This window comes from Paenibacillus sp. FSL R10-2771 (assembly GCF_038000205.1).
In the GTDB taxonomy this organism is placed as follows: domain Bacteria; phylum Bacillota; class Bacilli; order Paenibacillales; family Paenibacillaceae; genus Paenibacillus_AQ; species Paenibacillus_AQ phytohabitans.
In genome coordinates, this window is record NZ_JBBOBM010000001.1 from 3114261 (window position 1) to 3171931 (window position 57671).

The window sequence follows — 57671 nt, forward strand, 5'->3', positions numbered from 1 at the left end:
ACCTTATTCATCCCAACGATAGCAATAACACTTTTCGGTCCAAAGGTAATTGCCGCTGTTCAATTGCCAACACTATCTATATTGACCAATATGCCATCCTCGCTAACAGCGTTAAAGCTCGTTAAATAGGTGTCGCACAAAAGAGCTTGGCGCATGAGGTCATAACGTTCCTCCATGGTTTGCGCTGTATCACGATCAGTAATCATATAGCTGCCTTGACGTACTCGATTAAGAAGCCCGATTTCCTCAAGCGTGACTGACCCACCCCATGATACCGAAGTATGTTCTGGAATAAATGATAGTGCCTTTTCTACAGCTTCTATGGCGTTATCACAGTAATAAGCCTCAAACTTTCTGCTTTGCAGATTTTTAATAACCTTTGAGGCTAAAAGCCGATTTCTCGCTTTTATTGAATTTTCTTTCCCTTGCATTGTTTTTCCTCCATTCTGACGTTAGAAAAGGTGACTAAATTCTTTTGTAGTTATGATTAATATAGTACAGTAAAAAGAAAAAATATGTTGCACATGCAACGAGGAGCCTCTCATGAACAACTTAGATTCCCTATGTCAATCACGTTTATTTTCAGGGATTTCCCCAAGTGATATTCCCCAAATGCTTAAATGTCTTTCAGCCACACGGAAAGAATATGCAAAAGATGAGATGGTTGTCCGTGAGGGCGATTTAGTGGATGATGTCGGCATCATATTGCAGGGTAGCGCTCAAAGTACGAAATTGAGCGTCACGGGAAAAAAAATTATTGTATCCCTCCATTATCCGGGTGGATATACCGCAGTTTTAACAGCGGCTAGCCGTGGAAGAAGATGCCCTATGTCAGTACAGGCAATAGAACCACTTGAAGTTCTGTTTATTCCTATCCAAAGCATATTGAGCCGTTGTACGAAGTTGTGTATGGCACACGAACAATTACTTGGCAATCTTTTTGATAGTATCGCAGAACGAGCGTTAGAACTGCATGACCGAAATGATTGTCTGATTATGCCTACTATTCGGGATAAGGTCTTAACATATTTAACAAGAGTTATGCGTGAAACTGGAACAGAAACTTTTACTATTCCTTTTGATAGAGAAGCGATGGCCGAGTATTTAGATGTAGATAGAAGTGCTTTATCCAGAGAGCTTGCATGGATGAAGCGGGACGGCTTGATTGACTTTTATAGAAACGAATTTAAGCTATTGCAAAAAGCAGTAGAAAAAGATTTTCACTAACCGGCAAGCAAAGGAGATTCATCGGCCGCATAAGCCTGCAGTTGTGGACCTAAAGACCTCCCGTTCACGCGCAATCGAGATTTACGGCCTCCTGCTCAAGTGCAAATATCCCATTTTTGCATGTATATCCCTGGTTATTCGAATCGATAGACCCATCGCTCCGGGGCTATCCTTTTGTTATACTTCCAAGTGAGGTTTCAAACCATCTAGAATCAGGAATTTAATCGCAGCATCCTTCATTTCGCATTTAATACAAAACCCGCACAGAGGAGCACAAAGACATGAACTTTTTCAAAAAACTGTTTGGCGGCAATGAAATGAGCAAATCGGAAGACGGTACCACAATTTATGGCTATGACGCTCCGGATGAGCGGCAGGTTACGCCTCCCTCCGAAATTTTGTACATGGAACAATTAAACGAACATTTTAATAAAGTCTTTCCAAACCGAGAAACCGGCGTGTTCCATGAACTGATTTCAGACATCGTACATATTGATGTGAACATTATGGAAGCTACACCTGATGAGCCATACCGAGTGCTGTACACCAATGGGATGAGCGATCTGCCGATGACACTCCCACAGGAGATCCGTAAAGAGTACAAGCATCTTGAACGCGCGGAGCTGATGATGTTTTTGCCGGCGGACTGGCCGCTTACGCAGAAGGATTTTGAAGAGGAGGAGAACTACTGGCCGATCCGGCTGATGAAGATGCTTGCCCGGTTCCCGCATATGTATCAGACGTGGCTTGGATACGGCCATACCATCCCCAATACGGAGGATTACGAGCCATATACGCCTAACACTGAGCTGTCCGGCGCGATCCTGTTTGCTCTGCCGGAAGAGGTTAGCACAGTCCATACGAAAGATGGCAATCAGGTTCAGGTTTATTTCCTGGTTCCGCTATACCGGGAGGAAATGGAATTCAAACTGGAGTCAGGTATGGATGAACTGGTTGCCAAGCTGTCCGAGCTTCCCGGTGATTTCCTCGTTCTGAATCCGAATAGACCCAATGCTTGTAAATAACTGCCTGGATTAACGGATTTGAAAGTATCAGAGCAGTCACGGCGGTAAAATTGGACTTCCGGCAATGCTCTGTTCATTAGAAACCGCCCCTTTTCGATTTCCGTTACTCAGTGACTGAAAAGTATCTCTCCTCTAAAGATATTCGACTTCTACCCTAGCTCACTAACTCCTTTGATCAGCTCTTCTACGCGTTTGGCTTAGTTTAAGATGATTATCTAATCGGCAATAGGACCAAGTTCTTGTCTTGAGAAAAGGACAAGAACTTGGTCCGTTAAAAGAGAAAACCCACGCTGGGCGCGGATTCTAATGGGATTATGTTCTTGTCCATCGACACCACCACAGATAGTTCAAAGAAATTTAATGATCGACAAAGCCCCTGTTCTGCCATAAAAAAAACAACTCACCAGGAGTTGTTTTTTTATATTCGTACGCCCAGCATGGGCGTCATCTTTAGGGTGAAAGTCCCGAACGGGGGCTGGCGAGCGCCTACCGTTAGCCAAGGGCAAGGGTGTCCACCGTGAGGTGGAATCTGAAGGAAGCCGGAGGCAAAAGCACGGGCCAAGGTACACGAACTGGATTTGAGGCTGTGTCAGTCGGATGAGTCACCTAAACATGACGAAATCCAAAGCCGCCAAGGGCTGGCGCGGTATACTCCAGTGGTCGCGGGCAGACAGATGACGTTCTTATCTGGGGAGACCTGTCAGATAAGCAAGAAAAAAAACTTGTAACCGTAGCTGAGAGGCTGCGCTGAACTGGCAGGAGTCAGCAGAAGCCATAGTACGTAAGCTGTTGCAACAATTTACGGAAGGGCTGAACCGAAAGGAGAGAGGAAAGCGATGCGTTCGCATGAAGAGCAACGACAGCAGAATATCTCGCAAGGGAGCTTGCGGCAAAGAGAAGCGGTGAAGCCGTCAGGGTATGCCGGAGCGCCGAGTTCTTCGTCGGCACAAGTCGTCCCTTCCTCTCGCGAAGACCAGAACAACTTGCTGGAGCAAATGCTCAAAGGAGATAACCTTCGACTCGCTTACAAACGAGTGGTGCAAAATGGAGGAGCGCCCGGTGTGGACGGTGTAACGGTAGCGAATCTACAAGTTTACCTGAATACGCACTGGGCATCGGTGAAAACTGAACTTCTGACGGGAACTTACAGACCTGCGCCAGTCAAACGGGTGGAAATCCCCAAACCTGGAGGCGGTGTACGGCAGCTAGGCATCCCGACTGTGATGGACCGTTTCCTCCAGCAAGCACTTTTACAAGTCATGAACCCGATCTTTGACGCACAATTCTCGTGGTACAGCTACGGCTTTCGGCCGGGGAAGAGCGCGCATGACGCCGTTAAACAAGCCCAAAGATATATCCAAGGCGGCCTCAGATGGGTCGTGGATTTGGATCTGGAGAAATTCTTTGACAAGGTAAACCACGACATGCTAATGGCAAGAGTGGCGCGGAAAGTGGAGGACAAAAGAGTGCTGACGCTAATCCGTGCTTACTTAAACGCCGGAGTTATGGTGGATGGAAAATGGGAGCGTAGCCGGGAGGGAACGCCACAAGGCGGTCCGCTTAGTCCGCTTCTAGCAAACATTCTATTGGATGATCTGGACAAGGAACTGACCGGGCGAGGTTTGCGATTCGTACGCTACGCGGACGACTGTAATATCTTTGTGGCGAGTAAACGAGCAGGCGAGCGTGTCATGGAATCGGTAAGTCGGTTTGTAGAAGGAAAGCTAAAACTGAAAGTAAACGGGGAGAAAAGTGCGGTAGCGAGACCTTGGCACCGAAAGTTCTTAGGATTCAGTTTCCTGAGCCAGAAACAGGCAACGATTCGGATTGCTCCGAAGAGTCTCGCAGCTTTTAAAGGGAGAATTCGAGAGCTAACGAAACGTACCTGGTCCATTTCCATGGAAGAAAGGATTTACCGACTGAACCGCTATCTGATGGGTTGGCTCGGTTATTTCCGTCTAGCCTCGGCGAAGACACACTTCCAAACACTGGACCAGTGGATTCGGAGGAGACTTCGAATGTGTCTGTGGAAACAGTGGAAACGAGTACGTACACGAATCCGCGAGCTTCGAGCACTCGGGGTTCCAAAGTGGGCTTGTTTTAAGATGGCCAACTCGCGGCGAGGCGCGTGGGAAATGTCCCGGAACACGAATAACGCCCTTCCGACTTCCTATTGGGAAGCAAAAGGGCTGAAGAGTTTACTTTCACGCTATCTGGAACTTTGTTAACCTTTTGGAACCGCCGTATGCGGACCCGCATGTACGGTGGTGTGAGAGGACGGGGGCTTGCCGCCCCCTCCTACTCGATATTAGATACTCGAAATTTAACTTAGGAGTTATATATCTCTCTATTCAAGTTCACAATTTCTTGGTGCGAATATCCTACAGTAGCTGCCGTTAGCTTCTCTATCACTTTATCGCGTAGGAATGGGGCTTTTTCTTTATTTGCTTTTTTTAATGCTTCGGTTAGTTCTTCTTTGGTAAGTTCTGTGCAGTACGCAGGGGTTCCTGGCTGTTGTCGCCACGAATCACTTAAGGCTCCGCTATCTACAGAGTCGAAGCCGAGCTCATTGACTACGTTCATGGTTATTTGTTTATGCGACTGGTTATCACCGGCAATCACTATGGCAAGTCGTCCACTGGTACCTTCGGGAGCTCCTTTATATTCCAACGTATATGCTAATAAATTGTTAAAAGCTTTAGTGATAGGTCTCCCTAACTGATTGGATACCCAAACACTTTCAACCAACCCATTCTCAATTTCTGCAATTTTATTGTCTCTACCCGGATAATAATTTGAAGTGTCAATAACGACTACTTCCTCCCCAACTTTATCTACAATGCTGCGAATGCTTGGCAGTGCGTGGAAAGGGATCGATATGACTAGAACAGCAATGTTTGTTATTACTTCATCTACACTCACTGGTGTACCCGCAAGTTCTTTTCCTTCTAGCCGTTCTATCCCGCGAGCATCTGCAATTTTGACATCATGTCCATTCTCAATTAATTTTTTGGAGATATTCGACGCGATGGGTCCTGCACCTATAATTCCAAATCTCATTTTCATTTCTCCCTATATATTAGTTAGCATGATAAATATGAGCAAGAGAGAACTTAGAATAAGTTACTCTCCATCTCCTTCAAAAGCCGCCTTAACAGTAAGCGCTCTTCGGGTAAAATTGATTTCAGTAATTTCTCTTGCTGCTGCTTCCACTTGACTTCAATCGGTTGTTCTAACTCTTTTCCCTTATCTGTTAAAAAAATGCGCATAACCCTTGCATCTTGTTCATCACGCTTGCGGTATATGAATCCGTTTTGCTCCAGTGACTTAACCATATTGGTAACCGTAGGCGGCTCACATTTCAGATGTTCGCTTATTTGCATTTGTGTAATCCCATCTCCTAACCACAAGCGATACAGCAAATTATCCTGGCCAACATAAAGGTTAAGTTCTCTTAGAGATTCGCTGTAATCCCGGCGCATTTGGGAAGAAATCCGGTCTAACGACTGACGGATATCACAATCCACTGTATCATTCATAGTTTACCCTCAACTTGTAAAGTATATTTAGCGAACTAACTATAACATGGAGAAATTGAGGTGTCCACCGGTGAGATGAGCTATAACAGGACGGCCTTCATTTTACTTAATACCAGCTGCCAACTCATCAACCACTTCTTGTACCGTTTGGATCTTAGTGATTTGCGTAATTCCAGTACCCACAGTGATAATACCCCCTTCGCCGATACCTTCAAGCATACCGATACGGATTACACTAGAGCTACCCCCTACCTTAGCAATTTCTTCACGAGATGCGCCCTGGTTATCCATAGCCACCAATTTTTCAGCAAACGGTGTAGGCAACGAACGGTAGTAAGCAGGTAAAGTACGGTACAACAACAAATCTGCTGCAGATGAATCCACTATCTTTTGCTTTACTGATTGTGCTGCGGGGTTTTCAACAGTAGGAATAAAACGGCTTCCTAAAAAGACACCTTCTGCCCCCAATTCAAAGGCGCTGGCAACACCGCGAGCATCACCGATTCCACCAGCAGCGATAACTGGAATATCAAGCACATCAACGATTATAGGCGTTATTGTAAACGTACCGATAATACTTGTCGGCAATGTTCCACCCTCATCAAACCCGGTAGCAACATAAACATCAACACCCATAGCTTGAGCAGACTTTGCATCTTCGATCGTTGGAGTTAAAGGACGGTAAACAATCTTAATGCCTGCTTCCTTTAATGGGGTAATGATCTTTTCAGTTAACGTTCCTTCAACACCATTAAGAAGAATAACTTGCACACCTTCTTCAATGACAACTTCCAAAATGGGCCAAGTGAACTTCATATCAGCATCAGTAATTAAAGTTGTACCAAATGGTTTATCCGTCAGTTCCTTTGTCTTCCGGATCTCACGGCGCATACGTTCCGCGGTTTCCTCCGGTGAGGTTGTTATTGTCGTTTGGCCGGCATTAGGACCAAGAATCCCTAACCCTCCCGCATTACTCACGGCAGCAACAAATTCAGCATTCGTAATCCAACTCATTGGTCCTTGTAAAATGGGTTTTTCAATTCCAAGAATCTCTGCTACACGATTGTTCATTAATATTGTCCTCTCTTTAGCACCCTATAGTCGCAATACTGTACAGCTTAATTGGTCTCCTCTACGGGTTGTGCTACAATAATCATTAGCTTGCTAATAATATTTGTATCCGTTAGCAGCCTTGGTAATATCATACGTCCATATGTTTCATTTGCGAAGAAGGCAATTTAAATGAACGTAGTACATATTTTTGTACTTTTAGACTGGGAGCGATATCATGCGGGTATGTAATGAAGGATTTGAAAAAGAGTTTATTGATGAAAAAAGAGATATGTATGCAATAGCCTTTACGCAAAATGTACTTTCGGGGCGATGGAAATATTTCATTATCTGGTATCTGGAAGGGGAAAGACGCCGGTTTACCGAGATCAAAAAATTCCTGGGAGGCTTGTCGCAAGGCTCGCTCACCAAGCAGCTCAAGGAGCTCGAGGACGACGGAATTATTCTGCGCGATGTGTATCCTGAAGTTCCGCCACGGGTCGAATATTCGCTGACAGAGAAAGGAAACAAGCTGTTGCCTGTCCTAAAGAAGATGGAGGAATTCGGTAAAGAATATGGGGAGAAGCCTGAATTAGATGAAGGATAAGGGTAAAGGTAAAGGCTCCCCCCTATTCAGCCAGCACATAAAATCGCGCAATCCAAACCAAAAACCTCCAAGATTATCTCCCTTTCTTACGACTGGACAGGGTTCCATTCTCTTGAAGGTGTGTTGATCTGCATCATAATTAGGACCGGCCGGGGTTTGTTAGATGGAGCTGATTTTCAGCAAAATTCTTCCACGTCCATGTCTGGCTTCGCTCTTCTCCAGTGCTTGATCCGCTTGGCTTAACGGGAATATGGAATCAATCTCCGCTTTAATCATACCTTCGGCAATTAATCTCGTTAGATGCTGCAAGTCTTCCCGGTTAGGGAATTTGGTATTGAACTTAGCTGTAACGCCATATTTTTCAGCGTTTTCTTGGGAGGGATCTTGAGTTAAAGAAACCAGGATTCCGTCTTTTTTTAGAACCGTCCAGGATCTCGATTCTGTCTCGCCGCCAACGGAATCAACCACCAGATCTACGTCCTTTGCGATATCTTCGAATTTTGTTGTGGTATAATCGATGACCTGATCAGCCCCCAACGATTTTACGAAGTCCACGTTAGAGGAAGAAGCCGTAGCGATCACGGTTGCCCCTTTCCATTTAGCCAACTGAACTGCAAACTGTCCAACACCCCCTGCTGCCGCATGGAGGAGAAGGGTTTGCCCTGACTGGAGCTCACCTTCAGTGAACAAGGCCTTCCAGGCGCTTTCTGCTCCTGCTTTGATCGTTGCAGCATCCTCAAAAGTGAGACTTTCCGGCATCGCCATTAATTCTTGTTCCTTCGCAACTCCATATTCTGCATAAGCGCCTTTGATGCCGCCAAAAACGCGGTCACCGGGCTTAAATTCCGTTATCATATGCCCCACCTCTTCGACAACTCCTGAAGCGTAGAAACCAGGGATGTAGGGAAAGGTTACAGGAAATACATTTTGAAGCCAACCCTTACGAATTTTAAAATCAAGCGGAATGACCGTAGCATACACGATGCGAACCAGGACTTCATCCGCTTGCGGTTGAGGGCGATCAATGGTGACTGCCTTCAAAACATTTGGATCCCCGTATTCGTTGACCAGAACAGCTTGCATAGATTTTTTCGACATATTTATCTCTCCTCCTATATAATCCATGGTTTGGTTTACTTTCATTTATTTTTCCAGATTTGCAGCTATTTTTTTGGCCAAAGCTGCAAACTGTACTTTTTCTTCAGCATTCAGATGTTCCGTTGTAATCTCCTCCAGCTTGCGCCAAGCCTGATCGACTCTGGTTTCTATATCACGCCCTTCTTGGGTGAGTGATACTATGGTTACCCGTTTATCCACTTCGGAACGGCTGCAGCTGACGAGACCCGCAGCTTCCAAACGGCGGACGGACTTCGCTATGGTAGAGTGATCAAGCCGCAACGATTTTGTGAGATCATTCTGAGATTGACTGTCCCGGTGCCATAATTGCATCAGCACCAGTTCCTGGCCCGGGTATAAGCCTGCTTCCCGAAGCAGTTGTCCCGCAATCCGGTGATGGGAACGAGCCAGACTGAAGATCGAGAAATTCACGGGGAAATGCGTGACTGCGCCGATTTCATCCTCAATGGTTTCGCTGTTGTCACTAGGCTTCAATAAAGTCATCTCCTTTTATGTGGTCGTCAACATATCTGTACACCTACAGTAACATTTAAATATGTTGCCGTCAACATAAATGAGCCGGACTCGGCACATTCTGTTGGATTTATCTCTTCCGTATTTATTTCGAGGTCATATTTATCAAATCCTCATCCTGTTGAAAGCGCTATAAATTCTCCTGAAATCCAAAGCTTCTCCTATAGTTTTCTTCCCAAGCTTCTTGAATAATAAAGAAAGGCACTGCAGGCCGCTACTTCACTAATGCAAAGGAGAATACCCATGCCGCATCCCTTCACCACTTTCAGTGAGGCCCTTTCTCAGCCCAGAAGCCTCTATTTCGGCGTTGTCTATCAGGACGGCAAGTATACGGCTAATGATCCGGTGAGCTTCTTCGGCCGCAAGCTGCCTGACCCAGAGTTAACTTTTGATACCGGGAACAATAAAACACTGGTGAACGTTCACATGAACGGCTCCATAAAAAATGTCACGGTGTATAGCGGCAGCTATTACAGTGATAATATTCCCGGCGTTTGGATGTGCAAGGATTTCAGGGAAGCCGGACCTTACGCCTACAAGGTGGAGCTCGGCGGGAAATACTATAATTTGGGCAGCGATGATCTGCCTTATGTCACTTCTCTGCTCGATAATCTGTTTCCGGTCACTGAATATCAGCTGGAAGCCGCCAAAGCCACTCTTCTCGTCTATGCTCCAACGTCGGCGGACGGCTCGAAACGGCTGCGCGGACTGGTCTACGGGCTGTTGCTGGAGAATCAATCCAGCCAGACCCTAACAGGTGAAGTTACGCTGCCTTCCGCCGACACCCTGCCGGACCAGTTATTCTCCGGTCCGGATTTCTGTGTACAGGTGCTCGGCCATCAGGCAGACAGTGATGGCATCGTGTCTGTTGTACTGGCCCCGGGTCAGACCTGCTGGGTGCCCGCTATCATCTATCCGGCTGGTGATCCCTGTCCACGGCTTGTCGATGAGAAAGGCACACTCTACTGGCTTAATGAAACCTGGGCCTATTTACGGGGCATCACCGGTCAGCTGAAAATGGACGAGGATCCGTTCGCGGCGGAGTTCTATGAACGAGCCCTTCTCCAGTGCATGGGCTCCCTTGCCATGGACAGCCAGGACACTCTTGCTGGTGCCAATTGGGGCACGTCACCCACAACACAGTTCACCTGGAACAAGGATATGTACTACTCCCTGCTTCCCTTTCACACAGCAGAGCCAGAGTTATTCCGGCAGGGAATGTTATGGTTCCTGAAGCATGGAGTTCGCCCGCCCGGTAACCGTTATGAAGGGGGAATTACCCACTCTCTCAGTAATTCCTTATCTTCTGTTGTCATGGCGGGTCTCTACTACCGGAGTACAGGTGACAAACAGCTGTTTCTGGACCATCCCGAGATTCACGAGTCGATCTGTAATCTCCTGGAGGAACTGCTGCTGACCCGTAAGGAAGATGAACCCTGGCTCTACCCTTCAGTATGGCTCTCCGATGCCTATTCACTGGGAGATTATCATACAGGCTCCAATGTGATTGCCTGGACCGCTCTTTATCATTATTCCCGGATTGTGGATGAGGTCTTCAGTGACACGGCGGGAGCAGAACGCTACCGGACCATTGCCGGAAGAATCCGGGAAGATTTGGAACAGCTGGCTACTGCCCAAGGCCCCTTCGGCCGTCAATATACAGAGGGAATCAGCAGGTACGGCAACAAGCTTACAAACAGCATAGAGAAATACAACGGTAAATATAAGGATTTCGGCATGCAGTTTATTTGGAATCTGGTTGAAGAGGGGCAAGTCAACCTGCTGCATCACGATGGTGAGGAATCAGATACCATTCTGATGCCGCTGTACGGGTACACTTCATATGACAATGAGACCTACAAGCATTACATGCAGTTCTCATTAAGCCCGCATAATCCAACATATAACCCTGAATCCAGGGGGATACAGTGGGGAGACCATTCTGCCTGTACCTTCCCCGGGTATATGAACGGCATGGGCATGATTACAGACTCCGCCTCACTGTCTGGTGAAGACGGGTATTTGACCCGGATACGCCAATTGACCGATGCCGACGGCTCGCTTTGGTGGTGGCCTTACAACAACGGAGCCGCTTATGGGGATGTAGTCCGTCACAATAACTGCGGGAAGTGCGGCTGGGCCTCCGGCGTTTATGCCGGGCTCTTTGTCTCCGACATTCTGGGTCTCGCTTATGATGCCCCTTCCCGGCAGCTGTCCTTCCGGCCCTTCAGTCCAAGCAGCTCTTTCACCTGGGATAAGGTCAAGCTGGGCAGCGGATATTTCAGTGTAGCCTACCGGAAAACTGATGATTCCGTGCAGGCAACGATCCTGAATCTTTGCCCAGTGACGATTACCGTAATTACCGAACTTCGGCATGACAATGCCGGTAAACTCATGGCTTCAGCAAGCAATGGACAAGATGAGCTTAATGTGCATGAAGAATTGCCGGCCCGTCCGGACTCACGTCTCTTCAAGCAGCTCCTTGATCCGGGATGTTCAATCACCTTCGCATTACGCTAAGCAAGGATTTCGATTACATGGTTTAACCGCATTAGTGCGATTTATGTAGGTGCTCGTACAGGCAGGAGAATCTTAAATCCTGCCTGTACGGGCTTTTTGTGTTATAGAACGAGGCCACGCCGGGCACATAAAACAAGAGCACATCTCCATCATCTGGAAACATGCTCTTATTTTATGAATATGAGAACCACGGATCAGTCCTGCGCCAATCCCCCGGATCAGAAAGTCTGGAAGAACTGCTTCGCGCTGTCCTTCTCAGGCAGCGGCAGCCGAAGGGCTACGGGCAGCATCTCCGGATAAGCTTTGTGAGGCTCACGCTGATACCAGTAGGCCACCGAAGAATAATCATTGGACTGGGAGTTTCCGTGACCATGTTCGATACTGAAGCGAAGGGACTCCCGGAAGATGACCGGATCGACAATATGGAAACGGTATTGCGTAATTTTGCCGGAGTAGTCATTGAACAGGATCGTATTGCTCTCCCTCCATGCGTCCCCGTTGCCGCGGATGGGCGCATACAGGGATATCCCGTGATACGGGCTGTCGTATTTACCGGACGGGTAGCCCCAGGCTGCACAGAAATAATCCTCCGTACCAGTGCCATGCAGACGGGGCGGCCACGGCTCGCCGTCGATGAAGAACATGTCATCCCCTTCTCCAGGCCAGCTGAAGCCCGGCATCGGATTCAGGTGATCAATGCTGAGATTGCAGCCGACATAATGCCCCTCTCCCACCGCATCCATAAGCACATAGTTGTCGTCACCCGTCAGATTCTTTAGCTCATATACTTTCTGGTCGGCATAATTGGCCTTATCCTGCGCGTCATGCTCCAGCTTCAACGCCGCAAGATCGACCGTCCCCTGTGTAGGATTCTCCCTCCGCCAGGAAGCATGGAAGTAGAAGCTGTCCTCTGGAATCTGCTTCTCCACATAGTCAACGTAGAAGTACAATACCAGCTCATCCTCGCATTCATTGATAATCTCAATGCGTGCGCTGCTGCGGAACGGCATCTCAAAAAAACAGTTCATCGCCGCCTTATCCTCAATGACATCCTGTGTTGTTATCATATTGAGCGGCATGGAGACATAGTGGCTGGCAACCCCATGACCTACGCCGAAGAAATCGCCTACCGGCGAATCTACACTAGGCTCTTCTTCTCCATCCCAAAACATACGCACCAGCACTTTGCGGAAAGCATATTTATTCCGGGCTGCGATCGTCATCCAGATATGCTGAATGATGCCCGATCCTTCAATCTCTGCGATCGCTGCCGTCTGGCCGGCTCCAATCACGATGAAATCCCGGTTGCCCCCGGTCTGATCCCAACTGGATAGTCTGCGGGACTGCCCTTCCTTGCGCTGATATAATGAATTCATCCTATTGTCTCACTCCTTCTGCAGGTTTAGGCTTTGATGCCTGTAAGTGTAATACCTTCGATAAAGTACCTCTGTCCGATAAAAAAGACGATAATCGCCGGAGCCAGCACTACAGTAGCTGCCGCCATCATCAAATGCCATTCCGCAGCGTACATGCCCTTGAATTGCTGCAGGCCAAGCGCCAGTGTATATTTGGACTCATCGTTCAAATAGACCAGCGGCCCCAGAAAGTCATTCCATGAAGCCAGAAAGGTAAACAGTCCTACAACGACCAGGGCGGGCCGTGTCAGAGGAATGATGATGGAGATGAAAATCCGCCCGTGGCTGGCACCGTCCACATAAGCCGCCTCGTCCAGATCACGGGGAATACTCAGATAGAACTGGCGCAGCAGGAAAATATTGAACGCCCCTCCACCGAACCAGGCCGGTGCAATCAGCGGAATGAACGAATTGGTTAATCCAAGCTTGCTCCAGCCGATGAAGGTCGGAATCAGCGTAACCGCATAGGGCAGCATCATACTGGATAACAGCAGGCCAAAGATAAGATCGCGTCCTCTCCAGGACATCCGTGCAAAGCTGTACGCGCTTATGGAGCATGTCACGAGGACACCCAGCATACTGAATATGACAATAATCGTTGTATTGATAAAATAACGTCCAAATGGCAGAATGGTCAGCGCCTCACTGAAATTGCTAAACCGGAAGGGGTTAGGTATCCATATGGGCGGCAGCTCAAAAATTTGCCCCATATCCATCAGGGAGCTGCGGATGAGCCAGATCAGCGGCAGCAGACTGAAGAGGCCCCCGGCTGAAAGCACCAAATACACGAATCCCTTCTCCATCCATGCTTTTGTCCTCATCGGGCTTCATCCCCCTCGTAATACACCCATTTTCTTGATGTCTTGAAAACCGTATAGGTCAACAGCATAATAATGATGAACAGCACCCAGGCAATGGCGCTTGCGCTTCCCATCCGCGAGAACTGAAAGGCTTCCCGGTACAGATAGAAGACATAGAACAAGCTGGCATTGTTGGGTCCGCCGTTAGTCATGACATAGGCTTGCGAGAACACCTGGAATCCATTAATGATCCCCATGATCAGGTTGAAAAAGATCGTCGGCGTCATCATGGGGATGGTAATATTCCGCAGCTTGTTCAGCTTGGAGCCCCCGTCTATCTCAATGGCTTCATACAGCGAGCGGGGAATATCCTGCAATCCGGCCAGGAAAATAATCATTGTCCCTCCCGTTGTCCACAGGTTCATTAGCGCCAGTGAGGGGACCACAGATTTCTCTCCAAAAATCCACTGGCTGCCGGGAAGGCCGATGGCGCGGAGCAGCTCGTTGGCCAGCCCCAAATCGGGATTCAGGAGCCATAGCCAAATGAACGAAATCGCGATGATCGGCACGATCGACGGCAGATAGAAGACGGTCCGGAAGATGGCTTTGCCTTTGATATTCCTGTTCAGCAGAATGGCCAGGAGAAAGGAATAAATAATACCGGTGGGCACACTAAGTACGACAAAATATAGGGTAACTCCGAGCGCCTTGTAGAAATACTGGTCTTCCCCGCTAAACATTCTGGTGTAATTATCCAGTCCGATAAAGGAGGGGGAATTGGACCCGGAATAGTCGGTGAAGCTCATATACAGGCTGTAGATCATGGGACCCAGCGTAAATATCACCAGCCCAAGAATGGCCGGCAAGGCAAACAAGATGCCATACAGCTCATTCCTATAGGAACTGCGCTTGGTCTTTGCACGGTTTACACTCAGGGAAGAGACGGGTTCCATACACATGTTTCCTCTCTTCGGGCATTGCCGGCAGCGGATGTGCCCCAAGAATCCGGCAGATCCGCCTTCCGGCAAGGTCCGTTATTTCAAATAGGTTCCTTGTATAAGCGGCTTGATTTTGGCTTCCACTTCGTTCATCGCTTCTGCGGCCGTTTTGGTGCCGAGCCATACCTGATCCAGCCCCGCTGTTACCGCAGCATCGATTTCTACAAAGTTTCGGACATTATTCTCAGCTGAAGGCTCTGCATGTTCGTAGGTGGAACGCATAACGGCATCCTGAAAACCGGCCGGACGGCCCGGAAGCTCTTCATTTGCCCAGCTGTCCACCAGCTTCGGATCTTCATACCATTGCTTCAGCTGCGGCATCCAGAGTCCCTGATGAAGCTCCAGTACATTCTGCGGATCCGTCAGGAATTTGGAGAACTCCCAGGCTTCCTTCGGATGCTTGGAACTCTTGAATATAATCAGGGAGCCTCCAAGGAAGAAAGTCTTATAGTCCTTCAGCACCGGCAGGACACCTACGCCCCAGTTGATCTTGGCCTTGCTCAGGTCCAGATGGTTCCAGCTTCCGTCTATGACCATTGCCACCTTTCTGGATTGGAGCGCCGTTGCCGGTGCCGGAATGCTGCTGGCTTGTACCGGGGAAGGAGCAACATGATGGATATTGATTAGGTCAGCAATCTTCTGGATCGCTTCGGTCGCTTCAGGCTTGGATAGCCCAAATTCCGCACCGTCCTCAGTCAAATAGTCGCCGCCGTTAGACAGAACCAGCGGCATGTAGGATAACCAGCTGAGGCTGTACTTCACACCGTATTGCTTGATGTTCTTGGGATCAAATCCCGGATCATCCGGATGCTTGCCGTTCCGGTCAAGGGTGAGCTTCTTGGCTGTTTCCACGAATTCATCCCATTGCCAGGCTTCTTCCGCTTTGGTTGGCGGCAGTTCAACCCCCGCCTCTTTGAACAGATCTGCATTGTACATCAGAGATGGGACTACCGAAGCTTGATAAGGTCCCGCACTTTTATCGGTATCCCAGTTCCACCAGGCGTACTGAAGGTAATCCTCCTTCTTAATGCTGGGGTCATCCTTCATGAGATCGAAGAAATTATAGATCAATCCTTCTTCCCCCATCTTCAGCTTCCAGGCGGCCGAGTAGCTTAGATCCGGTGCTTCATTCCCGGCGATCATGGCATTCAGCTTCTGTAAGAAGTCTGTGCCCGGGATATGGATGGAATCGATGGTGACGTTAGGGTTCTTGGCTTCAAAAGCCTTAATCGCGTCCTCCACCGCCTTCTTCTCCTGGGGACTGCCCCAGAATGTGAATTTCAGCTTCACCTTCTCTCCGGTGGCCGTGCCTGCTTCTCCGGTAGCGGGAGTATTGCCTGAACCTGAATTGGCCGTATCTGTTTGGTTTCCGCCATTACCGCAAGCGGTTACAATTAATGCAACAATCATTAGGAAGAGTAACATCAGCTTGGTTCTGCCAGTGTGCCTGCTCATTTTGTTTATCCCCCTTAATTCGGATGTAAGCGCTGCAGTCGCTGATTACAGTGTAAATGTAGCTGTTGCCGTTGCCTATTGTACGATCTTTCGTTTCCTGTACGATTTTACGGTCAATGATAAAAAACAACCCCGCAGGCCATTGGCCAGCGGGAAAGGTTGGAATATCAGCCATTATTCACGCGGGCCGGGATACGGTATGACCAGCTTCACGCGGGTCCCGAATTCAGGGACCGATTCAATCTCTATTCCATATTCATTGCCATACAGCAGCTTAATCCGCTTATCCACATTTTTCAGACCTATATTGGCATTCTCCTCCTTCAGCAGCTGTTCCATACGCTCCGGCTCAATCCCGCTGCCGTTATCTTCTACACAGAACCGGATGGTATTCCCCTGTTGCTGTCCGTAGATGGTGATCAGCCCGCCGCTCTCCATATTCCGGAAGCCGTGAATGATGGCATTCTCCAGCAGGGGCTGAAGGAACAGCTTCGGTACATTCACCTCCAGCAGCTCAGGCTGAATATCGAAATCCACACGAAACCGGTGTTCGAAACGGTTAGCCATAATTACTATATAGTCCTGCAGCCAGGCGAGATCCTCTCTAAGCAGCATTTGGTCTCTCCGGTTGTCCGTAGTATAGTGCAGCATACGGGACAGGCTGATCAGCATATGGCTAACCTGCTCCTTCTCTCCGTGTACAGCCATCCAATTTATAATATTCAGCGTATTATACAGAAAATGGGGATTGAGCTGAATATTCAGCGCGAGGATCTCCGTCTCCCGCTCCCGCAGCTTGACCACATAATTCTCATCAATCAATGATCTGACCCGCTCATTCATGCTGTTGAACTTCATCAATACATGGCCCAGCTCATCTCTGCTCTCCACCTTGATCTGCGCATTGAAATCACCGCCGCCTACCCGCTTGATGGCCAGCAGCAGCTTGCTTACCGGAGAAGAGATACGTGCGGAGATCAGATAAGCGAACAATAGCGAGAGAGCCAGCAGCGGAGCCCCCAGTGTAATAATAAAGAACAGAATGGTATCCGCAATATCATGGGTCAATGCGCCGGGCGGAATCAGCACAACCGACAGCCAGTTAGTCACCGGGGACACAGCGAAGCAAGCGATCATCCGCTGCCCGCCGGTAGTTACATATGCCGTCCCGCTGCCCTCGCGGCGCACCTCCTTCAGCCAGGCGGCGGATTCCACGGTCCCCAGGCGCGACTTGTCCTGATGGGAGATGATTGTACCGTCGTCACTGGCCACCATGAATACGGAACCTTTAATGGGGATACTGTCCCTAAAGATACCTGCATACACATCTTCCTTGAAATTCATCACCAGCACCGGTTTCTCGGACGCCCCTTCGGCCCGGACAATGACGTCATTCCGTACACAGGAGGGATTGATCTGCCGGACTGCCGAGAACATATAACGGTAATCAATATCTGTTCCCGCGAGCTCAGGCAGATTATGCATCCGGGTATAATCATAAGTCGGCACCCAGGCGATACGCCCTTTCCCCTCAGCGGCGCGCCGGTACAGCTCGGAGGTGTAGAAGTAGTCCGGGGGATAGGTATTCTTGCTTTTGCTGCCATACACGAACCCTTGCGTGACCAGTTCAGTGGAATACAGATCGGCCGACTGCGAGAAGTATCTGCCAAGAATCCCCGTCACCTTCTTATTGTTCTCCAGCAACTGCACTCCCCCGGCCGGACTTGGCTCATCAAAAATCTGGTACAGCTCACACTCCACCATCAGGGATAAGCTGTTGTCCTGAATGATCTTCAGCCGTTCGTTGATGATCTGATTGTTCTTAAGTACAATCTCACTGACGTTGTCTCGGGCCAGCTTCAGCATAATGTCCTTGCTTGCATAATAGTAACCAAAGCCGAGGATGGTGAGCGGTAGCGTAATCAGCACTATATAAGATAAGACCAGCTTATTCTTCAGTCTCATAGTCCACCTACAATACATCTTTCTTCCGGAACTCCTCTGGTGCCAGTCCAGTCTCCCTTTTGAATACCCTGGTGAAGTAACCCGCATCACGAAATCCCACGCTTAAGGCGATGGTAGCGATTTTCCGGTCCCCGTCCTGGAGCAGCTCTTTGGCTTTGTCCAGCCGCAGGCGCAGCAAATATTCGGTGAAGGTCATGGAGGTGTGCTGTTTAAAAAAACTGCTGAAATAGGCGGAGCTGAAAAAGAAACGCCGGGCGACAGACTCCAGCGACAGATCTTCCATATAATGCTCCTCAAGAAATGCCTTACACAGGCCGATGGTCCGCCCGCTTTTGTTATTTTTGCGTTCCTGAATGCTCTCTATGATCCGGTTTAGAACAGAGACCGCCCGTGCCTCGACTTCCTGCAGACTCTCACAGGCCGGGATTTGAAACTCCATCTCTGAAATGAAATTGCTCGCTTCATCCTGACGCAGCAAGACTTCGTTTCCTTTAACCTCGTTAACCAGAGCGTACAGAACAGAGTCTTTCAGATGAGCCGGGGACGGATAATCCCCTTCAAGCAGTCTCTGAATAAGCGTCTTCAAGGCCTCAGCAGCCGCAGCCCTGTCCATCCGCGCCAAGGCATCCGTCATGCCCGTATCCGCAGGAATCATCTTCAAGCTGGGCTTGTCAGGGTTGTAAGCGATTACATCGTAAAGGACAAGCTGGCCTTCGCCAGTATAAAAGGAGTATTCGAGCGCTTTCCGCGCCTGCTCAAAGGATCCCGGAGCCCCGCTATACAGATCGGCCACCCAGTTCCCTGCCCCCAAAGTCAGAGTCAGGCCATATTCCTCCCGGATCTGGCGGATGAATTGCCGGAACTGCTCCAGATCCCGCTTCATCAGCCACTCCAGGGAATGGCCCGGGGTCACAACGGAAGCAATCATCGGGTACTCTCCTTCCAGGTTGAAGGACAGCGAAGGACCGACCGTCTGATAGATTTCCCGCATCCAGTTCTTCACAGTGGCCTTAAGTTCCTCGAATTCTTCAAGCATATAAGACCCGGTAATTTCTTTCTGCTGAAACCTTGCCAGCATCACGAAACCTCCGTTTAAATCGGGGAAGAAATTGCGGATTTCCTGAAGCTCCTTCTCGCTTGCAGCGGAGCGCATCCACCGGCTGAGCAAGTGCTGCTCATAGACCGGGGCTGCCGAATGGAGCCTCTGCTGAAGAACTGCCCCGTTCTGAAGACTCAGCCGTTCCTTCTCCAGTGCCGTGTCAAGCTTGTCAAGGATCTCGGAGAGCTCTCCTAATGCCAATGGCTTCAGCAGGTAATCGAAGGCTCCGAGCTTTACCGCCTGCCTTGCATACTCGAAATTTCCGTACACGCTGAGAATTACAATTTTGACCCGTTCTCGGCGGCTCTCCATATGTTCAATCAGAGTCAGTCCATCCATATTGGGCATCCGGATATCTGTGAGGATAATATCGATCCGGTTATCCTCGATAATCCGCAGAGCCTCCAATCCATCCTTCACCATGAAAATCCGGTATTCCGGGCGGAGCTGCTTAACCATGTCGGATACGCCGCGGCGGTGACGAGGTTCATCATCGGCGACAAGCACGTTATACATTGCTCTCTCTCCTCTCGCAGAATAGCCTAATTTCAATAAGATAGTAAGGTAGGCGGTTGCACCTGTCAATCTTCATCTTCAGTCTATCTTTAGAAAAAGGCTGCCGAAAAGTTCTCGACAGCCTGCACCTTCTTGCCTGCTCAACTGGTATGCCTTGCCATCAGTTCAATGGGGAACATCCTGTCTACGGGCTGGGCAGGCTCCCCTTTCCATTCAATGGATTGAATCATAAGCTCTGAGGCATTCATTGCCAGCTCGTTAATCGGATGCCGGATGGTGGAGAGACTAAGCAGTTCCGACACGGTCGGCATGTCATCCACACCCAGTACCGCAAGATCCTCAGGTACGGATAATTTCAGATCCTTGCAAGCCTTCAGCACACCAATGGCTGAAATGTCGTTCAGGCAGAATAACGCCTGCGGCAGCTGTCCATTCCCGGCCAGCTGCGTGACCGTCTCGTACCCGAAGCTCTCTGTCATATCTCCCGTAATGACCGTTGTAAGATTCCCCTTCTCCTGCAAAGACTGGGAGGCACCGTTCAACCGGTCGTCAAATCCGGGGACCTGTCCGTGCGGATAGGTCAGAATAATGATTTTGTGATATCCCCGTGACATTAAATGGTCTACACCCGTCTGGCCGCATTGATAGTCGTTCACCCGTACGATATGAGCACCATACGGTAAATTATGCCGACCGATGGTGATGACTGGAACATTGAGATCCATGAGCCTCGGCATGAACTTCTCAGTCTCCAGGGTCGCCTTTACAATAATCCCATCCACCATCTGGATATTCATGAAGATTTCATCAAAGTCCAGGAGAATCAGCTTGTACCCCATGGTCTTCAGATGCTGCTTCAGCACCTTGGCGAAGTGCAGGAAATACAAATCTTCGAAATAACCGTCATAAGTGCTGTTTGACAGAACGAGTCCGATGGTATGCATTTTGCCGGTAATCAGGCTTTTGGCAACAGGGTTCACCTGGTACCCTAGTCTGGTGATCGAGTCGCTTATTTTCTCACGGGTCTCCGGGCCCATCCGGTGAAAATTGCCGTTCATGAAATGGGAGACCGTTGCCGGCGACACGCCTGCATCTTTGGCGACCTGTACTAGTGTAACTCTTTGTTTTGCCATTTGCTGCACCTCTGCGGATTTACTTGCACAACTTTACGTCCACGCTTAACGCGGACGTCTTTCCATTACGTCCGGAAATTCCGGGAACGCCTGATGCGGCTCTGTCTGATACCAGTAGCTTATCGAGCTGATATCGTCACTGCGTTCAAATAAAGCTTGGCCGTCATGCCCTATTTGCTGCACAGTCACCTTCAGGTCCTCTTCGAACAGAATCGGATCGAGGATATGCCAGCGGTAGAAGCCCCGCATCGGGCAAGCCGCCCCGTCATAAATATGGGAGCGGGTGTCATCCCTCGTCGCAAAATAAGGGAAACCCATGAACGGGGTCGAGTAGGTCTGCTCCTGTACCGGGTTACCGTTGTCATATTTCACAAACCCCCAGGCGCCTCCGAAATAATCCTCTGCCCCGGTGCCGCAGATCGTCGGCCACTCCTGGTCTCCGTCGATATAGAATTTCACTTCTCCTTCACCATACCAATAACGGGATAGGGAAGTCCAGGACATATATGTGCCGATAAATTTGCCTCTCCCTTTAATTCCGTCAATTAAAGTGTAATCCTGCCTCAGCACAGTGGGATTCTCTCTGCGGTACTGGGCATGAAAATACTCGGTATCCTCATCCAGCTCATCAACCAACCTGTAGTCGAATTGATAGAAGAATGCCTCAATGCCCTGCGGATGCTCATTCGTAATGGTTATTCTGGCAGCTTGGCGGAATGGCATGGCGAAGTAGCTGTTCATGCCGCCGACCGGATTCACCACTACCGGCTGTGAATTGACAACTGCACGTGCACCGAAGCCGTTGCAGAAGAAATCCCCGAGCGGGACTTCAACGGAAGGTTGTTCTTCATGATCCCAATACATGCGGAGTACCAGATCGCGCAGGACAAACCAGCCGGATTCGGTCTTATCGGTAACGGTCATCCAGATATGCTGAATGATCCCCGGACCTTCAATATCTACAAGCGTTGCGGTTTCTCCCTGAGCGAGTGAGATGAACGCCTTGCCTTTGCGGGCAACGCCCAGAGGCCCCTCCGCCTGGCCCCCTTGTCCCTTGAGACCCTGCGGATTCTCCGCCGTAATCGCTCTGCTCTTGCCCTTCATTCTGCCAAACAGCTGGTCCATCGATTGCATCGTTTATCGTCTCCTTATCCTTTATCCTTTGACTGCGCCGTCCGACGCCCCGGCCATTACATATTTGTTCAGGAACAAGTACGTAATAATAATGGGAATAATGCTGATACTGATTGCCGCAAAAGTCTGGCCCCAATCCGTTGCCCCAAAAGCTCCGATAAATTCCTGAAGCCCGACCGCAATCGTCTTGTATGCCTTGTCATTCGTGAACGTGTTGGAGAATACGAAATCATTCCAGATGAAAATAAAGTTTATCGAGGCTACAGTAATGGTTGTGTTAACCGTAAGCGGTGAAATAATCCGGATAAACACCTGATAGATGTTGCAGCCGTCGATGACTGCTGCCTCGATAAGCTCATTGGGAACATACCTGTAGAAGCTGGTAAAGATCAGGATGGACAGAGGCAGAGCAAAACCGACCTGCGGCAGGATCAGTGCCGGATACGTATTCAACAGCCCGTAATCTTTGTACATAATAAACAGAGGAATCAGTGTAACCTGAATCGGAATCATGATGCCGACTGTAAAGAACAGCAGCAGCTTCGAATTCAGCCGGTTAATCATTTTGACAAGGGCAAATCCTGCCGTCGCGCTGAGTACAATAATTAGAGCCAGACAGGTAAAGGTTACAATGGCGGTATTCTTGATATACAGGAGCAGACTGCTCTCCCGGAATACACTGGCATAGTTCTCAAACGACCAGGACGAAGGCATGGCAAACGGCCGTGTCGTCAGCTCGATGCTCGACTTGAAGCTGGACAGCATCAGCCACACTACCGGGTAGATTTGAATCACAAGAATCACAATCACCAGAAGATACAACAGTGAAGAGGAGAGCTTTTTTCTCGCAGGCATATCAGGCATCTCCTTTCTTCGAATTAAAAATAGTCCGGATGATCAACACGGCAAGCAGACTCTCGATAACGATGAACACGGCAATGGAGCTTCCGTACCCATACTGGATAGTGGAGAACGCCTGCTTGTACATATAGGTGGTGACAAGCTCTGTAGCAGATCCGGGCACCCCAATAATGTAAGGAATATCGAAGCCGCGCAGCGCCCCTGTTGTACACATAATCAAAGCCAGGCTCAGCACATGCATGATACTCGGAAGCTTAATATAACGAATCAGTTGCCAGCCGGTTACACCGTCAATTCTGGCTGCTTCCTCGATTTCTTTGGGGATCGCGATCAGAGCGGCATAAAAGATCACCATATACATCCCGATAAACCGCCACCCCTCGGGAATGGACACTGCGATTAACGCCGTATGGGGATTGGAGAGCCAGGCCGATTGCAGATGCCCCATTCCCACCCAGTCCAGGAACATATTCATGAGACCCAGAGGCTGAAGCGAGTAGAAATTACGGAACATCTGCGCAATAGCTACAGTTACAACAACCGCCGGCAAATAATACAGGGTTCTGAAGATTCCTGCACCTTTGGTGACATAGGACAGGAGCAGGGCAAAGAATAAGCCGATGAACACCTGCATAAATACCACAATCACCACGTAAACCAGATTGTTTTGCACTGAATTCCAGAAGTAACTATCGCTAAACATCGCAATATAATTATCAAAGCCGGTGTAACGCGGCTCCTGAATGCCATTCCATTGCTGAAAGCTGTAATTCAGTGACTGGATAATGGGAACAAAAACCGTACCCAGATAAAATATCAAAGCAGGCAAGATGAAAACCAGCCATGCCTTTTTGTCCTTAAGCACATTCATGTAGGGTCACCCCGTTTTTGGAATTACGTTATTATTGATAAAAGGCTCCACCCGGCCATGCAAGCCCGGGCGGAGAATGTCAAGGTTATTTATTTGCTGGCTGTGTTCTTGGCAATGGCATCATCAATCTGTTTGGCAAACTCATCTGGAGTCATAAAGCCCATGGTCAGTTTGGTAATCAGATCACTCATCACCGAGTTGGTGTTCGGATCCAGCAGAGTATCCCAAGGCTTGGCAAACTCTGAACCATAGTTGTCCATATCCTTTTTGATCCGCAGGAACAGCCCGGAGAATTTGGATTCATCATCAATGGTAAATTTCAGCGGTGACATTTGTTGTTTGGCCACATAGACATCGCTATAATTTTTCAGCACATAGCTCAGGAATTCCTTCGGCAGCCCATCGAACGTTTTGGCAGAAGCTCCTAGTCCGATACCGCTGTTGCCGAAGAATTCATTCTCCGGTGTAACCGCATTGCTGGTGGTTGGCAGATAGAAATAATCGACATTCCCTTTAAGTCCTTCCGGCAGGCTTTCTTCCACAAAGGATGGTATTTCCCAAGTGCCCATGTTGTACATGGCAGCTTCTCCGTTCAGGAACATGTTTTTGGCTGTCGTATAATCCGTGGTTGCGAATCCCTCCTGAAAGTATTTACCGATTTGAGCAGCGAAGGTAGCCGCCTGCATGCCTGCCTCATCCGACATTTTGGCTTTGCCCTGGCTCAAATCACGGATGAACTGATTACCTGTAGTCCGGAACGGATACATGGCTGCATATCGCAATACCGGCCATACATCAACGCCGTCTACAGCGATAGGCGTAACCCCTTTGTCTTTGAGCACTTGGCTGACTGCAACCAGATCGTCAAGAGTTTTGGGCACAGCAAGGTTGTTATCTGCAAATATTTTTTTGTTATACCAGGTCATTTCCATGTGATATTCCATTGGCAGAAGATACAGGCTTCCATCCGGCAGCTCCTGGTATTTCAGTGCGGGCTCATAGAATTTATCGTACAGCCCCTCATCCTTCAGAAATTTCTCCATGTCCACCAGTAAGCCTGCATTTACAAGCTCCTGGGCAAAAGGGTCGGCATCGCTGTCAATGAAATCCGGCATCTGTCCTGAAGCAACCAGCGTTCTGAGCTTAGTAAGATAAGAGGGACGGTCCGCCGTCACCTGAAGGTCCAGCTTAAAGCCCGGGTGGTCGGCGGCGAACCGGTCGGCAAGCTCACGGATTGTCTGGACAATCGCTCCATTCTCCGGTCTGGCAGAGAGCCACGTTACCGTCTGTTCCTTAGGTGCATCCGATGAACCAGCGGTGTTTGTGTTTTTGTTGTCCGCGGAACTGCCGCAGCCCGCCAGAGCTGTTGCTGCCAAGGAGAAAATGGCAAGCCCGGTGAACACTTTTGATGTTTTCTTTGTCATTGTAATAACCCCTCCAATAGATTGATCGGTATAAGTTCTGTGAATCCATCCTTGCCAGTTAACGCTCAGCGGCTGTCTTCATGCTAATGTCCTCAACATTCACAGCACCCTCATTGGCAAAAAAACCAAAATGTCCGTCTTTGAAATTATAAATTCGTGTAGTCATGGCGACTTCATCGTTGACATACAGACACAGGATATCTTCTTCCAGAATCAGCTGAATACGAATCCGGCTATAAGCGGCAAAATTCAATGGACGCTCCAGCTCAATCATCTGCGGCTTGTCCCCGGCGATTTGCCATTGGAAAAATCCCGGGTCCCTTCTCGGCCACATATCAAAGGTGATCCGGTTGTGAAAAGGATCAAACTTGATGAAATAACCATTGTCCAGCTTCTTGTCCGTGCGAACCGCGATCCCAAAGTCCTTGACATGCTGCCAATCCGTAAAGGACGCCTCAAGCATGACCTGAGGAGGCAAGGGGTTAAGTACGCAATACGCCAGCCCATCCGGCGAAGACAGCTGCAGCCTGTCCCCCTGCTTCATGCAATTGTCCGCCTCTTGCAGAATAATTTGTTCGTTCCTATTAAAATGTCCATAGATGGAAGAAGGCATTCTAACAAGCAGCTCTCCCAGTTCGTTCTGGTACACTTCATGGACAACCAGCGTGCCAGCCCACTCCCAATCTCCATAATCATTGCTGCCCTTCTTCGAGGGGACCCAGCCAAAGGCGTACCGCTTCTCGCCGTCTGAGGCTGTCTTGGCTGCGTAGAATCCTCTGCCGTCAAAGGTGTCCAATACCGGTGAGGTATATAAGCCATCGATTGTTTTGCTCTTTTTATAATGGGTGACAAACTTCTCACTGAACGTGGAGTAGACGAGGTAATGCCATTCTCCCATCTGGAAATAATCGGGACATTCCATCGTAATGTATTTGTCCGGGCTGTAGAAGGGCTCGCGGAATTCCCAGCTCAGGAGGTCGTCCGATGTCAGAAGGGCGATGCACCCGCCTCTTTTCTCAGAGGAGTTCATTTCCCTGGTAGTGACCAGCATCCAATACTCCTGCTTCTCTTCGTTGAAGAACACAAAGGGATCACGCCAATCAAATGCCTCATAGATCACTTCATCCCCGTAAAGCTTGAATTCACTATCCTTCGTCCAATGAATTCCGTCGGTGCCAGTGGCACGCAGTACAACTTGTAAGGGCTTACCATCCTTGCAGAACGCAGGGTTGGGATTATGTCCCGTGTAGAATAGATGATACAGGCCTTCCTTGTCCCGGATCACAGATCCGGTATAGGCGTTCCGGTCTAACTCAGTCTCATTGCCATTTGGCAAAACCTCTCCGTAATCCTCAAAATCAAGCCCATTTCCAGTGGCCGCCAAATTCCATGAGGTATGGTTGCCATAATCCCCCCCCACTCTCTCATCGTGAAGATAATAAAGCTTGTACTCCCCTTGGTCATAAAACGGAATTACGTCTCCTACCCAGCCATTCGCAGGTCTGTAGAATACTTTTTTCATTGTCATCATCTCCATTGGTAAAACGTTTTACAAACACATATTATCATATTATTTTATATTGTCAACGGTTACATTCGTTATTATAATGGGGTTATTGATTTTATTTACATTTACTGATTAATAATTTCGTAAAACGTTTACCAATAATTTAACGGGAAAGTCTATCCTTACCAAACAGGAGGGAAACATCATATGATCATTGGGGCGATTGAAGCAGGCGGCATCAAATTCATCTGCGGTTTGGGCCGCTGAATATGGAGCATCCCAGCCCTTTGTATGGACATATAACTGCTTTTGGTGAGGTAAAGTGGGGCGCGGCTCAAGGACTGGATAGCTGTGATTTGGGCCAAGCCATTGCAGACGTAATTCTTCTGTGGTCACCGAAGTGTATAATCTTGAGTGGGGGTGTTATGCATCAGGAGCATCTGTATCCAATGATCCGCAGTGAAGTCCGAAAGGCCCTGGATGGTTATGTATCGGCACAGGAAATCCTGGGGACCATGGATACTTATATTGTTCCGCCCGGTCTTGGCGACAATGCAGGATTATGCGGGGCTCTGGCGCTGGGAATCGAATTCTTCACCCAAATCGTCTTTCTTTTCCGATAAAAGCGGGCACTTTGCCGGAAGCCGTCCCATTTGTGGTAGCAGGTTTGGACCAAGTAATCGAGTAGCAACTGGACGGTCATTTGGGTTCCTCTGTCCACGTAGTCCTTGGTTTGTCCAGTCACAATTTGGACTTCTTCCGGTGTTAATACTTGTTTGAAAACGGCTAAAATGGGGTATTTATTCATGAGGTTGCCTCATTTCGGTTTGGTTTGGTCGTACTTACCATTACCCGAAATGGCGGCCTTTTTTGTCCCTTTATTTGGGGAATCAACACGCCTATATCATATTCAATGATTTTCGTAATCCGAGTAAAAGTCCTGCTACCAAAGGTGTAGATAAGGGGAGGAAAAGAACAGCGTAGACAGGACCCCATTGCAAATAACCTTCAATGTTAACGGTTTCATATCCCCAGGTTTCACCACTAACAATAATGGCACCAGCTGTCCCCATAATTAACACGTTTATAAATGCGATGATCATACATAACACCACAAATTTGGCGCTTTTAAATTGGATACGGTGGAATTGAAAACCGGATATAGCAAACGACAAGGATAACGGAACACATAAAGTTAAGAAAAACCATAACCAGCCATCACTTCCTGCTCCTCCTGCAACACCGTTTCCGAAAATTGCTATAAGGAAACCAATTACCAGGCTGGCAGTGAATCCATATACTAATCCTGCAAACAGATTTTTAATCCTCATCGCTAATCTCCTTTTATGATAGTTTTACGTACCTCAGTTTCGGACTTGATATCCTGTAATATATCCGCGGCTGCTTCATCTGAAACCTCCCCATAACCAAGAGATAACAGATTCGCTTTTGTAGCGTAAGGGCCTGATGTGCATACTTGTTGAAGCCCGGCATAATATTTGTGAATTACACTATTCCTTCTCTTCTTGCCAGGCAGATGGAAGATGCAGTGATAGTAATAGATATAGTTTTCTTTAAAAAAGACGAGACCTTGTTTACTCGGTCTCGTCCACGCGATATCACAGTAATTCGAAATACAACCTGTATAGTGAATTATTTATTTGATATATTTACTTTTATACTTATCAACAAGGATTCCGGCTTTGTCCAATTGCTTAGCACCTTCAATAACCTTCTTGTTACCCGTTTCGAATTTGGAATAATTTATTTTGGTCGTCTTCAGGCTATCCCGCATTATAGTGAACCCTTCCAGCTGGAGTTTTGCTCCTGCCAGATAGTAGTTATGTATTTCTTTCAACTCTGCATTATTGGCTTTGAGGTTTTTCAACCCGGATACAAACTTAGTATAATTGGGCAATACAGTATTGTTTAAAGTAAGAAAGAGTGACTTTCTTGTTGAATCGTTCAGGTGTCTATTTTGAATAAACGTATCTATGGCTTTATTTTCATAGCTTGCTATTGGCTGCAACTGTTCATAATAATCTTCCAAATCCTGTAACATGATTTCTTCGCGGGTAGGTTCCTTTATCACTACCGGCTTTGTTGGCTCAGAAGTTGGTTCAGGAATGACTGTATACTCATCCACCACTTGAACAGTGAATACATAAGGTTCAAACTTTTCTCCAATATTGACAGTTAAGGTGGCAATCCCTTTATTTATTGCATGGAGTTCAGAAACCCAATTCGTTTTCCGTACGACCTTGACAACATTCTCATCTGAAGAGATTGGAGTGAAGTCATGTTCCGTAACGTCTGCATCGGTCCAGTCAGTGATGGCTATTTCGTAGGACTTCCACTCCCCAACTTTAATCTCTGCAGGTTTGGTCACTTTAACTATGTCGGTGATGTTCCGTGCAGCCGCATGAATACTACCACTCCCGGATACAACCGATACTATAATTGCTAGCATTAACGAATAAATCAGACTCTTTCGTTTCATATAACCTTATCCCCGCTTAATTATTAATAGTAAAGCATCTACCAATTTTGCTAGAACATTTCCTGATTAGGTTGCAGGTAGCAAAACAGCAAAGTGCTTTCCTCTGATATTATATAACTTAGCAGGTAAAATTGTCCTGTGTTTTTGTTGCTGCCCCATTAAGGTTCTTAATTATCAACCTCATAAAGGATCGATTTTGAGACCGGGTCCATTCTTATCCACTCACACAAATAGCCGGCCGCCAGGAATCTGCTGGCAGCCGGCTATTCAGCTTGTTATTTAATGCAATTATATATAATCTGTGCTGCCTCTGCCCGGGTCGCGACAGCCCCTGGACTCAGCTCTTTGCCCAAGCCCGTGAGTATTCCCGCTTCCACAAACTGCTTCATTGCTGTCTGGGCATATCCGGCTACTGCACTGACATCTGTAAAGCTGTCGTAGCTCTGAACGTTGCTGCCATCCGGCAGACGGTTCAGCTGCTTCATGATATTGTACAGAATTACCGATGCCTCTTGTCTGCTGATGACGGCCTCCGGCATAAAAGAGTTGCCGCCCACACCGGAAATCAAGCCCAGGTTCTTGGCTGTACCGAGATAGCTTGTGTAGTATTTGTTCCCTGCATCCACAAAGTTATCGGCGCTATCTGCATCAGGCTTAATGCCGAAAGCATTCATGACCATTATCAGAAAGTCAGCCCGCTTCACCTGGGCAACAGGTGCAAACACAGAGCTGCTTACCCCCTTAACCACCTCTCTCGCTGCCAAGTAATCGACAGCGCTGGAATACCAGTTGCCCGGTGCAACATCATTGAATTTGATTTCGTTATACCCTACAGCATAATTTGAAAAATGGGCGGTCTGGAAATTAACCTTTCCGGCTGCTGCATCGTAGCCGCCATTAACCAGCTGAAGGTTTCCTGTCTGATCGATATAATACACTACAATGGCATTTGACTTTTCAGTTGCTTTTGGCGTATAAGGTACACTGATCTTAACTGTTTCACCGTTGAATGCAGTAATTTCAGCATTTCCGGCTGTTACAGAGAAGTCTACAACCGGTCTGTCTCCAAGCTTGCTCCGGGCTTTGTCCGGCAAGCTTGATGAAGCAAGCTTCTTAATGCTGATTGTGCTATCTGCTGCTGCACTTCCAATTGCAGCTACTGCTTTAGACGTAAAGGTAATATCAGCAATGCCTGTATTCAGCTTCAGCTCTGCCCCGGCGGCTTCCATTAACTGCTTGAGAGCATCCGTAGCTATAACTACATCAACAGATGATTGGCCTGTTTCCGGATTCATCTGAATCTCCATGACAACCTTTTGACCGGCCGCTACGGCTTGCTTGACCTTGCCGACCAGATCACTGATTATAGTGGAATCCAGCTTGACGATGGCAGCTCCTGCTTCCTTGCCTGCCGTTGCTTGGATCTTCACACTATAAGTAGTGCTGCCGTCAGCAGCAGTGCCAGAGATCACGGCTGCCGGAATTGGCGTCGGAGTGCTGGTTGCAATACTGACACTCGCGGGTGAAGTCAACTCGTTATCTTCACTGGCAGCTGTTGGGCTTGGTGTTGGTATTGGTGTCGCCGTTGGTATCGCCGTTGGTGATGATGTAGGTGTAGGCGTTGGCGTTGGCGTAGGTGTTGGTTCTACTGGAATGTCACCTGTCTTAACCAGCACAATATCATCATAAGAGCCCCAGTCCTTCGCATTCCCCTCAAGGGAAATCCCGATCTTCAGTGTTCCATCCGTAACCTTGATATTCCCAACAACCGCTTGGTTCCATACATTCCAGCCCTTGTTCGCGAAGCTTGAGCTCAGTAGGGTCTTCTCGCCATTCAAGGCATACAGCTGATTCTTCGTCTCATCCCCGGCGCCCTGCGACCAGGCCGTCAGCGTGTAGATTCCATTCTCCAGAGCGGTAAGCGTCTGATAGGCATCCAGTGTAAAGGCGGAATCCTTCCAGAATCCCAGTGATCTTGCACCGGTATGGCCATCCGAACTCGCGGTCAGGGCAGCAGGATCAGGAATGGTCCAGCCAACAGGCAGACCCGCTTCATTCACCTGCTCAAAGCCGAAATTAACCACAGGGTTCGAATCCACCGTGAAGTGAAGGGTGTAGGTTCTCACTACATCTCCCTTGACAACAACGGTTGCACTGCCAGGCAGCGCAGCCGTTTGCGTAATTTCTGCCGATATGCCTTGTTCTGCAACCGCCTCAACGGCTGGCAAAGCAGTTGTGCCATACGGCAGAACAACATTGTAGTCCTGAACGGCCGGATCAAATCCGCTAACCGTAGCACCGTTCACCCTCAAATCCAGCAGCTTGCTGGTATCCTTCTTAATCAGCTCGAAATCGTCGATATTCCCCCACTGTCCATCAGCAAGCTTAAGATGAGCGCCCAGGGTGAGGGTTCCATCCGTAACTTCAATAAGATCCAGAACCGGCTTGCTCCATTTCTGCCATCCCGTATTTGTAAACTGCTGTGTTCTGCTGCCGGCAAAAATTTCTGAAATCTCTTCACCGCCCCCGCCGGATACCCAGGCCGACAAAGTGTACGTTCCATTCTCCAGACCGGTGATCGTCTGCGAAGTCCTGAATTCAGCAGGAGTCGCACTATAGTAATGCAGGGCTGATGACCCCGAATGTGCATCTTTTTCAATATTGACTGCACTTGTATCTCCTGAAAGCTCCCATGCGTTCAACTCATCTTCAAACCCGGGATTCTGTATCAAATTTGAACTTGGAGTTACCGTGACCTCACTGAATGCAGAGAATCCCCCGTCATAGGTAACTGCGGTCACGGTGGCACTTCCGACAGTAACCCCGGAAAGTATTCCACTATAAGGATCTACTTTAACAACCTCCGGCTTAGAGCTTGTAAAGCTTACTCCTTTATAGGTCGCATTCAACGGATCGAAAATGGCAGTTAATTTATCCGTCCCGCCTACTTCAATAGCGGCTACAGGCTTATCTAAGGACACCGCGGTAACCGGATGGCGGTTGATTTCGGCTGCACCGTCGATGAAGGCATCCATAGCCAATGTCGGTGTGCCGTCAATGTTCCATACCGATAACGGATAGCCAAACAATACACCGGTAGGCTCCCAATAAAAGATACCGGTTCCCCTATTGTCCGGAACAGCCTTCAGTTTATTCTGAACGGCCACGAGCATATTGTATACGCTATCAACATCCTCTGAAGCATTACCTCCAACCTCAACGATCATTACTTCTTTGCCATATTTAGCTTCCAGCGCATTCATATTGTTGCTGAGATCGTTAATAGTAGAGGTGAAAATGGCATCAGGATAATAAGATAAGCCGATGATATCGTAATCCGTATCCTTAAGACCGGCCGCTGTCAGACCGGCAAAAAATGGTCCAACCCCTGCTTCAGCTCCGCTGGCCCGATGGATGATGACCTTAATATCCGGGAACACCGCCTTGGCAGCATGTGAACCGGCCTGGATCAACTGAACGAGGTTGGTTGTATTACTGTAGCTTCCTAAAGGATGCAGCATTCCATTATTAATCTCATTTCCGATCTGCACCCATTTCGGTGTTACATTTGCATCTTTGAGCGCCTGCATCACTTCCGTAGTGTACTGCGAGACATGCGCCTTCAGCTGTTCTATATTGTCTTCCTTCCAGGCTTGAGGGGTAACCTGTTGACCAGGGTCAGCCCAGCTGTCGCTGTAGTGCAAATCAATCATCACACGGAACCCGTAGGCACTTACCCGGGAAGCCAGTGCAACAACCTCTTGTGTGCTGTTATGACCACTGGCCGGATCATCTGACGGATTAACCCAGGCCCTGATTCTGATGGAATCGATGCCGTGCTCCTTAAGTATTTGTAAAAGGTCCTCCTCTTGGCCACTATCATTATAGAATTTATAGCCTAAAGCCTCCATTTGCGGCAGCCAGCTGATATCTGCGCCTTTGGAAAAGCCTCCGGAAAACGATGAAGCGTTTACATTCGCGGGCAAACCAACTGATGCTACCGACAGAATCATCGCCCATGTAAGAATGATTACAACAACCTTTTTGCTGATTCTCATAGTTCAACCTCCATTATTCATTTAATAACTGCAGTTTCCAGCCTTTAACATCCTTATTGTAAAGAAATAAAGATCAGGTGTGGATGGAGCAGATCAACTATAAGTAATACCTCTGCAACAAACTTAAAAAATTATTAATCCAAAGCTCCCTTTAATTGAATTAGTAAATTTGATTACATATTGTAGAGATTCCTGTTCCTGTATGGGTATTAAACTTCGCTATTGCATAATTATCATTTATCAAATTTATTGCATTGATTGTGATTCTTATCACAGTTGATATTCAATTTCCAAAATATAATAAAACCACTATAATTACATTATTTTCATTTATATCCATTTTGGAGGTCTGTGAACAAGGGTGTAGTTGTAAATTTTCGTGAAAGGGGTTTTGCCGTCTCCACACTCTCTCCCTCCGTACATTTAAGGTTGTTCGCCGCCTAAGTCCTTGCACCCCAGATCGCAGCTTGAGTACACAGGCTAGATAAAGGTTGTCTACAAGAACCCGGCATAACTTAAAACCAACCATTTTGATCGGAGGAGTATTAATTATGAAAAAGACTGTAGCTTCACTTCTTGCAGGTGTTGTAGCACTTGGATCCTTTGCCTCGGTGGGCACTGCTGCTGAAAACAATGAACGCAATAATCCTGTAGAACTCTTCTCAGGCTCGTCCCCTATTTCGATTACGGACCAATCCTGGAAAGCTCCTGCTGGCTCCGCTTCTGAGGACAAAGTATGGGGATATCTTGAAAGTGTGAAAGGTAACCTGCATCTTTCGGCTAAAGAGGATATTCGGGGAAAATTCAAAATTTCAGAGCAAAATACAAACAGCAAGACCGGCAGCCAGCACTACCGGTTAAGCCAGTATATCTCGGGGATACCGGTATATGGAGCTGATCAAACTCTGCATATCGACAAAGCCGGCAACGTTACCTCCCTGCTGGGAAGCGTAGTTGAAGATGTTTACCAGACGATTCCGCAGCCGCTGATTCAGCTCCAAACCATTTCCGGAGCAGATGCCATTCTGGCAGCCGAGCAGGATGCCACGCTGGAACATGGACCGCTTGGTGAGCCGCAAGTTACTCCTACAGCGGATTTATATTATTTCATTGTTGACGGAGAACCTAAATTAGCCTATAAAACGGAAGTGAATGTTCTGGAGCCCGAGCCTTTGCGGATACGGTACTTCATTTCTGCGGAGAATGGCAGCGTACTGTTCAAATATAATATTTTAGAGAACCTGACGGGTACGGGTACTGGAGTGTTTGGAGATACCAAAACGTTCGAGACACGCCTCTCGGGTTCTACCTATCAGCTCTATGACAGTACCCGCGGCAAGGGCATTGTGACGTATACCGCTAAAAACAAGACCTCTCTTCCGGGGACGCTCTTAACCAGCACCAACAATGTCTGGACAGACAAAGCCGCGGTTGATGCCCACACGTATGCTGAAAGAACCTATGATTATTATCTCCAGCATTTCGGCCGCAACAGCCTGGACAACAACGGACTGCAGATCCGTTCCACCGTCCATTACTATACTTCCTATAACAACGCTTTTTGGAACGGTGCGCAAATTGTTTTCGGTGATGGAGATGGATCTACCTTTACACTGCTGTCCGGTGACTTGGATGTTGTGGGCCACGAGCTGACGCATGGTGTAACTGAGAAAACATCCAATCTTGAATACTATGGAGAACCAGGGGCACTGAATGAGTCCTTCTCCGACATTATCGGAAATTCAATTGAAGGTGCGAACTGGCTGATCGGCGATAAAGTATATACACCGGGTGTAGCGGGTGACGCACTCCGCTCACTGGCTAATCCCCCATTGTACGGACAGCCTGACAAATACAGCGACCGCTATACCGGTACCGGTGATGAAGGCGGTGTGCATACGAACAGCGGGATTAATAACAAAGCTTTCTATCTGGCTGCCCAAGGCGGTACGTTTAACGGTGTAACGGTCACAGGTATCGGCCGTGAGGATGCCGTTCAAATCTATTACAATGCACTTGTATATTACCTTACGACCTCATCCAACTTCTCTGCTGCACGCACAGCAATCATTCAATCGGCTACGGAATTGTTTGGAGCAGGCTCGGCTCAAGTAACTGCCGTAACCAAAGCTTACAATGCGGTAGGCGTCTACTAAGAACAGAATAACAGGCCAATGATCCTCAAGATCATTGGCCTGTTTGGTGTAAAAGGGATCGATCAACTGCTTAAAACCATATTGCATGAAATCTATATATTATTCTTTTACTTTTGTAAGCACACCATCTTTATTCTCGTATATTCTTTTTTCGTTTTTCTCCATTTTATGTATGATCTCTTCTTCCAGGTTAATTCCCAGAAGCTCCGAAAGTCCTATTAAGTAGAGTGCAACATCAGCCAGTTCTTCCCCCAAATCGTCTTTCTTTTTCAGATAAGCTTCGCAAGCCTCTGACAATTCACCATATATGAAACAGAATTCCTGGAAAATATCTGTAACATTAAATCCTTTCGCAACTTTATTCTGATAAACTCTTTTTTGTAACTGTAATAAATCAATCATTTTATTCTCTCCTATTCTACAAATATTTTTTATGTACAAAAACAGTATTTCACCCCTTTCAAGCAGCTCAGCAGGATTATTCTTATATTTCAGACAACAATCCTCCCGATCAACATTTATATCTTCAGTGCTTACCAAGAAGTCTAACATTCCAAAATATAGAATTCTATGCGGTTTGAGGGCAGGGTGACTTTAAGATACTATGGTACGAACGGGCTGCTGCTGACTCATATGGCCAATCTGCAGCGCAAAAAGATGCCACTAATCATGGCATCCTTTCAAGCAGCCTATAATGATGGTCAGCCACTATAACTTACGCAGGTGGTTATTTCAACAATAAGCGACTAAGCTTTTTTTACCGTGAAGTACACTTGATAGGGTTCATAACCGATATCGCGAATTCTTCTCAGCTGAATTCCCGGGTCCTGATTGGCCGTCTTGAAGAAATAGCGCCAGCTGCCCCACTCCCGTTCATTTTCCATGATCAACTCAGAGGCAACATCATCTAGCTGTGTAAAGAGAATCCTCTCATTCTCACAAATCCCAGCCAGAACTTCAGGACCAAAACGAAACGCACCTGTCTGTTCGTCGTCCGGCAGAGGAATGAAGCGGATCCCGACAGGCAGAATGATACTGACTCGATCGCCGTCCCTCCAATTTCGCAGCAGGGTATAGAATGCACTATGATCCGCAGATTTCCCGTGAAGCTGATCGTTCACATAGATGACGGCTTCCGACAGGATCCAGTCCGGTATGCGCAAATGGAGGGCAAACGCTTGGGCAGAGCCGGTATGGACAACGAAATCATACTTTTTATAATTCGGCAGATTCTCGTGAAGCGCTGTAACCTCATTCAATTCCTGCTGTCCTGCGGTATTCGAAGAGTTCAGCATGCTTCCGCTCATATGATCCTGAGATTGATGAATGCGGACATTCTCTCCATTGATCTCTGTGGTCAGCTCTGAATGGAAATACTGGCATACATAGACATCGTTGTGATTCTGATAATAAATGCCTCTGTTCAATGCTGCATTGGCTTGTACCATCGTTCCGTGGCAGCAGAAGAAGCTATCGGTCTCCGAACTCCAATCCTTCCGTAAGCCTGCCTTCATCGGCAGAAAATAGGTAAGCAGCCCTGTTCCGGGATTGTCGTGCCGGTTGCCGGTCAGATGATATTCCTGGTAGTAGGCTTGAGCCATAATACCGTTGTACAGATTATATTCAATATACTGCGCATATGCCGGATCTGATGTATGCCGGAAAAGAAACTCTGCCAGACGAATCATATTATAAACCGTACAGTGCTCCTGATTCTTATCCCCGAGGCGTGCTTTGATCTTCATTTTGGGCATCCACACTTCGCCTGCCGTATTTCCGCCAGTTGCCAGAGTGCCTCTCTCCGTAACCGCACATTTCCAGTAGGCAGTGACAATGTCCATCCAGCGTTGTTCGCCGGTGACCTCGTAAGCTCTGGCACAGCCGAGTACTTCAGGAATGGTGGTGTTGGCATGCATGTTGGTCAAAGGGTCTTTGTTCTCCAGTAACGGGCGGAAAAGTCTGCTGCGGTAATAACGCTCCAGCAAGGTCTTGTATTTAGCATTCCCTGTAATATGGAGCAGGTCCGCCCAAGCCTCAAGCATCCCGCCTGTCTCCATGTCCAGAATGTCATCGAATTTCTCTCTGGTGAAGGTAGTGCTCCATGTGACGAACCAGTCTGCAAAACGATCGGCCACCTCGAGCGCTTGTTGACTGCCGGTGAATTGGTACATATCCACCAGTCCCATAAATAACTTATGGATATTATACTGCGGAGCCCATATCGCTTTACCTTGAGCAACCCAGTGTAAATATTTCTCCGGAATAGGCGCTGCCCATTGTCCACCGTTGTCCTTCTGGCATTCGGCAAGCTCGTCCAGGATGAGATCCGCTTTGAGCTTGAGTTCCAGATCGCCAGTCTCATGAAACCGCATAGCTGCCGCAGACAGCCAATGTCCAAGAAAATGTCCCCGGATCTGACAGACTGGCGTCTCCCATCCCCCATGTGCATCCTCTGGAATATCTCTGCCATGATATCTTCCCGCTTCTACTTTATAGTTAAACAGGAGATTATCATTCGTCAGTTTCATTAAATACCGCCGGTTTGCTTCCTCCCTGCGTGTCAGATCATTATCATGAAGAACGACATGCTTACCCTTAAGTTCTCTCATTGCTGCAGCCCCTTAATATACTGACATTGATTTTACAATGAAAGTATATAGCAGCGCTTCCATCAATCCAATGATTAATCCTAATATAAAGTTGATCCATACTGAGTAATAAACTGAAAGCCGGTGTTAAATAAAATTATGATAGATTGTCTCCACTTTCGGTTTGTTAGCCTCGTTTTTTTAAAAAAAGAGCGGTCCTTTAAGTCACTGAAGTGACTCGAAGAACCGTCCCTTTTGATTGCCGGTTATACCGGAATTATCGTAATCCACTTCACCGCTTCAATACGGTTATTGATCTATTGTGTTACCTTGGCTTCTACTGCTGCACCGCCGACAGCACCAGGTCGTCGAAATGGACTTCACCGGCGGCGCTGCCTTTATACAGATAAATCGTGGCGCTGGTGTTGGCGCTTCCTGTTGTGAATTCAATTTCTTTGTGCACATATCCTGTGCCCTGCTCGAAGCCCCAGGCATCCGTGAATGTGCCGCCGTAATTCTTGACCCCAAATACCGCTACACCACCGTCTGCACTTTGTCCTAAGCCGGACAGCCTGTAGGTCGTGTCCGGAAGCAGGCTGGAGACCGTCTGCTCCATGCCTGAAGCCTGCCCGCTCAGCCGGGCAGCATAGTTCCCTGTATACGGGGCAGTGTCTGAGATCGCAGCACCATTATAATGGACTGCCCAGCCGGTGAAATCACCGATCTCGAAGCCGGGATTCTGCAGCAGGTTGACCGGCTCCGGTTCCGGTTCGGTCTCCACGGGAATGAACCGGAAATAATCATAGTTCGCCGTAAATCCTGTACCGCCTCCCGTGAACAGGCCGATCTTAGGCTCCGCAATTTCCACTGTCTGATCCGCTCCGGCCTGCTGGTAGCTCACACCGTCAGCGGAATAGAAGCCGCTGTACGTATTGCCCGTCTTTACGAGTCTAAGGTATACCGCCGATCCCAGGGTATCGGCAGTTTCGACATGCTGCCGCACGGTGTCTTTTTGCGCAGTGAACTGGAATTCGTTGCCGGTGCCGTACATCCGGGTAATCCGGACGAAGGTCGCATCGCTCTCATAGACAATCAGTCCGCCCTGGGCCCATGGGGACGCCGGTAATCCCGTCAGCTTAGTCTCTAAGGTCCAGTCCCCTTCAGGCGCTCCGGTGAGCAGAAGATTCTTGGCCGTTGCAGACCCCTCTGCGATTTCTCCGTTCTCGGCAGTAATCCGCATAGAGCCGGGATTAGCCGTCAGCGACCAGGCTGCGCTGTTCTCACGTACCCAAGTCCACTGACCGTCCAGATCCGGCCCGGCGAATTCGTCACTTCCGCCTTCGGTGAACACCGGTTCGGCGGGACCGGCAGGAGATGCGCTGAATTGAATCAATTCCAGATCGTCGAACGTCACTTGTCCCGCCCCTCCGGCTTTGTACAGAAAAATTGTAGCGCTGGTGCTGGAGGCCCCTGTCGTAAATGTAATTTCCTTGCGGGTATAAGCCGCTGCAGTCATATAGACACTCTGTTCGGCGTTGCCGTGGTTCTTCACTCCGAATACGGCTGAGCCGCCGCCGCTGGCTGCGCCATAAGCGTACAGCTTATACATGGTGTTCGGATGCAGTCCGCCAATGTTCTGCTCCATTCCGGCATAGTTGCCGGTAAGTGCCGCAGCGTAGGCACCGTTGTGCGCTCCGGTATTCACGATAGAAGCTCCATTGTAATGGAGCGGCCAGTTGCTGAAATCACCTGTCTCAAACCCCGGATTAAGCAGCAGATTATTCTGGGAAGGCGGCTGCGGCAGTGGAGGCAGATTGTTCGGATCCAGCCCCGCTCCCTGGTATGCCCCAATATTGGGAGCAGTGCCTGCCGGAACAGGGTTGCCGAAATAATCACTTCCGCCGTTGCCGCTGATGATTCTGCCGCTGCCAATGGCCGGAGAGGTATTCAGCAGCTGATAGCCCGCCAGCGTGCCGCGTCCAATGCCGCCTGAGCCTGGAGAAGCGAGCTTCGGATCAGCGGTGATTTTGTGCGGGTCAGCCGGTTCGCTGGATGGATGGTTGCCATAGAACAGATTATTATCGAATATGTTTCCGGTGCTGGAGCCGAACTGATATCCCCCGGTGCCCAGATTATAGATCAGGTTGTTGTAAAAGGCCGTATTTGAAGCATAGCCATCCCAAAAGCCGTAATTGACCACCTTAGTGCTGGAAGTGAGCGGCAGATAGACCGTATTATTATAGAACTTCGCGCCGCTGACCGGGCCGTTCAGATTGAACACCGCCCCGCCGTCATTCTCGCTGATATTATAGCGGACGACCGCATTGGTATTGTAATTGGAGGCAGCTGTCCCGTCATTGACGACCAGTACCATCCCCCCTGCATTATGGTGACTGTAGTTGTACTGGATAATAGTGCCGTCACTGTTATAATCCGCATCGTAGGCCATCGCGTCGCCGCCGGGGGCGGTGTTGTACACTTCATTGAACTGGATGACCGCATCCTTCGTGCCCCATACCCACAGCGGCACATGATACCCGGACGCTCGGACATGGGTATCGTACACCACATTATGCTCGATGACCCCGCCCGTCGTATTGAGCACAACCGCCCCGTCGGCAGCCACATCGTTAATGACATTATTCTGCACCTTAAGACCGGTGGAGTAGGTACGCTGTGCTCCATTCAGATAGATTCCTACACTGTCGAGCGAATAGATGCGGTTATTCTTGATGACCACGTCCGACACATGAAGATCCCAGTCCGGACCCCAGACGATAATTCCGCCGTTATGCACATAATCGGTGGCTGTTGTCCCTTTGACCTGATGGATATCGAGATTCTCGAACACGAAATGCTTATAGACCTTGGGATTGGTCCAGCTGCCGCTGCTGCCGCTGACATGAATGCCTCTGCGCTCGCCCGGACTGGCTGCATTATTTGTAATCTCGAGATTACGGACCTCCCACTGCTCCTGATTGTAGAAATATACGGCAGCGGCGGCACCACCACCTGCAATCAACGGCTTGGCCCCTTCGCTGTACCGGTCAATCTGAATCGGGCTGCCTTCGCTGCCGGAGCCCTGGGGTGACAGCGTCCCCGTCCAGACTCCGCCCGCCTTGAACAGAATGCGGTCCCCAGGCTGAAAAACTGTGGCGTTCACTTTGTCCAGGGTCTTCCAGGCCTGGGCATCGGAGCTGCCTGTGTTGCTGTCGCTGCCCCCTGCCGAATCGACATAATAGGATGTACCGTCTGCACGGACCGTTGACGGGACTAATACAGACAGTACAGATGCCAGAATCAGGATTGCCGTCAAAATCAGCTTGTTCATCTGATGCCATGGTCTTCTTGTCATCTTGTCTTAAACCTCCCGATATGAATGGTATGCTACTGCATTTGCAGGCCGGAATATCCCGGCTCCGTTAGCTCAATCCGGGCGGAACGGATTCGCTGCTCCAGTTTCCGCCCGAAGCCTGTCTCCGCCGCCGCTTTCCCTTTCCGCTCCTCCGCTACTGTTTCTGGCTTCTGCGGTTTTACATCGCCAAGCACCGCCATTACCCATTCCCCTGTGAAGCCTTCATCCATGACCGGGCTGATCTCGCCGGACTCCCGCTCACCGGTCAGCCAGGCGTACAGCTGGCCCTGCTCGCGGAAATACACTCTGGCGTTTGCGCTGTCCAGACTTTCACTGCTAAGAGTCAAGTCAGGAAAGGAAGCGTTATCATTTCTCAGTTCTGAAATCGCCTCTTCCGGGCTTCTGCCCTCAAGAAGCAACTGACGCACCTCAGACAGAAGCTGTTGTGTTCCCGGCTTGTTATCCGCTACACCTTGCCCTTTGCTCCGGTATGCTATGGAAATGCGGGTAAACGTAAGCTCCTGTTCCTCAGGAATGCTGCTAACCTGATCCTCCCGTGCCGGTTCATCATCCCGTCCGTGTTCCCCAGGCACTGTCATCCTCTCCCGAAGCGCAACCTCCAGATTGCTCAAATAGTAGGGAATGAAGCTGCCTTCATCCAGCTCGGCCGGACCAAACACCGCTATCCCGGCAACAGCAGCCTGAGCCCGCCGTTTGTTCTCGCGTTCCATCTCAGAGAGCAGCCCGCCAAAGTCCGTGCTGTCAACAAGCCCTTCTTCATGACCCATCTCCAGCAGAATCCGGCTTCGAGTCCAGGAGGTAAGCGCCTCACGCTTGAGCATCTCCAGCGGATTCTCCCCGCCAATCTCCAGCTCCCAGAAGTTCCCTTCATAAGCCTGGTTGTAAGTATCCCGGAAGTACTCAATCACCTGCGTGCGCTGGAGTCCCATCGCATACTTCAGTTCCGCCGCGGTCACTGCATACCCGTTGATCCGTGCCACCTCGGGGTCCGTTGCCATCCGCTCCGTTATGCGCTGGGCCTTGGCGGAAGCATTCTCCTTTCCCTCAGGCCCAACGAGCCTTTCCGGGACTCCGCCTCCGCTTAACAGCAGGATAACGGCCAGACACAGCGGGACACCCGAAGCTGCGGCGGCTCTGCTTTTTGTCCACTTCATAGCCTCTTTCCTTCTTCCTTTGCAGGTATAGATAAGTTGCCTATTGTCCAAACAAGCAAAAAGGAGGAGATGATCCCGGCTTCCCGTCCGTTTCTCCTCCTCCTTCCGGCTAGACTCCTGCAGCAGGCAGCTTTAGCCCGGATAACTCCTGCTGGGTTCGCCGTCACTTCGTGCTGTCAAACCATTCATTGGCTTCCTTCGTCATCTGCTCTCCGCCAATGCTGTACCATTCCTTGACGAATGTATCGAAATCCTCCAGCGGCTTGCGGCCGTAGATGATCGCCATGATCGCCTCTCCTTCAAGCTTCGTCGTGATGCCTCCCTTGGACTGCATCGCCGGTGTACTGGCACCCAGGAACTTGGGCGCCCAGTAGCTGTCCTTGGCCCATCCATCGACGACGATCTGCGCCGCCTTCAGAATATCGGGATTGCCAAGAGCCGCAGCTTCAGCGTCTGTAAGATTTCCCTGTTCCAGCAAATCCCCTTTGTCTGCGGATTGCTGCAGCACACTGAACGGGTCCTTTGGCTCATACAGGAAGTATTTGTAGACCCCTACCGAGCCTCCGGGGATATCCTCGCTAACTGTGGAGACTGTTCCGTCCGCCTTGAGGGTATAGTCATAGTCTTCGGCCCAGCCGTGCTCGAATTCGCTGCCTGGTTCTTTGTCCACTCCGGCGAACAGACGGTTAAGATACAGGAACAGAGCATCGGTATGCTCAAAGCCTTCCCTTACGAGCATCCCTCCCTTCAGGAACGTGGTATCCCGCGCTCCCGCCTTGCCATTCTCAGCGGGAATGGGGTACGGCTTCATTGTCGCTCCCGGCACGTTCTTCTGCAGGTCCGGAACCGGCCAGCTGCCCAGCCAATATGGAGCCACCACAACCCCTACCCGTCCCTGGCCAATCAGCTCGGCGAGCTTGTTCTCATCGTGCAGCCCGGCCTCCTTGGAGATATAGCCCTTCTGGTACCAGTTCCGCATTACCTCAAGGCCTTTCTTCATCTCCGGTACGGTCGAACCGTGCACCAGCTTACCGTCCGCGCCCTGGTTCCACTGGTAAGGAACGGTTCCGAACGGCCCGAAGATCCAGGTGCTCTCCCCGAGCCAGCCTGCCAGCGGATTCGGGTGGCCGCCGCCCGAGCCGAGACTCACGCCCAGCGGAATGATGGAATCCGTATTGCCCGGCTTCTTATCAAGCAGCGCCTGCATGAAGGCCTCCAGCTCCTCAAAGGTTGATGGAGCCTGCATCCCCAGTTCGTCCAGCCAATCCTGGCGGACCCACATGACAGCATTATCGTTACCGGCATTGGCGAAGTAAGGCAGGCCCATATGCTTACCCTCGAAGGTAACCTGGCTCCAGATCAGCGGGTGGGAGCTGAAGATCTCCTTCACACGGTCCGAGGCATACTTGTCGAAATCCGCTGAAACATCCTTGTAGGCTCCGGATTCGATCAGCTCATTCATCAGTCCGATATCCATCGTTGTGACGACATCCGGCAGCTCCTGCTTGGCTGTCAGCATCAGCCGCATCTTGGTGGCGAACTGCTCGCCGGGCACCTCCCACAGATGCTGGATATCAATCCCCAGCTGCTCCTTCGCCCAACGGGTATGCACATTGTCGCTCAGTGTCTCCCCGTTTTTGTACTTGAAGCTGGAATCCGTGGCTGTAACGGTAGTGATGGTGACCGGAGTTTCGAAGCGGTATGTTCCATCCCTGATCCCTTCAATCCGGGCAGCGTCTCCCTCCGCCTCCGCAGGCGCAGACGGCTGGGCGGATACCGGCGGTGCTGTGCCGGCAGCCCCGTTGCTGCTGCTCGGTGAACAAGCTGTGGGCAGCGACAGCAGCAGCGTTGCCGACAATAGCAGCGCGAACCTTTTTTTTGTCCTCTTCATGCAAGTGCCTCCCTGTGTTCCTGTAATCTCTGACGCATTCATCTTATTACAACGCTTTCACGGGAGTAAGAGAGAAAGATTTAAGGTGATATGCTAAATTCTTAAGCATTGTTACAGCAGGCGTTCCCGGTATTCCTGCGGTGTGATCCCGTAATAGTTCTTGAACAGCTTGCTGAAGTACGGAGGATTCTGGAAGCCCAGCCGGGCGGCCAGCTCATAAATCCGGATCTCCGTAGAGCGCAGCAGCACCGCCGCCTGCTCCATCCGGTAACGCATAATGTAATCACTCAGATTCTCGCCCGTCTCCTGCTTATACATGGAGGACAGATATACCGCATGGAGCTTCACGTGGTCGGCAATGCTCTGCAGGGAGACATCCCGGGCAAGATTCTCCTCAATGAAGCGGTGGATTCTCGCCAGCAGCTGGCGCTTGTGATCGTTGTATTCCGCATTCTCCGACTGCGCAAGACAGGACAATATCTCTTCCGCCCAGTCCGCAATGGTGCCGGCACTGCGCATAATCCGGGCTGATTCACCAATCTCTCCCTTCCCGGATGTCGCCTCCATGAGGGTCTTTCCCTGCTGGTGGGCAATGGCCAGGAAAGCGCTCACCAGCGTATGGTACAGCTCGGCCAGATGCTCTTCGGAATCGAGCAGCTTCTCCTCCATTTCGCGGACAATGGCGGCCAGCTTGCTGCGTACTTCATCCCAACGGCCTCCCTCCATCAGCCGCAGGAATGCCGGCGGCGCATAGAGTGAGGTCAAGCTGCGTTCAACCGTCCGGTTGCTGCCCGCTATAGCCAGGAATTCCTGCTCACTGCGCGGGATTTTCCGGAATTCGTTCAGCGACTTGCGGTAGACCTGCGCCAGCTCCATGGGGAATCGCAGCGGTTCACTCAGCAAAAGCGAGACCTGCCCCTTGAGCAGGCCGGACACCTTCAGCTGCAGTTCATGTGCCTGTGTATGCAGAGTTTTCACCTCCATTTCACCCATCTCATGCGGTTGCTCCCGGCTGCGCAGCGCAAAGATGAGATAGCCATAGGCATCGCGGCAATGCCAGACATTACAGTGCGGCTCCAGAATCTCTGCGGCAATATTCCGCACCGCATATTCAAACAGCAGGGCATCCGGTTCTTCTCCGCTGCCGAATACCTTCTCGGGCCGCACCATCACCAGCAGCAGCGAATCCTCCGCATGGAAGGGGAGCTGGTACTCCTTCAACCGCTCGGCTAACGCTCCATTCTCCGGCAGCTGGCCTGACAGCAGATCATTCAGAAATCCCGACCGCAGCATCGGCATATGCTGGTGCAAGGTCCGCCGCGCCCGTTCCTGGGAAGCAATCTGCTCCCATTCCGTGCGGAGGCCGGCGGCAACCCGCTTCACCTCAGCAAGCAGCTCTTCATCCTTGACCGGCTTCAGCAGATAGCCTACCGTCCGGTGCTCAATCGCCTGCCGGGCGTATTCAAATTCGCCGAAGCCTGACAGCAGCACACAGCGGGTTCTTGGATAATGCTCATGCACATGCTTGCATAAGGCCAAACCATCCATCCCGGGCATGCGGATATCCGTGACCACAATATCGACCGGATGATGCTTCAGCAGCTCTGCCGCCTCCAGACCGGATGCTGCCTGATACACATGCTCCACACCGGCGGAAGCCCAGTCATTCTGGACCATGCTCTTAAGAATCATCGGCTCGTCATCGACGAGCATCAGCTGCATTTTCACTTGGCTGTCCTCCTTCATGTTCCCTTTTCCAGCGCAGGCTGACCCGTAAACCGCCGAGACCCGGCGAGGCGTCCAGCCTGATGCCGGACCCCGGACCGTACTGCTGCTTCAGACGCTGATTGACATTCCACAGGCCGCAGCCTGTCTGCTCATTCATGGGCAGCTCCAGCTCTTTCATATAGCCGGCGATCTTCTCCTCCGTCATGCCCGCCCCGCTGTCCTCAACCTGCAGCAGATTATACTCCCCTTCTTGTACACCTGTGACCTGTATCGTTCCCGCTCCCGGCTGCGGCTCCACACCATGGATAATGGCATTCTCCACTACAGGCTGCAGAAACAACCGGGGGACTGGCTCAGCCAGCATTTCCATCGGAATATTCAGCCCGAAATCCAGACGCTCCAGTCTGAAGGCGTAGATATGCAGATAGTTCCTGGCCTGTTGTACCTCTTCCTCCAGGAGCGGACGCTGGTTCTCCACCCGTGTCGTATAGCGGTAATAATCACCCAGATGATAGACCATCTCCCGGATCGTTTCCGTTTCCCCTGCCTTGGCGCAGGCGGCGATGAAGGAGAGGCAATTGTACAGAAAGTGGGGATGAATCTGGGACTGCAGCTGCTTCAGTGTTGCGAGCCTTGAACGGTTCTGCTCCTCATAGACGTCATTGATCAAATGCTGGGTCTGCTCGGCCATCTCATTGAACCGCAGGCGCATGTAGTCAAATTCGTTATTAAAGCGCTTTCTTATGCGAAAGGAATAATTGCCCCGCTCAAAGCTCCGCAAGCCCTTAACCACCTCTGACACCGGCTTCTGCACATGCTGGTAAAGCAGATAAGAGGCAATAAGCGCCAGCAGGGCCAAAACAACAAAGCTGAGATAGAACATTTTCCGGCTCTGCACAATCGGTGCGTGAATAACATCAAGCGGGACATAATCCACCAGATAGGCGCCTAGGGAGGGCAGATATGCATAGCTGATAAAAGTATCCTCCCCGCCGATTTCAAGGCTCCGGTGTCCGGATTCCTTCATCGGGTCTTTGAGCAGCCGGCGCCCGGTTTCCCTTGCGGCGGCATCGTCTGCGGATGCCGCGCCGTAAGCTGTACCGTAAGCCGTGAGCAGAAAAGCTTTGCCGGGATTATCCTGCTTGTAGTCACCCAGCATCCGCCGGATATTGTCGACCGTGAACCGTACCTCGAATACAGCAACGGGCTCCTGGTTCTGCTCCTGCGAAAGATAAGGGTCCCAAACGAACATCTGATAATACGGATTCACCGCACCGGTGCCCGGATGCAGCCTCCATACACCCGCGGGAGACAGCTTCATCTCCTTCATGTCGAACGTGTCACCCGGATTTGTGGATATACGTCGCCGGCTCTCCGGCAAATAGACGGACAGATCGTTGCGCCAGTTACTGGAAAGGCTCTGCAGCTGCAGCTTTTCCTTGACCTGTGTCTGGTAGTATAGTGTCTGATAATAATCCTCGGTAAGCAGATTGAGCTGCAAATCCGTAATGGAGGAATCTCTCGTCAGCACACTGGAGGATAAGGACAAGCGGTCGATGTTCGACTCAATCTGATTCTTCAGGAAAAACAAGCGGCTTTCGTTGTTATCTGTAATCTGTCCATCGATGACTTCAAGACTCTTCTCACTGAAATACGTATAGAGCAGAGCCATTGGCAAAATCAGCATAAAAATAACGGCAGTGATTTTGACAAATACCGGCCGGTATCCCCGCATGGCAGCACCCCCTTAACAAATTGACAGTTACCTTAAATATCTATATCTGTACAGTTCAGGATTGTCAAGCCTAATATGGTGGTAGAATCCGCAAGCGGCGGACATTTAGGAGGAGACCCGTATGAAGCCAGGCACAGATATGGCGGCCAATGCCGCTCCCAAGGCCAATCCCGGAACCGGCACGATAGCCAGGCAGTTTGCCGCCACATGGAGGCTGCATCTTATGCTGGTGCCAGCCGTCATCATCGCGCTGATATTCAAATATGCCCCTATGCCGGGCATCATCATCGCTTTTCAGGACTTCAAGCCCTGGCAGGGCATTTCCGGCTCTTCATGGGTGGGCTGGAGCAATTTCGAGCTGATTTTCTCGATGCATGATTCCCGGCAGGTCATTCTCAACACACTGATTATCTCCTGTCTCAAAATCGCCTTCGGGCTCGTAGTTCCGGTGATATTCGCCCTTCTGCTCAACGAAATCCGCCAGACGGGGCTTAAGCGTTCGGTTCAAACCCTGGTCTATCTGCCCCATTTCATGTCATGGGTGATTCTGGGCGGCATTCTCCTTGATCTCTTGTCCCTGGAAGGAATTGTGAACCAGCTGCTCAGCTTCTTCCACATGCAGCCCGTGATGTTCCTCAGTGAAGGGAACTGGTTCCGCTTCACCGTTATTCTAAGCGACCTGTGGAAGGAATTCGGCTTCAGCGCCATCGTCTTCCTGGCTTCACTGTCCGGCATCAATCCCGCGCTCTACGAAGCGGCAGAGATTGACGGGGCGGGCCGTATGAAGCAGACTCTCTACATTACGCTCCCCTCGATGCTGCCGATCATCGTTGTGGTCTTCACCTTGTCGCTGGGTAATATGCTGAACGCCAACTTCGACCAGATCTATAATCTGATCAATTCCCTGGTGCTGGACAAGGGCGATATTATCGATACGTATGTCTACCGTTCCTTCCAGGAAGGCCAATATAGCCTGTCCACCGCCGTCGGCCTGTTCAAGTCGGTGATCGGCTTCATCATGATTGGAGGAGGCTACTATTCAGCCTACAAGTGGGCAAATTACCGGATTTTCTGAGATGCTTGTCAATTTGAAGGAGGAAAGGCCTCATGTACCATAAAAACCCCACCTACCGCGTATTCTATCTGTTCAATATCGCTTTCCTTGTGTTGATTTCCGTGGTCTGTGTGCTGCCGCTGCTTCATATCTTTGCGGTGTCCCTCAGCGGCAAATCGGCAGCAGATTCCAACCTTGTCGGACTGATCCCCGTGGATTTCTCTTTGGATGGATATCTGCGTACCTTCGAGAATAGTAATTTCCTGTCGGCACTTCGAATCTCGGTGCTGCGAAGCGCTGTCGGCACGGTACTGGCCATGTGCGTAACGGTGCTGGCCGCCTTCCCCCTCTCGCGGAATTCCAAGGAATTCCGCGGACGCAGCTTCTATGTATGGTTCTTTCTAATTATTATGATCTTTGACGCCGGGCTGGTCCCGCATTATATCCTGATGGAGAAGATCAACCTGATCAATTCCTTCTGGATCTTCATCCTCCCGGGTCTGGTCAATGTCTGGAATATCATCCTGATGATGAATTTCTTCCGGGCATTGCCGCGAGACTTGGATGAAGCCGCGATTATGGACGGTGCAACCTCCTTCCAGATTATGTCCAGAATTTATCTGCCCGTATCGCTCCCGGCCATCGCCACCCTGTCCCTGTTCACCCTTGTGGGCCATTGGAATGCCTGGTTTGACGGCATGCTCTACATGACCTCGCCCGACCGCTGGCCCCTCGCCACGCTGCTGCAGACCATCGTCGTTGTGCAGGACTTCAGCAAGACCGGTATCCGCTTCGAGGATCTGCAAACGCTCTCCAACCGGAGCGTCAAATCCGCGCAGATTTTCATCGCCATGCTGCCCATCCTGCTGGTCTATCCTTTTCTCCAGCGCTTTTTCGTCAAGGGTATCGTGCTTGGTGCCGTTAAGGAGTAGGTTGAACCCTGACAGGCATTACAGCCCATTAAGAACTGTTTATGCAGCACCCGTAAAACGTCAATGAAGCAGCGATTCTCCGATAAGGGGAATGCTGCTTCGCATCTTGCACACAATATCAGAAGGGAATAAAGTAAGTACACCATCTTTATCCGTGAGATTATATTTCTTGTGCAGCAGAGGTATGATCCGGCGCTTTTTGATTCATGATCGGCAACATCACCATTGCGCCGAGGAGGAATAATATCCCTGCTCCGCTAAAGATCGTACTCAGTGAAAAAGCGTTCTTAAGCGCGCCGGCAAAGGACATGGAAACGACCATCATCCCGACAAACATCGGATTCAGCACTCCGTTGACCCGGCCGACAATGGATGTATGTGACCATTTCAGAATCATCGTACTGATCCCGATATGAATGCAAGGGAAAACAAGCCCATTTAGAAACTGGATGCTAAGCGTGAGCGGAATGCTTGTCGAAAACCCGACAATCGTGGTACAAACGGCGCCTGTCAGCATGCCTATAGCCAGGAGAAGCTGGGGCGGTACTCTTTTGGCAAAGACGGCTACAATCCCTCCCCCGATCAGCATGGCTGCTCCATTCACCATAAGCATATATTGCAGGAACTCCTCACTTCGGCCCAGCCGCTCTGTTACGATAAACAGATTGAGCGCTTGGGCTACTCCAACCGAAAGTCCAGCCAGAATAAATGCGAGTCCGAGCATACGCAGCACCTGGCTCTGCCAGACATAACGAAAGCCTTCGATGAAATCTTTACGGAATTGCCCTTTTACCTTGACCGTTTGGGATTGCATCTGATCCTCGGGCAGACGAACAAGGACGAGCGCAGACAGCAGAAAAACCACACCCATTACAGCGATTGAGGTTTCCAGGCCAAAGGTGCTATAAACGAAAGTGCCCAGCATGGGCCCAAGCACCATGAAGATGGCCATCAGCGATTGGAAGAGCGCCATGCCCTGCTGAAGCTGTTCTTCAGGCACATGGTATTTAAATAACCGCATGCTGGAAGGCTGTGAGAACTGGGAAAGAATAGCCGAGATGAAGGCGACCAGGTACACGGATTCCCAAGAACCGAAGTGAATGCTCATCAGAACGGCGAACACCGATACTGCGGATAGTGAATCGCACCAGATCATAGTCCGCTTCGGCCGCCACCGGTCGGCAAACGTACCTCCGATGAATGAAAACACAAAAATAGGCGCGAATTCAGCTACGCTAATCAGGGAAATAGCGTAGGGATCATTGTTGGTTCTGTCTGCAACATAGAGAAGAATAGCAAAATTACGCACCCAGATGCCAATCTGCAGCAGCACGCTTGATAAAAGAATTGTCTGCAGGAACCGGTTACGGAAAAGGCTCGGCGGGTTTGCGCTTGTTTCAGGCCTCATCAGTCTTTATACCTCCTATTGATCCATAAATATACTTCCCTTAATGATAGGCAAGGGTCTCCTTTCCCATCCTTATTATACGGACCAGACCCGGATCTATAAAGGCTTAAGTAAATAAATAGGAGCAGTTTCTCACCTCAATAAGGGCTGTCCCAAAAGGCAGCCTTGGTTTTTTTGAGTAGGTTCAACGTGCGATGCTCCGAGAACGGACCGTTGTTCCAATCGCTGTGCTCTCCAGATTTTTTTCATTTCCCTTAGCGGTGAAAATCCGGAGACCAAGGCGAACGCTTCCGCTTTACCAAAAGGAGCGATTTCTTTGTACATTCAATAGTCCATGGACCAACTTTGCTTGCCAATGGACTTGGAAGAAGACATTCCAGAAAACCTCCTCGATCGCGCTCATTAACGCAGCCGTTAATCGGCTTGACGATACCGTCATGGAAAAGGCGCGGCAGATCGTGGGGAATTTCCCAGAACGGTGATTGCGGATGCAGGCTACGGCAGTTAAGAAAACTACGCCTACCTGAAAAAGGATAAGATTCAGGCAATTCGGAAACGTCATGACGGAACCGGAAAGTGTATTTGGACAACTGAAGAATAACTGGGACTTCCGGCGCTTTCTGCTTCGCGGCATGGAAAAAGTGACGCTTGAGATCGGTTGGCTTTTGCTTACTCATAATCTGCTGAAGCAAGCCACCAATGACCAAAAACGCAGAGCAGCGATGCTCCAATAACGGGAGAATCGCTGCTCTGCTCACTTTTTGTAGTTTTTGGGACAGCCCCTTAAGGCAATGACCTGTTTCCCGTAGTTATTTCGAAATCGATTTGAAAGACTCGGTCTGCTGTGTAATGCCCTTCTCTGCCGCAAAGCGCTCAATGCTCGACGCGCCGAAGAACCCATCGATGCCCTTCGTTCTCTGAATGACATAAGCGGCATCCTCCGGCTCTGCAATCGGTCCGCCGTGGCAAATAATCATGATGTCCGGGTTCACAGCCCGCCCGGCTTCAATAATCGCTTCAATTCGTTCTACACAGTCGTCCAGGGTCAGTGCTGTTCTGGCACCGATCGTGCCCTTCGTCGTCAAGCCCATGTGGGCAACCAGAATATCAGCACCCGCCTCCGCCATGGCTTTGGCCTGCACAGGATCAAAGACATACGGGGTGGTTAGTAAATCCAGCTCATGGGCGATACGGATCATTTCAACTTCCAAGTCGTACCCCATACCGGTTTCCTCCAGATTTTGTCTAAATACCCCATCAATCAAGCCTACTGTAGGGAAGTTCTGAACACCGCTGAAGCCCTGCTCCTTCAATTGCTTCAGATATACCTCCATCACCCGGAACGGGTCTGTGCCGCATACCCCTGCCAGAACAGGAGTATGCTTGACAACGGGCAGCACCTCTGCGCCCATCTCAACGACGATCTGATTGGCATCCCCATAGGACAGCAAGCCCGCCAGTGAACCACGGCCTGCCATTCTGTAACGGCCGGAATTATATATAATCAGCATATCCGCTCCGCCTGCTTCACTGCTCTTGGCCGTAATCCCTGTGCCGGCCCCGACACCGAGGAGAATCTTGCCCAGATCCACCTCATTCTTGAATTTGGCCATAATTTCTGTTCTGCTTAGCTTGTTCATTCGTATATCCTCCTTATTGTTATTCAGGAAATCGATGTGCATGCATGAGTTCGATCAGCTTGAGTGCTGCAGCCTCTGCAAAGGCCGGATCGTTGATGGCGCAATCCATCTCAATGACTTCAACCCTTGTGCGGTCAACATGCTGGCGCAGGCTATCGAATAACATACGGTCCTCCTCCGGCCCGTAGAAGGGCTGCCCCTCCACATCAATTGCGGAAATGCCCCTAAGCGGCAGTATCAGCACGGTGCTCTCTTCGGCCATGTTCAGCTTCTCTGCCAGCTTCCTTCCGATCTGTTCATTCTCCGCCACTGTCGTTCTCATCAGGGTAACGGTCGGATTATGCTGGTAAAAGGTATGATCCTTGAATTTCTCCGGCACGGTATCTGCCGGTCCAAAATTGCACATATCCAAAGCGCCCACCGAAACGACCTGCGGAATGCGCTTGCGTCCTGCAGCCTCCAACCGGTGCGGCCCCGCATTCAAGACACCGCCGATGATCTCATCCGCCCACTCGGTCGTCGTCAAGTCGAGTACCCCTTCAATGAAACCCGCCTCGATGAGCGCCTCCATTGATTGTCCCCCGATACCTGTGGCGTGGAACACAAGCACCTCGTAGCCCCGTTCCTCCAGGTATTTTCTTGCCGCTGTCACACAGGGCGTTGTTACTCCGAACATCGTGGCTGCCACTAGCGGTTTCTTCTCCGGTATATGCGTATGCTCAAATTTAAGCATTCCCGCCATCGCATATATTGCGTTTGTAAATATTGCTGTGGAAATCGAATTCAAGCCTGCGACATCCACCACAGAGGGAATCATGATAATATCGCTTGTGCCTACGTATGGAGCTGTATTTCCGGATGCAACCGTTGATACCAATACCTTCGGAACGCCAATTGGCAGGGCTCTCATAGCCGGAGCGACCAGAGAGGTTCCGCCGGTACCCCCAAAGGATATGATACCGTCAAATTTCCCCTGCTTGTACAACTGGGGAATCAGCTTCTCCAATCCTTGGGATAGCAGCTCAGTAGCCAAAGCCCGGTCCTTCCTTGCTGCAAGCTCCTCTATGTCCATGCCTGCGGCGTACGCCACCTCCCGGTTAGACACATCCGGAACAAAGGCCGGCTCGAACACGCCTGTATGGATCATCAGGGTCCCCAGCCCAAGCTCCTCTGCAATCCTCTTAATGTATAGATACTCCTCACCTTTCGTATCAAACGTTCCAGCTATTGCGATGGTCTTCATTCTGCTGCCTCCTCATATGGATCATCTGGAACAGTGCTCAATCCCGGTAGCCGAGCGCTATAGACTAATCATACGGGGCTTACTTAAGAGTGAAAACGCTTTTATGTACTATGTTTTTGTGTTTAGGTTAGATCTGTACTGCTTGGGAGAGCAGCCCTTCAGCTTTTTAAACATTTTGCTGAATTGGGCATAATCCGGATACCCTGCCATCGCGGCCACCTCGGATAATTGAAGCTGCGGTGCCTGGAGCAGCGTCGCAGCTTTATTGATGCGGAAGCTCACCAGATAGGTCTGAAAGCTGCAGCCCACCTCTTGTTTAAACAAGCTGCTCAAATAACTGCGCGATACATGAGCTACCTTGGCCAGATCCGCAAAAACAACTTCATCGCTGTAGTTATGTGCGACATACTCTTTAACAAACTCAACATAATCATAATGCCTTGTGATGCCGCTGAGCATTTTGACCATGAAATCATCCTCATTCAGCTTGCCCAGGCGCTTGAAATCGCGGGTAATTGCCGTAATCGACTGCTCGGATGGAATCCGTTCGAAGGCAGAGCCGCCAATGTAGCCCATAATATCTGTGTTATTACTGTACATGTACTGGACGTCGACGGGTGTCTTCACCGGACCGCCGTAAATCATCTTAATCACATCTGGCTTAAGTTGCCCGCAGGCAGCAAAAATGCGCAGTGCCCTTGCTTTGGCTGCCTCTAAGGAGACAACCTTCCGCGCCCCTACTAATCCGCCTTCGGTCAGGCCGAGATGAGCACAGATTACATCTGCCCCCGCCTCGAGCATCTGGACCGCCTGGGACTCGTCAAATACGAAGGCCACCGTAAACAGCTCCTCCCGGTGGGCCAGTCGTATGGCCTCAACCTCTTTGTCATAGCTGATTCCGTCTTCTTCCAGAGCCTCTCTGAACAATCCGTCTATCAGGCCGACTGTCGGATAATTATTGACTCCCGCAAAGCCTTTGTCCTTGATATCCATTATATAACCGGCTATTTCTCTGGTGGGATCATTCGCATTCAGCCCGAAGAGCACGGGAGTATGCCTCACCAGCGGTACGATTTCCCTTGACCCGAAGTCCATCACCATATCATTGCTGTTGCAGAACGGTAAAAAGCCTGCCAGAGAGCTTCTCCCCATCTGGCGGAACTTGCCGGAGTTCAGCATTAATATAAAGTCCGCTCCGCTCTGGGCGGCAACCTTGGCTGTAATCCCCGTACCTGTCGAGACACCAATGACATGATTACCCTCATGCAGTTGTGATTGAAGGCGCTCCAGTATGGTTGTTCTGTTCAAGCTCTATCGCTCCTCATCTCTTCAGATTCCTCAATCTTAACCATCTTATATAAAAGAAAAAGCCACCCTGCTACTGAGAGCGCTTCAATCCTGTATCTTCTATTATAACAATGTACAGGAGCTGAAAAACCATAACCCGCAAAGTTACTTTTGCGGGTTATGGTTTCTGTTTGGGTCTGTATTTGAAGGGTCTGTATCCGTATCTGCCGTTACTTTTTCCCCTGTGCCTGCTGGGTAGGACCATAATTGGCGGCTCCGGTGAAGTGAACATCATCCGCCGACGGATAGTATTTCGGGACCTGTAAATCCCGCTGGTACAGTCTTAAGTGCTCTCCGCGCGGAACAATATCGACGACATCACAGCCTCTCCAGGATACCGAATATTGTTCGCCGCGCACCGTTTCTTGTACCACCGCCGTCTCCACAGGATGCTCCAGCTCCACTATATCCCCTGCCTTAACATTGCGGAATACCACCAGATTGCCCTCTCTTGAGGGTGCACAGGCTATTCCATTAATCCTCCCTTCGAGGTTCTGCCCCATCCAGTCGTACACCCGTACTGCAACATCATATGTCTGCTTGGGCTTGATGGAAATATAGCCTGTATCGGGGTAATTCATGCTCACCGTGGCTTCCTCTGTTTCTTTATCGACAGGGATATTAACGAGAACCATTCCACCGCGGTATTCCACCGCCCGGTTCCATATGATCTCCAGGGCCACCGGAGCCATGCCGACGCAGCAGCCCGCAATGGAGCGGAACTTGGACAATGAGATGGAGTTGACGAGGGAGCCGCCGGTGAAGCCGCCAATCATTCTCTTGTCAATCTCCCTGTAGGTGACCCCCTGCCCATCAGGTAAGGTATTGTCTGTCACTACATAAGATGCCACCTTGAGCTGATTCTCCACCAGCTGGTTCCGTGCAAACAGGGTCATATCGTTCCAATATTCCTCGTACCCGGCCAGAATTAACTCATTCGCGCATTCGATCATATCCTTAATGCAGCAGGTTTCACAGTGCTCCTCATGCTGCGGATGCCACTGGGCATATTCCGGTACCCAGCCGAAGGAGGAGGACAAGGAACGGATATAATCATAGATCCCTTTACCCGCGGTAATATACCGCCCGGCGCCTGTGATGCGTCCAAGACGGACGAGTCCGGAGGCAACCCAGCCTGCCGAATGGATATGGCCGAAAAACTCCATTTTGTAATTAAAATAACGCGAGGGTCCCAGGAGGTGGTTGGCAATGCCAACAGCCAGATCAAGCGCCACCCCGTCTCCGGTGATCTCATATCTGCGCACCAGGGAGTGAAGCATAATCGCATTGCGAATTCCCTGCTCCCCCCGTCCGGTGTGCCTGGACAGATCGAATCCGCCGTCTTTCAAATATACGTCATTGGGGAATTCATATACCGGCTCCTTTTCCTCATAATCACCTGACCAGAAGGTTCTTACCTTCCTTTCGATGACAAGGGAGCGTAGCCCTCTTACAAGCTCGGAAGCCTTCTTTTCCGGTTCCGGGTCCAAAGGGTTATTCTCCACCATCCTGTTCAGTGCCGGAAGAATATAGCCCATTTCGTGAAAGGAGCTGTGATTCGTATGTGTCCAGGAGTATGGCTCATGAAAGCGCAGCCCGTGCTCTCCCCAAGACTTCATAAGATGGCGGTAAAAGGATAACTGAACCTCAGCTCCCTCTTCGGTCTTCAGCATTTTCCGGACGGCGTCAATGGCTTCGTACCAGGAGCCGACCAGCTCCGCGTCGTCTACCCGGCAATGAGCAGCTTCCGCAGGCTTCTTATGAGGGAGCACAAGCCAATACGGAAGGTTATCCGCTTTCTCATCCACCATGGATGTCAGATACCCCAGAACAAGCTGCGCATTTCGTAAAGGCTCAAATTTCTCGTATGCGGGAGTAGCCATATCTATTCCTCCATAGCCCCCTCTGCTTCTGCAGATTGATCCTTCGATTCCTGGTGGGCAGTATCGGCATCAGTATTAATATTAATCATGCTAACCTTAAAGTCGTCGTAGTCGATGGAGGCGTTGGCGTAGCCGTCGATGCCGAACAGCTGGCCGGTCAGCTTGCTGCCGCCGGTATGGCG

42 protein-coding genes and 2 pseudogenes (2 of these 44 cut by a window edge) are annotated in these 57671 nt (G+C 49.8%); 10 read left to right on the top strand and 34 right to left on the bottom strand.

The genetic code is table 11. The annotated features are described in order from the left end of the window. Positions 1 to 431 (bottom strand): annotated as a pseudogene (locus NSU14_RS13425) (lactate utilization protein); it reaches 247 nt to the left of the window's first position. 112 nt (positions 432 to 543) lie between these two features. On the opposite strand from NSU14_RS13425, the gene NSU14_RS13430 reads away from it, so the two are divergent. The 3 genes from NSU14_RS13430 to ltrA all read left to right on the top strand — a co-directional run bounded on the left by NSU14_RS13430 (position 544) and on the right by ltrA (position 4480). Beyond that, positions 544 to 1227, top strand: coding sequence for a Crp/Fnr family transcriptional regulator (locus NSU14_RS13430; protein WP_076243123.1), 684 nt, complete (start codon positions 544 to 546; stop codon positions 1225 to 1227). A gap of 281 nt (positions 1228 to 1508) precedes the next feature. Next, positions 1509 to 2252 carry a suppressor of fused domain protein gene (locus NSU14_RS13435; RefSeq protein ID WP_076243124.1) on the top strand — a complete coding sequence of 248 codons (744 nt, stop codon included), beginning with the start codon at positions 1509 to 1511 and terminating at the stop codon, positions 2250 to 2252. Positions 2253 to 3088: 836 nt separating this feature from the next. Beyond that, positions 3089 to 4480: a group II intron reverse transcriptase/maturase gene (gene ltrA / locus NSU14_RS13440; protein WP_081969981.1), complete on the top strand. Its 1392-nt coding sequence runs from the start codon at positions 3089 to 3091 to the stop codon at positions 4478 to 4480. A 100-nt stretch (positions 4481 to 4580) separates the two neighbouring features. On the opposite strand, the gene NSU14_RS13445 is transcribed toward ltrA, so the two are convergent. The 3 genes from NSU14_RS13445 to NSU14_RS13455 form a co-directional block, all read right to left on the bottom strand. Beyond that, on the bottom strand, positions 4581 to 5312 hold the full coding sequence (locus NSU14_RS13445) for an NADPH-dependent F420 reductase (RefSeq protein ID WP_340945388.1): 732 nt from the start codon (positions 5310 to 5312) through the stop codon (positions 4581 to 4583). 53 nt (positions 5313 to 5365) lie between these two features. Continuing rightward, positions 5366 to 5791, bottom strand: coding sequence for a MarR family winged helix-turn-helix transcriptional regulator (locus NSU14_RS13450; protein ID WP_042137556.1), 426 nt, complete (start codon positions 5789 to 5791; stop codon positions 5366 to 5368). A gap of 102 nt (positions 5792 to 5893) precedes the next feature. After that, positions 5894 to 6862 (bottom strand): NAD(P)H-dependent flavin oxidoreductase, encoded by a 969-nt coding sequence (locus NSU14_RS13455; RefSeq protein WP_340945392.1) that lies wholly within the window; start codon positions 6860 to 6862, stop codon positions 5894 to 5896. A gap of 217 nt (positions 6863 to 7079) precedes the next feature. Here NSU14_RS13455 and NSU14_RS13460 point away from each other — a divergent pair, with 217 nt between their 5' ends. Next, positions 7080 to 7448, top strand: a complete 369-nt coding sequence (locus tag NSU14_RS13460; RefSeq protein WP_081970015.1) for a winged helix-turn-helix transcriptional regulator — start codon at positions 7080 to 7082, stop codon at positions 7446 to 7448. 159 nt (positions 7449 to 7607) lie between these two features. On the opposite strand, the gene NSU14_RS13465 is transcribed toward NSU14_RS13460, so the two are convergent. Further along, positions 7608 to 8546, bottom strand: coding sequence for an NADP-dependent oxidoreductase (locus NSU14_RS13465; RefSeq protein WP_052421888.1), 939 nt, complete (start codon positions 8544 to 8546; stop codon positions 7608 to 7610). A 45-nt stretch (positions 8547 to 8591) separates the two neighbouring features. Further along, a complete protein-coding gene (locus NSU14_RS13470; protein ID WP_042137550.1) occupies positions 8592 to 9059 on the bottom strand; it encodes a MarR family winged helix-turn-helix transcriptional regulator in 468 nt (155 codons plus the stop codon). Positions 9060 to 9341: 282 nt separating this feature from the next. On the opposite strand from NSU14_RS13470, the gene NSU14_RS13475 reads away from it, so the two are divergent. Then, positions 9342 to 11618, top strand: a complete 2277-nt coding sequence (locus NSU14_RS13475) for a hypothetical protein (RefSeq protein ID WP_052421887.1) — start codon at positions 9342 to 9344, stop codon at positions 11616 to 11618. Between the two features lie 218 nt (positions 11619 to 11836). Here NSU14_RS13475 and NSU14_RS13480 read toward each other — a convergent pair whose 3' ends face one another. The 12 genes from NSU14_RS13480 to NSU14_RS13535 form a co-directional block, all read right to left on the bottom strand. Beyond that, positions 11837 to 12994: a glycoside hydrolase family 172 protein gene (locus NSU14_RS13480; protein WP_042137548.1), complete on the bottom strand. Its 1158-nt coding sequence runs from the start codon at positions 12992 to 12994 to the stop codon at positions 11837 to 11839. A 26-nt stretch (positions 12995 to 13020) separates the two neighbouring features. Then, positions 13021 to 13854, bottom strand: a complete 834-nt coding sequence (locus NSU14_RS13485) for a carbohydrate ABC transporter permease (protein ID WP_042137546.1) — start codon at positions 13852 to 13854, stop codon at positions 13021 to 13023. Continuing rightward, on the bottom strand, positions 13851 to 14786 hold the full coding sequence (locus NSU14_RS13490; protein ID WP_042137545.1) for a carbohydrate ABC transporter permease: 936 nt from the start codon (positions 14784 to 14786) through the stop codon (positions 13851 to 13853). The genes NSU14_RS13485 and NSU14_RS13490 overlap by 4 nt, the downstream gene beginning before the upstream one ends. Before the next feature lie 81 nt (positions 14787 to 14867). Then, positions 14868 to 16286: an ABC transporter substrate-binding protein gene (locus NSU14_RS13495; RefSeq protein WP_042137544.1), complete on the bottom strand. Its 1419-nt coding sequence runs from the start codon at positions 16284 to 16286 to the stop codon at positions 14868 to 14870. 174 nt (positions 16287 to 16460) lie between these two features. After that, the gene (locus NSU14_RS13500; RefSeq protein WP_340945406.1) at positions 16461 to 18251 is read right to left on the bottom strand and encodes a sensor histidine kinase; all 1791 of its coding nucleotides are present in this window, start codon (positions 18249 to 18251) and stop codon (positions 16461 to 16463) included. Between the two features lie 7 nt (positions 18252 to 18258). After that, the gene (locus NSU14_RS13505) at positions 18259 to 19866 is read right to left on the bottom strand and encodes a response regulator transcription factor (RefSeq protein WP_340945408.1); all 1608 of its coding nucleotides are present in this window, start codon (positions 19864 to 19866) and stop codon (positions 18259 to 18261) included. 140 nt (positions 19867 to 20006) lie between these two features. Beyond that, positions 20007 to 20999 carry a LacI family DNA-binding transcriptional regulator gene (locus NSU14_RS13510; RefSeq protein WP_076243130.1) on the bottom strand — a complete coding sequence of 331 codons (993 nt, stop codon included), beginning with the start codon at positions 20997 to 20999 and terminating at the stop codon, positions 20007 to 20009. Positions 21000 to 21044: 45 nt separating this feature from the next. Next, a complete protein-coding gene (locus tag NSU14_RS13515) occupies positions 21045 to 22133 on the bottom strand; it encodes a glycoside hydrolase family 172 protein (RefSeq protein ID WP_076243131.1) in 1089 nt (362 codons plus the stop codon). Between the two features lie 21 nt (positions 22134 to 22154). After that, on the bottom strand, positions 22155 to 22988 hold the full coding sequence (locus NSU14_RS13520; protein ID WP_336100275.1) for a carbohydrate ABC transporter permease: 834 nt from the start codon (positions 22986 to 22988) through the stop codon (positions 22155 to 22157). A 1-nt stretch (position 22989) separates the two neighbouring features. Next, a complete protein-coding gene (locus NSU14_RS13525; protein WP_340945414.1) occupies positions 22990 to 23865 on the bottom strand; it encodes a carbohydrate ABC transporter permease in 876 nt (291 codons plus the stop codon). A gap of 89 nt (positions 23866 to 23954) precedes the next feature. Further along, positions 23955 to 25289 (bottom strand): ABC transporter substrate-binding protein, encoded by a 1335-nt coding sequence (locus NSU14_RS13530; protein WP_076243134.1) that lies wholly within the window; start codon positions 25287 to 25289, stop codon positions 23955 to 23957. A 58-nt stretch (positions 25290 to 25347) separates the two neighbouring features. Next, the gene (locus tag NSU14_RS13535; RefSeq protein ID WP_340945416.1) at positions 25348 to 26811 is read right to left on the bottom strand and encodes a glycoside hydrolase family 32 protein; all 1464 of its coding nucleotides are present in this window, start codon (positions 26809 to 26811) and stop codon (positions 25348 to 25350) included. Between the two features lie 254 nt (positions 26812 to 27065). On the opposite strand from NSU14_RS13535, the gene NSU14_RS13540 reads away from it, so the two are divergent. Beyond that, positions 27066 to 27419: an ROK family protein gene (locus NSU14_RS13540; protein WP_076243136.1), complete on the top strand. Its 354-nt coding sequence runs from the start codon at positions 27066 to 27068 to the stop codon at positions 27417 to 27419. Between the two features lie 276 nt (positions 27420 to 27695). Here the strand turns inward: NSU14_RS13540 and NSU14_RS13545 are convergent, their stop codons facing one another. The 3 genes from NSU14_RS13545 to NSU14_RS13555 form a co-directional block, all read right to left on the bottom strand. Beyond that, complete coding sequence (locus NSU14_RS13545; protein WP_083705357.1) at positions 27696 to 28127, bottom strand: hypothetical protein; 432 nt, start codon at positions 28125 to 28127, stop codon at positions 27696 to 27698. 326 nt (positions 28128 to 28453) lie between these two features. Next, positions 28454 to 29296, bottom strand: a complete 843-nt coding sequence (locus tag NSU14_RS13550) for a hypothetical protein (RefSeq protein ID WP_042137525.1) — start codon at positions 29294 to 29296, stop codon at positions 28454 to 28456. 275 nt (positions 29297 to 29571) lie between these two features. Further along, positions 29572 to 33354 (bottom strand): glycosyl hydrolase 53 family protein, encoded by a 3783-nt coding sequence (locus tag NSU14_RS13555; RefSeq protein ID WP_340945422.1) that lies wholly within the window; start codon positions 33352 to 33354, stop codon positions 29572 to 29574. Between the two features lie 551 nt (positions 33355 to 33905). Between NSU14_RS13555 and NSU14_RS13560 the strand changes: the two genes are divergently transcribed. Next, on the top strand, positions 33906 to 35510 hold the full coding sequence (locus tag NSU14_RS13560; protein WP_336100285.1) for a M4 family metallopeptidase: 1605 nt from the start codon (positions 33906 to 33908) through the stop codon (positions 35508 to 35510). 99 nt (positions 35511 to 35609) lie between these two features. Here NSU14_RS13560 and NSU14_RS13565 read toward each other — a convergent pair whose 3' ends face one another. From NSU14_RS13565 to NSU14_RS13595, 7 genes are all read right to left on the bottom strand, one after another. Then, entirely contained in the window at positions 35610 to 35912 is a 303-nt protein-coding gene (locus NSU14_RS13565) for a MazG-like family protein (protein ID WP_197074245.1), read from the bottom strand. A gap of 344 nt (positions 35913 to 36256) precedes the next feature. Then, positions 36257 to 38119, bottom strand: a complete 1863-nt coding sequence (locus NSU14_RS13570) for a beta-L-arabinofuranosidase domain-containing protein (protein ID WP_340945427.1) — start codon at positions 38117 to 38119, stop codon at positions 36257 to 36259. Positions 38120 to 38435: 316 nt separating this feature from the next. Continuing rightward, a complete protein-coding gene (locus tag NSU14_RS13575) occupies positions 38436 to 41453 on the bottom strand; it encodes a beta-xylosidase family glycoside hydrolase (RefSeq protein ID WP_340945431.1) in 3018 nt (1005 codons plus the stop codon). Positions 41454 to 41485: 32 nt separating this feature from the next. Then, positions 41486 to 42628 carry a hypothetical protein gene (locus NSU14_RS13580; RefSeq protein WP_340945434.1) on the bottom strand — a complete coding sequence of 381 codons (1143 nt, stop codon included), beginning with the start codon at positions 42626 to 42628 and terminating at the stop codon, positions 41486 to 41488. Between the two features lie 163 nt (positions 42629 to 42791). Then, on the bottom strand, positions 42792 to 44519 hold the full coding sequence (locus NSU14_RS13585; protein WP_340945437.1) for an extracellular solute-binding protein: 1728 nt from the start codon (positions 44517 to 44519) through the stop codon (positions 42792 to 42794). Positions 44520 to 44630: 111 nt separating this feature from the next. Next, entirely contained in the window at positions 44631 to 46241 is a 1611-nt protein-coding gene (locus NSU14_RS13590; RefSeq protein ID WP_340948938.1) for a response regulator transcription factor, read from the bottom strand. Further along, positions 46219 to 47982, bottom strand: coding sequence for a cache domain-containing sensor histidine kinase (locus NSU14_RS13595; RefSeq protein WP_340945440.1), 1764 nt, complete (start codon positions 47980 to 47982; stop codon positions 46219 to 46221). Before NSU14_RS13595 ends, NSU14_RS13590 begins: the two co-directional genes overlap by 23 nt. A gap of 139 nt (positions 47983 to 48121) precedes the next feature. Between NSU14_RS13595 and NSU14_RS13600 the strand changes: the two genes are divergently transcribed. Both NSU14_RS13600 and NSU14_RS13605 read left to right on the top strand, forming a co-directional pair. Next, positions 48122 to 49057 (top strand): ABC transporter permease, encoded by a 936-nt coding sequence (locus NSU14_RS13600; RefSeq protein ID WP_083705389.1) that lies wholly within the window; start codon positions 48122 to 48124, stop codon positions 49055 to 49057. 32 nt (positions 49058 to 49089) lie between these two features. Further along, positions 49090 to 49968 (top strand): carbohydrate ABC transporter permease, encoded by an 879-nt coding sequence (locus tag NSU14_RS13605; protein WP_076243141.1) that lies wholly within the window; start codon positions 49090 to 49092, stop codon positions 49966 to 49968. Between the two features lie 160 nt (positions 49969 to 50128). Here the strand turns inward: NSU14_RS13605 and NSU14_RS13610 are convergent, their stop codons facing one another. Next, positions 50129 to 51376 carry an MFS transporter gene (locus tag NSU14_RS13610; protein WP_336100290.1) on the bottom strand — a complete coding sequence of 416 codons (1248 nt, stop codon included), beginning with the start codon at positions 51374 to 51376 and terminating at the stop codon, positions 50129 to 50131. A gap of 560 nt (positions 51377 to 51936) precedes the next feature. Here NSU14_RS13610 and NSU14_RS13615 point away from each other — a divergent pair. Continuing rightward, a pseudogene (locus NSU14_RS13615) lies at positions 51937 to 52110 on the top strand (transposase); the annotation flags it as partial. A gap of 75 nt (positions 52111 to 52185) precedes the next feature. Here the strand turns inward: NSU14_RS13615 and NSU14_RS13620 are convergent. The 5 genes from NSU14_RS13620 to NSU14_RS13640 all read right to left on the bottom strand — a co-directional run. After that, positions 52186 to 52989, bottom strand: a complete 804-nt coding sequence (locus NSU14_RS13620) for a phosphoenolpyruvate hydrolase family protein (protein WP_371916264.1) — start codon at positions 52987 to 52989, stop codon at positions 52186 to 52188. 46 nt (positions 52990 to 53035) lie between these two features. Continuing rightward, a complete protein-coding gene (locus NSU14_RS13625; RefSeq protein ID WP_076243144.1) occupies positions 53036 to 54259 on the bottom strand; it encodes a Tm-1-like ATP-binding domain-containing protein in 1224 nt (407 codons plus the stop codon). Positions 54260 to 54367: 108 nt separating this feature from the next. Then, complete coding sequence (locus NSU14_RS13630; protein WP_340945451.1) at positions 54368 to 55567, bottom strand: phosphoenolpyruvate hydrolase family protein; 1200 nt, start codon at positions 55565 to 55567, stop codon at positions 54368 to 54370. Between the two features lie 209 nt (positions 55568 to 55776). Continuing rightward, positions 55777 to 57489, bottom strand: coding sequence for a hypothetical protein (locus NSU14_RS13635; protein ID WP_336100294.1), 1713 nt, complete (start codon positions 57487 to 57489; stop codon positions 55777 to 55779). 2 nt (positions 57490 to 57491) lie between these two features. Further along, positions 57492 to 57671: the end of a family 43 glycosylhydrolase gene (locus NSU14_RS13640; RefSeq protein ID WP_340945455.1), read on the bottom strand. It continues 3015 nt past the right edge of the window; the window shows 180 of its 3195 coding nt (coding positions 3016-3195); the start codon falls outside the window, past its right edge; its stop codon occupies positions 57492 to 57494.

What these genes read in the sequence shown, in the direction of transcription:
- NSU14_RS13575 (WP_340945431.1), bottom strand. Translation starts at nt 41,453, where the DNA reads ATGACAAGAAGACCATGGCATCAGATGAACAAGCTGATTTTGACGGCA.
- NSU14_RS13450 (WP_042137556.1), bottom strand. Translation starts at nt 5,791, where the DNA reads ATGAATGATACAGTGGATTGTGATATCCGTCAGTCGTTAGACCGGATT.
- ltrA (WP_081969981.1), top strand. Translation starts at nt 3,089, where the DNA reads ATGCGTTCGCATGAAGAGCAACGACAGCAGAATATCTCGCAAGGGAGC.
- NSU14_RS13515 (WP_076243131.1), bottom strand. Translation starts at nt 22,133, where the DNA reads ATGCAATCGATGGACCAGCTGTTTGGCAGAATGAAGGGCAAGAGCAGA.
- NSU14_RS13445 (WP_340945388.1), bottom strand. Translation starts at nt 5,312, where the DNA reads ATGAGATTTGGAATTATAGGTGCAGGACCCATCGCGTCGAATATCTCC.
- NSU14_RS13535 (WP_340945416.1), bottom strand. Translation starts at nt 26,811, where the DNA reads ATGAAAAAAGTATTCTACAGACCTGCGAATGGCTGGGTAGGAGACGTA.
- NSU14_RS13635 (WP_336100294.1), bottom strand. Translation starts at nt 57,489, where the DNA reads ATGGCTACTCCCGCATACGAGAAATTTGAGCCTTTACGAAATGCGCAG.
- NSU14_RS13460 (WP_081970015.1), top strand. Translation starts at nt 7,080, where the DNA reads ATGCGGGTATGTAATGAAGGATTTGAAAAAGAGTTTATTGATGAAAAA.
- NSU14_RS13505 (WP_340945408.1), bottom strand. Translation starts at nt 19,866, where the DNA reads ATGTATAACGTGCTTGTCGCCGATGATGAACCTCGTCACCGCCGCGGC.
- NSU14_RS13555 (WP_340945422.1), bottom strand. Translation starts at nt 33,354, where the DNA reads ATGAGAATCAGCAAAAAGGTTGTTGTAATCATTCTTACATGGGCGATG.
- NSU14_RS13435 (WP_076243124.1), top strand. Translation starts at nt 1,509, where the DNA reads ATGAACTTTTTCAAAAAACTGTTTGGCGGCAATGAAATGAGCAAATCG.
- NSU14_RS13480 (WP_042137548.1), bottom strand. Translation starts at nt 12,994, where the DNA reads ATGAATTCATTATATCAGCGCAAGGAAGGGCAGTCCCGCAGACTATCC.
- NSU14_RS13605 (WP_076243141.1), top strand. Translation starts at nt 49,090, where the DNA reads ATGTACCATAAAAACCCCACCTACCGCGTATTCTATCTGTTCAATATC.
- NSU14_RS13595 (WP_340945440.1), bottom strand. Translation starts at nt 47,982, where the DNA reads ATGCGGGGATACCGGCCGGTATTTGTCAAAATCACTGCCGTTATTTTT.
- NSU14_RS13510 (WP_076243130.1), bottom strand. Translation starts at nt 20,999, where the DNA reads ATGGCAAAACAAAGAGTTACACTAGTACAGGTCGCCAAAGATGCAGGC.
- NSU14_RS13585 (WP_340945437.1), bottom strand. Translation starts at nt 44,519, where the DNA reads ATGAAGAGGACAAAAAAAAGGTTCGCGCTGCTATTGTCGGCAACGCTG.
- NSU14_RS13465 (WP_052421888.1), bottom strand. Translation starts at nt 8,546, where the DNA reads ATGTCGAAAAAATCTATGCAAGCTGTTCTGGTCAACGAATACGGGGAT.
- NSU14_RS13600 (WP_083705389.1), top strand. Translation starts at nt 48,122, where the DNA reads ATGGCGGCCAATGCCGCTCCCAAGGCCAATCCCGGAACCGGCACGATA.
- NSU14_RS13540 (WP_076243136.1), top strand. Translation starts at nt 27,066, where the DNA reads ATGGAGCATCCCAGCCCTTTGTATGGACATATAACTGCTTTTGGTGAG.
- NSU14_RS13525 (WP_340945414.1), bottom strand. Translation starts at nt 23,865, where the DNA reads ATGAATGTGCTTAAGGACAAAAAGGCATGGCTGGTTTTCATCTTGCCT.
- NSU14_RS13490 (WP_042137545.1), bottom strand. Translation starts at nt 14,786, where the DNA reads ATGGAACCCGTCTCTTCCCTGAGTGTAAACCGTGCAAAGACCAAGCGC.
- NSU14_RS13610 (WP_336100290.1), bottom strand. Translation starts at nt 51,376, where the DNA reads ATGAGGCCTGAAACAAGCGCAAACCCGCCGAGCCTTTTCCGTAACCGG.
- NSU14_RS13455 (WP_340945392.1), bottom strand. Translation starts at nt 6,862, where the DNA reads ATGAACAATCGTGTAGCAGAGATTCTTGGAATTGAAAAACCCATTTTA.
- NSU14_RS13495 (WP_042137544.1), bottom strand. Translation starts at nt 16,286, where the DNA reads ATGAGCAGGCACACTGGCAGAACCAAGCTGATGTTACTCTTCCTAATG.
- NSU14_RS13475 (WP_052421887.1), top strand. Translation starts at nt 9,342, where the DNA reads ATGCCGCATCCCTTCACCACTTTCAGTGAGGCCCTTTCTCAGCCCAGA.
- NSU14_RS13625 (WP_076243144.1), bottom strand. Translation starts at nt 54,259, where the DNA reads ATGAAGACCATCGCAATAGCTGGAACGTTTGATACGAAAGGTGAGGAG.
- NSU14_RS13485 (WP_042137546.1), bottom strand. Translation starts at nt 13,854, where the DNA reads ATGAGGACAAAAGCATGGATGGAGAAGGGATTCGTGTATTTGGTGCTT.
- NSU14_RS13545 (WP_083705357.1), bottom strand. Translation starts at nt 28,127, where the DNA reads ATGAGGATTAAAAATCTGTTTGCAGGATTAGTATATGGATTCACTGCC.
- NSU14_RS13530 (WP_076243134.1), bottom strand. Translation starts at nt 25,289, where the DNA reads ATGACAAAGAAAACATCAAAAGTGTTCACCGGGCTTGCCATTTTCTCC.
- NSU14_RS13550 (WP_042137525.1), bottom strand. Translation starts at nt 29,296, where the DNA reads ATGAAACGAAAGAGTCTGATTTATTCGTTAATGCTAGCAATTATAGTA.
- NSU14_RS13500 (WP_340945406.1), bottom strand. Translation starts at nt 18,251, where the DNA reads ATGAGACTGAAGAATAAGCTGGTCTTATCTTATATAGTGCTGATTACG.
- NSU14_RS13565 (WP_197074245.1), bottom strand. Translation starts at nt 35,912, where the DNA reads ATGATTGATTTATTACAGTTACAAAAAAGAGTTTATCAGAATAAAGTT.
- NSU14_RS13570 (WP_340945427.1), bottom strand. Translation starts at nt 38,119, where the DNA reads ATGAGAGAACTTAAGGGTAAGCATGTCGTTCTTCATGATAATGATCTG.
- NSU14_RS13560 (WP_336100285.1), top strand. Translation starts at nt 33,906, where the DNA reads ATGAAAAAGACTGTAGCTTCACTTCTTGCAGGTGTTGTAGCACTTGGA.
- NSU14_RS13430 (WP_076243123.1), top strand. Translation starts at nt 544, where the DNA reads ATGAACAACTTAGATTCCCTATGTCAATCACGTTTATTTTCAGGGATT.
- NSU14_RS13580 (WP_340945434.1), bottom strand. Translation starts at nt 42,628, where the DNA reads ATGAAGTGGACAAAAAGCAGAGCCGCCGCAGCTTCGGGTGTCCCGCTG.
- NSU14_RS13620 (WP_371916264.1), bottom strand. Translation starts at nt 52,989, where the DNA reads ATGGCCAAATTCAAGAATGAGGTGGATCTGGGCAAGATTCTCCTCGGT.
- NSU14_RS13590 (WP_340948938.1), bottom strand. Translation starts at nt 46,241, where the DNA reads ATGCAGCTGATGCTCGTCGATGACGAGCCGATGATTCTTAAGAGCATG.
- NSU14_RS13520 (WP_336100275.1), bottom strand. Translation starts at nt 22,988, where the DNA reads ATGCCTGCGAGAAAAAAGCTCTCCTCTTCACTGTTGTATCTTCTGGTG.